This is a genomic window from Paenibacillus sp. TAF43_2, from assembly GCF_052113545.1.
In the GTDB taxonomy this organism is placed as follows: Bacteria; Bacillota; Bacilli; order Paenibacillales; family Paenibacillaceae; genus Pristimantibacillus.
The window spans coordinates 1-46,075 of sequence record NZ_JBFRDK010000031.1 but is presented as its reverse complement, the minus strand read 5'-3'; the positions used below and the strand labels follow the sequence as shown (position 1 = coordinate 46,075).

The following is a 46,075-nucleotide window of genomic DNA, read 5'->3' as shown; positions in this document are numbered from 1 at the left end:
CATATATGCAGCACCGTTAATTTGCACAGCTTTGTCTACATCAAGGATTCCACTGGGCAGCTTCATAAAACGACTGTAGCGGCTCGCGGAATGCTCGAATAACGAGAAGGAGGAGGCTTATAACATGCTCGATCTTATTTTGAAAAACGGCAAAATCGTCGATGGCAGCGGCAATCCTTGGTACGGCGGCGATGTTGGAGTCAAAGATGGCATCATTGTTTCTATTGGCCAAATTGATCAAGAGGCTAGCCAAATCATTGATGTGGGACGCAAAGTGATTTCTCCTGGCTTCATCGATGGGCATTGCCACTCGGATCTGATGATTATTGATCATCCTTATAGTGAAATTAAGCTGCAGCAAGGGGTAACAACTGAGGTTGTCGGCAACTGCGGCCTCGCCCCTGCTCCATTTATTCGAAGTAAAGGCGCACTGCTGCAGTCGTATGTGCAGCCCGTACTCGGGAGCACAAGCTGGGAGTGGCCGTGGGAAACGGTTGGTCAATATATGGATTTTGTCAGCAAATCCAATCCTTCGGAGCACATCGCCACCTATGTAGCACACGGTGCACTGCGTATCGCAGTCATGGGCTTCGAGAACCGTCCTGCGACGAAAGACGAAATCGAGCGGATGAAGACCTTGCTTGAAGAAGGGCTGCGAGCAGGCGCAATCGGATTATCAATTGGTTTGTTGTATGCACCTGGCAGCTATACTTCACGCGAAGAGCTGGTTGAGCTTTGCAGCGTTTTGCCTAAATACAACGGTCTGCTCTCCACACATATTCGCGGTGAGGGCAATAACTTGCTGCCGTCCGTTGCAGAGGTAATATGGATCGCTGAACGAGTCGGCATCTCGCTGCATATCAGTCATTTGAAAGCAGCAGGCCGCGCCAATTGGGGTAAAGCGCTTGATGCGCTGGAGCTTGTAGAAGCGGCAAGAGCACGCGGTATGGACGTCACAGTTGATGTTTATCCCTACGCGGCAGGCTCCACTACCTTAACAACCGTCCTCCCTCCTTGGGTACTAGAGGGCGGCATTCATGCAACACTTGAAGCGTTCCGCGATAAGGCGCTGCGCCTGCGGATCAAAGAAGAGCTAAGCCGCGAGCAGGACACTTGGGATAATCTTGTATGTTCAACTGGCTGGTCCAGCATCATTATTTCTTCGATTCAGACCGAAGCGAACAAGGCACTCGAAGGCAAATCAATCGCCGAGGTTGCCRAGCTTCGCGGAGAACATCCCGTCGATTGCATGATGGATCTTCTGCTTGAGGAGAATGGTCAAATCGCGATTGTCTACTTCCATATGTCCGACGACGATGTAAAGCAGGTCATCGGTTACGAGAAATCATTGATTGCATCCGACAGCTTGAACTGCGAGATCGGCAAGCCTCATCCGCGCACGTACGGCACCTTTCCACGCGTTTTTGCCAAATATGTGCGTGAGGATAAGGTACTGTCGCTTGAGCAAGCGGTTCGCAAGCTAACCTCATTTCCCGTACAGCGATTTAAACTTGGCAAAAGAGGATTGCTTGTGCCAGGATATGCTGCTGACATCACGGTATTCGACCCAGCTGTCATTCRAGACACAGCTACGTTCGAGGACCCGCGTCAATATCCGTCCGGCATCTCGCATGTTATCGTTGCCGGCCAGCTCACGCTTTCACATGGTGAACACACGCATAAGCGCGAAGGCAATCTTATTCGCGCGCAGCACTGCTGCACGCATTAGTTAACCCGCAATACACAATTGATAAACAAGGAGCTGTTTTATAATGTCTATTATTGAAAAACGTCTTGCCGAGCTAGGAATTGTTTTGCCTGAAACGACTAAACCTAAGTTCTCCTACATTCCGGTTAACCAAACAGGCAATCTTATCTATACTTCCGGCTTCGACTGCCGTATCGATGGTATTCTCATGTATGAAGGTAAAATCGGCTCTGATCTAACGATCGAGCAAGGACAAGAAGCAGCGCGCCAAGTCGTTATCAACCTGCTAGCGGCGATGAAAGCACACCTAGGCGACCTTGACCGTGTCGTAAAAATCGTAAAAATTCTTGGTTTCATAAACAGCGCTCCCGGTTTCGGCGATCAGCCTTATGTGCTGAACGGCGCATCGGATCTGCTCATTGAAGTATTCGGAGAAAATGGACGCCATGCAAGGTCCGCGATTGGTACAAGCGACCTTCCATTCCATACGCCAGTTGAAATCGAGCTCATTGCAGAGGTTCGCGAATAGCATGAACAAGCAAAACCCCCAAGGCTCAGGCACTTGGGGGTTTAATACTATTTCAATTAGTGGAAAACGCATTGATTCCGATTTACAAGCAAGCTTTGTTGACTACCAGCATACAGCGCGGGAAATAATAACAAGCAAAATGAAGAGTACCAATATAATACCGATACCAGTTCCCCAGCCGCCAACTCCAGCTCCACAATTGCTAACACCTGCAACTGGATAAGAAGGTCCGCAATTTCCTGCGCCAACCCCTGCTACTCCATAGCCCATTTGTTCATCTCCTTTTTACTAAGGTACAGTATCCTATGATTTTTAGTAAAAAAGGTATAGGCTATTTCGTAAAATGTGCTCCTGCTCATTTTTTATGCCCGCCCACACTTTCTTGCAATGACTAAACGCCTCTGCTCTGGATGAACAAGTCTATTTATTCTGGCTATCGATGAGCGTCAAAATAAACGTCAATGCTTCTGCACGAGTAGCCTTTGCCTGCGGTTCAAAGCGATTTCCGCTTCTCCCCTTAAGCAGATTGCGAGAAACAGCAGCCGCTACAGCAGGCTTAGCCCAAGCTGGTATTTGCGAGGCATCCGCAAAACGAATTGACGGGTTCTCGTCGAGCGGAAAACCAGCTGTACGCATCGTCATTGCCACCATTTCCGCTCTTGTAATATGGCGGTTTGGCCGGAATGTACCATCGTCATAACCGCTAATTACCTCAGCATTCACAGCCTCCGCTATGAAAGCCTCTGCCCAAGCTGGAAACTGTCCCTTGTCTTTAAAATTAACTTCCTTCGCTTGCTTAGCATTCAACTCGAAAGCACGTCCGATCATAGCAGCAAATTGCGAACGCGTTACCCAGCCATTAGGTTGAAAAGCACCGTTCTCAAAGCCTGTTACGATGCCAAGCGAAGCCGCTCTTGTAATATTTTCCTCGGCCCAGTGGCCTTTTATGTCACTGAAGGACACTGGCGTCGAAGAGCTTAAGAGCAAAGCCAGCTTCGCCGCATTTTTCAGCTGAACGGCCTTTACCTGACTATCGACCAGCTTCGCTTCTACAAGTTCAACGCTCGCCTTTCCATTCGCAACTCCCTCAAAAGTAAACGTGGCTATAGCTGCCGATCCGCTCACTCCGCTATCCTTCCCAATCTTCGTATGAGCGAATGTTATAACTCCATCCTTATCAATTGGTGAAATGGGCATTCCTTTCCACGCTGCTGTTGCCTGTTTGAATTTAAGCTTTGCTGTGTTGTACTTCAGTTTAATCTCGAAGCCGTATAAATCATTTAATTGCTCCCCTTTTACAACGACCTCAACTGGTTGTCCAACCGCCGCATTTTTCTGATTGACGGTAAGCGACAAGGTTGCAGCCGCAGCATATGCAGAAGGCAGCAAGGCTGAGCGGCCAACGCTCGTTAGCGTAGAGACGCTAGAAAACAACGTCATCACTATTAACAAAATTGCTATTTTCTTCACTCTCAACAACATGTCCATTCTCCTTCCAAATCGTGTTTTTCGTTATGTTCAATAGGGAGCGTGCTAGTGAAAAGGCTGACAGCAGCTTAACTAGCGCTTGTCAGCCTTTCTCTTAATACAACTATTATGATTTTGGCTCGCTCTTGCTGTCGTAGCGGTTGCTCCACTCTTTTAAAATAGTATCTCTTTGTTTAGCCGCTTCTTGCAGGTCGTATTTAATCAGTTGCTCAATCGGGTTTTTAGTATAACCTTCTGGAATGACGCTAGTGTCACTCTTCACAGCTACGATCGGATAGTTTTTGCTATATTCAGCCATTGCATCGTCTGTAATTGCCCAGTCCAAAAACGTCTGTGCAGCTTTTTTCATTTTCGATTTCTTAATCATCGCATTTGCCTCAACATCCCAGCCTGAGCCTTCTGCCGGGAACACTACTTCAACGGGTGATCCGCCGCTTTTTTCTTTGATACCGCGGTATCCAAAGGAGATCCCGATTGGATATTCGCCAGTACCAGCCATTTTTGCCGGCTTCGAACCTGAGTGCGTGTAGATGCCAATGTTCTCATGCAGTTTGTCCAAGTATTCCCATGCTTTATCTGCTCCAAGCAGCTGCGCCAAGCCCGATACCGTAAGGAAGCCCGTACCAGATGATGCAGGGTTAGGCATCGTGATTAGACCTTTATATTCTGGCTTAAGCAGATCCTCGTATGTCTTCGGAACTGCCAAACCTTTTTTCTCCAGCTCAACCGTATTAGCAATAAATGCCGTCTCCCATGCATCAATGCCTACCCAATGCTCCGGACTTCTAGTATCTTTAAACTCAGCAAGAATCCGATCTACGCCAGCAGGAGAATAAGGCTCCAGCATGCTGTTTTGATCCAGTACTAGCAAGCTTGTTGCTGCAACGCCCCACACGACATCCGCTTGCGGATTATCCTTCTCAGCAAGCAGCTTAGCCGTAATGATACCTGTTGAATCACGAACAATATTTAATTTGATGTCTGGGTATTTTTCATAAAAAGTTTTCAAATATTCTTTAATAAGATCATCTTCAAGCGCAGTATATACGGTAAGCTCTTTACTGTCCGTATCTAGCGATGAATCTGTTGGTGCTGTTGCTTCTGAAGAATTGCCAGCTTTATTATTTCCTTTATTGCTCGATCCTCCGTTACCTCCGCATGCAGATAAAACCGTAACGATAACTATCATGCTCACAAGCAGAAACCAGCTTCTTTTCATTTTTTTCTCTCCCTTTGTTTGTTCTTCTTCTCTATTCCTACTATATGCTTGTTTGTTTAACGCACTGTAAAATACAAGTAAATAAATTGTTTTGTTTTTGATTTCCACGAAATAGATGTGTTTTTCCTTTGAGTAATTTGCATTTGGTTGGTATAAAAAAAAGAACCTCCAAGTCTTATTAGACTCGAAGATTCCTTTGCCATAAACAGCTATTCTGCTACAATCCAGTGCACATCCTGATCATCAAGCTTGGAGCGCCAAGCCTGCGGAGGCGCTACATCGCTAATAATCATATCTATCTCTTTAAAATCGGCAATCTTATAAAAATGGTTCGTCCCAATCTTCGTATAATCAGCCAACACGATCGTTTGCTTGGCTTGTTTCATGAAAGTCCTCGCCAACACGCCGCGCTCATCCTCATAGCTTGTTACACCGCTATCAATCTGTAAGCCGTCAGCAACGATAAAAGCTTTGTCCACATTAAAATTGGACATAAACTCCATCGCAAGCGTACCGGATGTCCGGTAATGCTTCGGGTTAATGCGACCGCCAATAAGCACGATTTCACCATCGAATATATTGCGATTTTTGTAGCCAATCAGCAAGTTTAAGGTATAAACGGATGTAACAAGAACGGTAAGTTGTTTTTTGTAAGCAAGTGAATCGATCATTTGCAGCGTGGTTGTTCCATCGTCGATGACAACAACGTCTTTATCCTGAATGAGAGAGGATGCAGCTCGTCCGATCCTTCTTTTCTCTTCAGCCTGCTGCACCTCGCGCCGAACATAAGCGGGCTCTTCCCGCTCCACATTAATCTTAACGGCGCCGCCGTATACTCGCTTCAGCTTAAGCTCATCCTCCAGCTCCTCCAAATAACGGCGGATCGTTTCCGATGATACATCAAGCGCCTGCACAAGCTCCGGCGTTCGAACCTTTCCTTTTAGCTGCAGCATATTAATGATGATCTGCTTCCGCTCTTCTCCGGCTAGCGACATCTCTATTTCCCCTTCGTCTTCAGCTTAGTCTACTGTTTTGATTATTAATCGTATTCTAGCCTACTTCAACTAAACTCTCAATCTTTTCATGAATGAGAATGCCGCGCTTGCTTAGCTGTTCAAATATAATGCTCGGTTCGAAAGCTTCTTCCGGTGTGATGATTCCTGTTTGATCTTTGCATAACGTCTGACCTCTCGCAATAAGCTCCGTCGCTATCGCAAGTGGAATGCCGACGTTTCTAGTGTACGCACGGAGTTTCTCCCAGCCTTCTGCTGAACCATCCGATGCAGGATGTGTATGGGTAAGTGTATGTTTGCAAGCTTCGCCAGTCTGTGTCGATATCCCCGTTACTTCAATATGAAGAGAATAGCCGTATAATTCCGTTTCATGGCCTTCATGCGATTCGAATAAGTATTGCCCAATCGCATCCATAATTCCAATTTCCTGGCCTGCAATGTTTATACGATCGTTGCGCATAAACCCATAGTCATATAACGCACGGACGAGTCTCATATTTTGCTGAGGCCATGTACCGCGTACTTCAATTAACTGAACATCCTTGCTCTCAAGCGCTTTTGCCAGCGTTCGTGTCTCTGCGTGCGGAATAATGTATTGAATCGATTTGCCGTAAGGCTCTGGCAGCTCAATTTCTCGCGGCCTTGCAAAAGGCTCGACTTGTATAAACTGGCCTTTCTCATAAACTACACGTCCCGGCAGCTTCGGATCATACTCATAAACCGTCGTTTCCGCTATTGATTTGGAGAATGCAATCGGCCGGTATGAGCCATGACTAACCCGTACCTCATGTACTTCCTTCATCTGATTAGCAGCATGCATCGCCATCATTTGCGTTACACCGGGCGTCATCCCGAAGCCAGGCAAACACATTTTTCCGTTGCGGACAAATACATCGTGGCTTGCATCTTCTTCGCCAAAGCCGTTCAAATTAATGCCGTGGCAGCCAGCCTCTGCAATGCATGCCGTGGACAAGCCGTTTAATGTAATCGTAGTTCCATCCATTACAATATCGTAGCCGCGAAGCTGTTCTACCGTTGCCGCATGATCATGCACATTCACTCTGACTGCATTGACTCGTTTATCATTCAGTGAGGCAGCAAGCTGCTGGGCCGCTTCCAGATTGAAATCACCGATCGTAATGACCTCAAATGAGGAGTACTGAACAAGGTCCAGCACCGCTTCCATACAAATTCGACCTGCACCGCCAAGACAAAATACTTTCATCGTCTTCACTCTCCTACTGTTCCTTGTCAAAGGATGAATAAATGCTTTTGATCACATGAACCAATCGTTCCATATCTGCTGGATTAACATCACCGATGCTGCCAATTCGGAAAGTCGGCTCCGAGGTCAGCTTCCCTGGATACAGAACAAAACCTTCCTTCTTCAAGCTTCCGTAAAATGATTCAAATGAAAAGTTAGCGCTTGGGTAACGAAATGCTGTAATAATAGGAGATTGCCACTCACGAGGAAGCAGCGCACTGAAACCAGCAGCCTCCATCCCCTCAGTTATTACTTGTTGATTGCTGCTGTAACGAGCTTCCCGAGCCGCGATTCCGCCTTCAAGCTCCAGCTCCTTCAGCGCCTGATCGAATGCGCGAACAACATGTGTTGGCGAGGTATAACGCCATTTGCTGTTCGAGCGCTCCATCATGTCCCATTGGTCATACAAATCAAGCGATAAGGAGCGCGCATGGCCTTTGCATTTGGCAATGGCATCACGGCGGGCAACTACAAAACCAAAACCCGGTACCCCTTGGATGCATTTGTTGCTGCTGCTAATGAGGAAATCAATGCCTAGCTCATCTATGTCCATAGCTACACCACCAAAGCTGCTCATAGCGTCAACAATAAACGTGACATTATGGCGCTTAACAACTTGAGCTATTTCATTCAAAGGGTTAAGGATACCTGTTGTCGTTTCGCAATGTACGATGGCAACATGTGTAATCTGCGGATCATCCTGAAGTGCTTTCTCGATGACTTCCGGATCGATAGGACTGCGCTCGTCAAAACGGATTGGCGTAACTGAAATTCCAAGCACGTCGGCAATTTGAACCATTCGCTCGCCATAAGCTCCATTAACGGCAATAGCCAATTTACCGCCTTGCTTCGGCATCGCCGTGCCTATTGTGGCTTCCACGCTAAACGTCCCGCTGCCCTGCATCAATATAGCAGTATAGTCTTCTGCCGCCGCTTGTGCAGCAAGCTTCACGAGCCGCTCTCTTATCGAAGATACTAGCTGATTGTATTGATCATCCCACGTACACCAATCCTTCATCATCGCTTCCTTCACGGTTCGAGTCGTCGTTAGCGGTCCTGGCGTAAGAAGTAGATATGGATTTTCTGTTAGCAATAATGCATCATTATGTGATTTCATGGACGATCCCCCGCTTGCAGTCTTTCGTTGATGTGTGAAATAACGCCATCCAGCTCGCCAATCTCACGAATGATAAAATGTGCTCCCGCTTGCATCAAGCGATCCGAAACTTCAACAAACAGCTTCTCTTTCTCGCCCTCAGACAGGGCTTCCGTTTCCGCTTGTGTCAAACCCACTTCATTCCCGCCGAAAATAACGCCTACTGACCATACGCCTGCATGACGACCTTCTCTCATATCCGCTTCGGTATCGCCGCATTTGACGATATGGCTCATCGGATACGTACCGAGCAGCTCCGCATTGCGGAAAATCATCCATGGATGCGGGCGCCCTTCGGCTGCTTCATCTGGCGTTACTGTACTATCTGGCGAATATCCTTGCTTCGCAGCTTCCGGCGCAATAATGTCCATCATGGGACGCGTATATCCTGTCGTCGTTCCAATCTTGATGCCCTGCTCGCGCAGTCTCTCAATAAGTGCTAGTGCTCCGGGCACTGGTGTTGCATATTGATGAAGAATGGAGAACAACATCGGTTCAAACTTTTCATACATTTCATCCATATCATTTTCATTTGGCATGCTGCCAAATTTCGCTTGCCATGCAGCAGACACAGCAGGATCGGAGCAAATATCGCGCAAATGATCTTTTTTCATGCGACCCATCGGCTTCCGAATCGCTTTAAACGACGCCTCAATGCCTCTTTCTTCGAATAAGCGGCGAAACGCTTCTACCGGCGCAAAGCTTCCATAATCAACCACTGTACCTGCCCAATCCAATATGACTGTTTTAATCATGAGTAAAAACCTCCATCGTATAATGTGTAATTGTTTTTTTGAAAAATTGTTTTTGGCATCGCCTTATCGCTTCTGCCAAGCTGACATTTTGCGTCTCAGCCTTGCCGTGCCCGCTTCATATAGAAAGCGAACGACAACATTGAGGAGCACAACGAGCACTGACATCGCTGCCGCCGCTGCCGTATCACCCGCATCGTCCATGCTGACGATGGAAACCGAGGCAATTCGCAAGTCCGACGCATACAGAAAGACCAGCGCAGATACCGTCACCATTGCATTTACGAAAAAGTAAACTGCCATTTCTAATATGGCCGGCAAGGACAATGGCACCGTAATGCGCGAAAATGTCCGCAGCTTCGAGACATTCATGGACTCCGAGACGTTGTCGAACTCCTTGTCCAGCATTTTTAAAGTTGCGGTCGCCGTCATGAATGGAACGGAGTAAAAATGCACAACATTAGCCAAAACTAGAATGATCATCGTTCCATAAATAAAGTGAAACGGATTGGCCGGATGATTAAAGAAATAAATAAAAGATAATCCGATGACCAGCCCTGGAAGCGCCAGTGGCAAAATCGACAAGAAATAAGCAGCTTGCCGGATCGGACGATAGACACGTCCATTTTCGATCAAATAAGCAAACAAGAACGTAATGATCGTCCCGATTACCGCTGTCCAGGCGGCCATCTCAATGCTGTTCCAGAACGGATCGAAGCCACCTGCCGCTGCATTGGAGAAGTCGAAGTTGCTCCACGTTAGCGACATGTCATACGGCCACTTTTTCACGACCGAAGCAAGCAGAACAGCTCCCATTAACAGCAAAATCATGGCTGATAAAACAATCGCATACGTATACGCCCAAACATTGCGCAGCCGATTGTTCTTCACGGAATAAGGAACAGACTTTGATGTGACGTACGCCTGCTGCTTCCGCGTGACGATTCGATCCACGATAAACGCGAGAATGGCGGGAATGGTCAGCACGATGCCGACTACAGCTCCCATAGACATATTTTGCTGACCGACAACCTGTTTAAAAATATCAGTAGCCAGCACGTTATACTGTCCGCCTACGACCTTCGGTGCGCCAAAATCGGTGAAGCTGAGCGTAAAACAAATGACGACTGCGCTGAGCAGCGCATATTTCACAGACGGCAGCGTTACGGTAAACATTTTTCGCAAGCTGCTCGCGCCCATCGACTCGGCTGCCTCATATAAGCGATAATCGCTGACGGCAAGCCCCGCGCACAAAATAAGAAACGCCTGCGGAAACGTATAGATGACCTCAGAAATGATGATGCCTACTTTTCCATAGAGCGGAATTCGCCACTCAAACGGCAGCAGTCCGAACAACCCCGTAGAGATAAGGCCTTGATGACCAAATAAATAAGTAAGCGCGAGCCCGTGCATCATGGTTGGTGCGAATAAGGGCAGCATGGCAAGAGCTTTGAAGAAGGACTTGCCTTTAATATTGGTGCGAGTCAATACGAACGCCAGCCCAAAGGCAAGCGGCACTGCAATCGCGGTTGTAGCTGTGGATACGGTAATCGTGTTCAGCATCGATTGAATGAGTGATCTTGACTGCAAATACGATGAAAAATGAGTGAAGCCAACCAGATTTCCATCCGAATCCATGAACGCCTGCTTAAACATCGCGAACAGCGGCAGGACAATAACAGTAATAAGTGTGAGCAGGACTAGCACTAGCAAGAGCTTAATAACCCCATTGCTCTCCCGTAGCTTTTGATTGCTTTTTCTCACCCACTGCGAGGGCAGAGCTTGATCTATTTTCCCTTTCATTCTCTACCTCCCCACGTTCCCAGCGATTGCCGCAGGATAATGAAGCATACGCTCTTGCGGCAATTGAAGATGAAACAGCTTATTGCGGGACCATTCAAATCGATTAGCTATTTGCGCGGATATATCTACCGTTACGCTTATGTCCGAGTGATTCCCGTGTTCATTCGCAAGCTGCAAGCTTACACRATAAAATGCGCCACGAAACTCCACATGCTGAACAAATCCGCTAATTCCGCTATCATTAGATAGGCCGCCCGTATGCTTTTCCTCATCAATCTGGATATGTTCCGGCCTTATAGCTAACAAATCATTTGGGCTTGCCCCCATCCATCTTTCAGTTCCTACAGGGAAGAAATTAATAGCCCCAATGAAATCAGCGACAAAAGGCGTATTCGGCTTGTCATATACCTCCTGCGGCGTGCCAATTTGGACAACCCGTCCTTGATCCATGACGACAATCTGATCCGCCATCGTCAGCGCTTCCTCTTGGTCATGCGTAACCATAACCGTTGTAATGCCAAGCCGCTCTTGCAGCTCGCATAGCTGTTCGCGCAGCTTCTCCCGCACCTTCGCATCAAGCGCAGAAAGCGGCTCATCCAGCAATAAAATATCAGGCGATAAGGCGATTGCTCTTGCGAGCGCCACCCGCTGCTGCTGGCCTCCGGAGAGCTGCGCTGGATACCGATCCCTCACCTCAGTCAGTCCGATGAGCTCCAGCATCTCCTTCACGCGTTCTTCAATTTGACGCTTCGGCTGCTTCCCTTTGAGACCGTAGCCAATGTTGTCGCTCACAATTAGATTTGGAAATAGCGCATACGATTGAAAAACGATGCCAAAGTTGCGTTTGGACGTATGCTGCGTCGTAATATCATTCCCATCAAGGATAACGGTGCCGGCATCAGTCTGTTCAAGACCTGCGATAATACGCAGCAATGTCGTCTTGCCGCAGCCGCTTGGGCCGAGCAGACATGTGAATTTCCCTTTCGGAATATGAACGCTGACATCATGGAGTGCTTGAAAGCTGCCAAATGCCTTGCGAATACCATTAATCGCTAATCCTTCATTTTTCATTCTCATTCTCCTTGTGTTCTCGTAATAATCGTTCAAGAACGGTATGATGAAGTTAAAGCATTTGCATCGTTGATCTATTAGCAGTTTAAAATAGATTTGTTAAGTGAGTGTCAAACACAAGTAAAGATTGTGTGTTTAATTGCTTTTATTATGGTTTTAAGTTGTTTTAAAGATCCGAATGCTGTATTTTATGTGCAACAACCTTTTTTTCATTTCTTTAGCAAAGACAACAAACTAAAAAAAGGACGGGTTCTACACTTATGACAACGATTATTTTCGACTTGGACAACACGCTGATTTGGGATGAGAAAAGTACAGAAGAGGCACTCGATGCAACATGCGAAGCAGCCGAGCAAGCATTTGGCTTACAAATTGGACTTTTAAAGCAATCTATCATTCGATCTGCTCATTCTGTATTTCGTGAATTGGAATGTTACGCTTACTTAGCGAATATTGAAGTAACTGCGATGGAAGCGATGTGGGCTCGGTTTGATGATGGAGCAGCAGCAGAGCTGCAAATAATGAAAGAGGCATCGCCTGCTTTTCGTAAAAACGTTTGGGAGAGAGGACTACAAGAGCTCGGCATCCACGATGAAGACCTTGCAGTCAAGCTAGCTGAACAGTTTCCAGCCGAGCGGCGCAAGCGCCCTTATGTATATGAAGAAACATTTGAGGTGCTCGAAGCATTATCTGCAARATATCCGCTTATGCTGCTGACCAATGGAACACCTGATTTACAGAAAGAGAAGCTCTATGGCATTAACGGATTATCCGATTATTTTCCTCATATCGTTATTTCGGGAGAGGTCGGCTGCGGCAAGCCGGCTCCGCAAATTTTCGAGCACACGATGAATCTCGCGGGGCTAAAACCAGAGCAATGTCTAATGGTAGGAGATAATTTGTTTACCGACATTTTGGGAGCGAGCCGAACTGGTATAGCAAGCGCCTGGCTAAATAGATCGAGACAGCAGCTGCCAGAAGGTGCTGCGCGTCCAACTTTTGAGATACAATCCTTGAGAGAGATAGAAGCGCTGCTTCCTCTATAAGTTGTTTTTAATACTATAAAAAGAGGCTCCACCTTGTCGTTTCGACGAGGTGGAGCCTCTTTTTAGTAATTTCTTCATATTGCGATTACACCTGTTTAACAACACAACCTTATGATAAAGAGGAATCAAAAACACACAAAAACAATTAATCACATTATTTAATGACATTATTTGTTTTGTTTTTAATCTATGTGTGGGAAGGATGTTGGATTATGGCCCCTATGCCATAAAAGTAAATCTACTGTCCCCTAATCGATTTCACGAGACACCCATTCGAAAAATTGGAGGTTATTATTCATGAATAAGACGATAAAGAAAGCATTTGTATCCACGCTTGCTGCCGTTACATTAATTACCGCATCAGGAGGATTTGTTCCGCTCAGCCAAACCGCTTTTGCAGCGGTCGTGAATGCCGACCTTCATGCAAAATTCAGCTTTGAGAACAATGCCGCTGATAGTTCCACAAACAATCTCTCGGCTGACATTGTCGGCACTCCTACTTACGTTCCCGGAAGAATCGGACAAGCCCTTTCTTTAAGTTCAACTAGCGCCAATAAACAATACGTAAATCTAGGCAAGCCATCACAGCTCCAATTCGGAGTCGATAAAAGCTTCAGCTTCTCCTTCTGGGTGAAGTCCTCCGGCGTAGATTCCGATCCTTCCATTTTATCCAATAAAGACTGGAACAGCGGAGCTAATGTTGGCTACAACCTCTCTCTTCATTCCGATAAGAAATTAAGATGGAATTTCAACACGGCAGGCGGAACACGCATAGATGCTGATATTCCAAACGTCGCTAATGGGAGCTGGCACCATATCGTCATCTCGCATGACCGTACCGTTGGACGCGTAGATTTTTATAAAGATGGCGTGCCTGTTGCAGTCTCTACTTCGAACGGGACCAAATTCAATAATATCGCAAGCGCAATTAGCATTGCTGGCCGCACAGGAACGATCGATTCTGGCCTTTCCACAATGCTCGGCAATGATGGCACTGGCAAATATTCTGCAGCGTTGGAAGCGCAGCTCGATGAGGTTCTCATTTTGAATCGTGCGATCACCCCTGAAGAGGTTACAGAAATCTTCAATAGTGCTCCCCCCATTGTAGTCAGCGATAAATTCAAAGGCACGCTGAAATTCGTAGGTGCAACAGCCACAGCTCCTGGCACAGAATTTAGGCAGATGCTCGACCTGCGCACCCCTTCCATGACAACAGCGATCGACGGCGCGAGCGTAGAAATTGCCTATGACAGCAGCAAATTCACATTCTCACGTGCAACGAAAGCAACGAAAGTAGACACTTCAACACCAGGCATCGTTAAGTTGGAGCTTCCAGCTGGAAGCGTATATAACAAAACCAACCCTTTAGAATTCGCGTCATCTACACTGTCCGATGTTTACTTTTTTGCGAAGGATGCAAGTGGACAAGGCACGATTCAAGTGACTTCTGCTGAATTTTTCGTAGGCGGTAATAAATATGTGAAGGAATCGTTGAACACGCCTGCGCAAACTGTTCAGATTAATACAAAAGCATCTGAGGATATTAACAAAGACAGTCATATTACGATCGGTGATGTTGCCTTGGCTCAAGGGAAATCCGTTCAAGAACTAACCAATATTGCTGATAAAGTAAAATATATGCCTTACAAACGAGTTGTCGTTATCGGCATCGACGGTGCCGGCATGTCGGTATCAAAGGATGCGCCATACTGGGAAACGCCAAGCTCTGTGAAGGAAAAGGTAGGCGACCGATTAAATCTGCCCGCACTGCGCGGTATCATCGAGAAAGGCGCTGCTAGTTATTCCGTCACAACGACGCTGCCTACTGTTTCATCGCCTAACTGGGGTGCCATGTTAAATGGTGTGGACTACAGCAAGCATCAAATTGACAATACGATTAGCGCAAATAATACCTATAGTGAAACATCGCCTTATCCGTCCGTCTTCAAAAAATTGCGTGAACAATTCCCGGAGACTAAGCTTGCTGCCTTTACAACTTGGTCCAACATCATTAATGGACATATTGAACCGTCCCTTGGTGCCGAAGGATATTCTGCGGGCGATAAAGCAAACGTAAATGCTTTTGCAAAATATGCGGCAGACGGCAGAGCATACGATGCATCCCTTATTTTCTTCCAATTGGATGATGTGGACGGTGTCGGACACTCGCTCGGTTTCTATACGAAGGATTATTACGCAAAACTTATGGAAACAGATAACCTTGTAAAAACGATCTATGACTCGTTAAACAGCAAAAACCTGCTGGACGATACGCTTATTCTAATGACAGCCGATCATGGCGGCGGCACAGAAAACGCAGATCATACGCTCGGCAGCGCTACTGCCCATGGACAAGATTCGCCGCTTGCCAAAACGGTATTTATCGCAGCAAACGGAAGAACAATTGCAACGGATGTAGGCAAGGAGAAGCTTTTGCAAGGAGGAACAACGAAGGATATCGCTGCAACGATATTAGCTGCACTGGAGGTCGATTCGCCAATTGGAGATTCCAAGACGATTGACGGCATGTTCGTCCCTCAGAAGGATCAGAACAAACCGGATGCTCCGAATCTTCAGTTAACCAAAATTGTTGACACTACTTCTAAACAATTAAAAGGTTATGAGCTCGCCGTTAGTCATCTGAACACAGATGCTAAAGCCTTGGATATCGAATTAGAGACTGGCGATCTAACTGTCCAATCGATTAAGCCGCTTCAAGCTGGCATTACCGTATTACGAAATGAAAGCGCCAATGGAAAAACAAGAATCGTCCTCACAGCAGATTCCGCCATCTCGCCGGATCAGCCTATTGTACGGTTAGTAACGCAGTCCCAAAATAACGGTGCATCAGCGGTGCTTCATCAAGCGATGATCGCAAGCGGACAAGGAAAAGAGTCATTGCCTAACTTCACCGCTTCCGTTAAAGAAGAAGGGACAGAAACGTCCGGTCCAACTGCTGTATTGGAAGGAAAAACGTCTGTCGTATCCGGTTCAACCTTTAYGATTAAGCTAGGCTTGAATGATGTTTCGGACAACGTCTATGCACAAGATATCTCATTTAACTATGACCCGAATGCATTTGAATATGTAGCTAGCCGTTCACTTCTTGAAAGGGTTCAAATTGTGAATGCCATCCATGATGAGAAGGGCAAAATCCGACTCATTCTTGCTAGCGAAGGGGTAGAAAACGCGGTTACCGGCAGTAAACAGGTTGTGGAGCTTACTTTTAAAGCAAAAGAAATACAAACGGTTACTACAGGTAAAGTGACTGCGGATTCGATCTTAATTTCAAACGGCGAAACTGAAGTTAATGCTGCTCCATTCACCTTGAATATCCAAGTAACGCCAAAAGAAACGACAAACCCTGCCGATCAAAACCAAGACGGCAAAGTCAGCATTTCGGATTTGGCCCTCATCGTTATTCATTACGGCAAACGCGAAGGCGCAGCGGATTGGGAACAAATAAAACAAGCTGACGTTAACAAAGACGGTGTCATCGATCTATTAGATCTTACTCTCGTCGCTCGCTCCATTGTAGAATAATAAGTATCATTAGCAACTTGTCCCATATGATAAACTATAACATCCCCATGGCTCAGGCCTATGGGGATGTTATTATACTTTCATTTAGTTAGAAAGCGTTTGGAAAGCCTTGCGTTTACGCTTTGGCTAAATTATTGCTTACAGCCAAGAACGAGAAATGATGACAAGAAGGATAAAAAGGACAAGAATAAATCCAATACTTGAGAATCCGCCGCCGCAGCCTACGCCTACTCCTGCAACTGGGTAAGGTGCGCAGTTTCCAGGACCTACATTAGCACCTGCTACTCCATAGCTCATTTGTTCATCTCCTTTTTGTTGACTTACACAGTATCCTATGATTCTGGGGCAAAAGTGTATGGGCTTTTGCAGGAAATGAGCAGATGCCTAAAAAGGCCATCTATTATTGCTTGTCTGCGCATAAAGTAAACGAAGGAAACTTTTTTATAGGTACATATGGAATTAGAGGGATGGTGTTAAAATGGGCTTTTTGGACGCATTAATGGGGAACGCCTCTGAAGTCAATCCTGACGAGGCGCAAAGAGAATTTGGCAACTTGCTCAGTAGATCGGAGAATGTAGAAAGAGCGTACAAGCTGATTCGCGACATGTTCATTTTTACGAACAAACGCCTCATCATCATTGATAAACAAGGAATAACCGGCAAAAAGATCGATTTCCATTCCTATCCTTACAAAAGCATTACTCATTTCAGCATCGAAACAGCCGGAAACTATGATCTGGATGCCGAGCTGAAGATTTGGATATCAGGCAGCGTCGCGCCCATCCAAAAAACATTTAACAAAAACCTGAACATCTACGATCTACAGAAGGTTTTGGCTGAATATGTCTTAAAATAAAAGATGAACCCCGCAGACCTTAGAGGTCGGCGGGGTTCATTTATTTTCGCGAGAGTATCATTGTATTCAGCCATGCCAGCTCCGAGAGCGTTAACGTGCCTTGCTCCGCTTTCTCCCTCCATTTGGTGTCCTGTAGAAGCTTTTGCTCCGTAAATTGTCCGAGGGTGTTAATTAAAAGCTTTTGTTCTGCTTCTGATAGATTCAGATCTGATTTTCGATTGTCGGTTGGCAGTTTCATTTTCTCCAGTACCTTCTGTTTGAAATGGTCCCATCCTGTCCACTTGCCATTATCGTACATCAATCTTGGGCAAATTTTCCCGCTCCAATCGTAATGGCGACGCAGGCGATCGATTCCCCAGCCGTACTGCTTGAGCAGCTTTGCTGCTAATTCGCAAGTATTGGATAGTGTTTTTTCATAGTCTCCACTCTCGCAAATCTCAATGCTTATCGATGTTCGATTCCCGCTTGCAGCGCCGCTCCCGTCGCCCGCATGCCACGCATTCTCATTCAGCGGCAAACACTCAATAACCTCAAACTCGTCCACAACAAGATGATAGGATGCGGTGCGATTATTAGTCGGGTTCGTGAGCCACGCCCTTTCATTTCTCGCTGAGCTGGTAGGGTTGCCAGTGTTGTGAATGGTAATAGATTGCGGCAGAAGCAAATGGCCTGGGCGGCGATTGTTGGAGGTGGATGGGTGGATGTGGTTGATTGTATAATTAGCCATTGTTGGACTTCCTTTTATTCGTAGTAGATTCGTTATCGTTAGATAAATCAGTATGATCAGAATTTTTAATAGTTTCTGGGCTGCTGCCTCGCTTTGTCGCTCGCTCTACCTTCGCTTTTAGTTCACTATCAATATGCTCGATGACCGATTTAGGAATCCACTTCTCCCAGCCCGCTCTGTAAGCGTTGGCGGTCAAAGACTGCCAGGTGTGATAGATAATACCTAGCGTAATGGCATAAAAGAACAGCCCCGGCATGCTGAGCATAGTGTCCAGCAGCTTGGCTAAGACCGGTAATGCCAAAAGAAAAAGGGTACGAAGTACCCCAAACATCCCATACTCGGAGGAGTATGTCTTGTCTTTATGTGAAGCGGCAATGCCTGTTATCCAATCCAGTACGATAACTGCTATTAGAAGCGCAATTGGAATTAATCGACCTCCTCCATAGATAGAATCAATCACAGGGGCAAAAAAAGCGCCCACCGCGGCTGCGGTGAGCTTTCCTTCTGATAGATATTGGGATAGGATTTGTTTGTACATGGGAAGCTCCTTTCTGGTTGATAGTTATTTTTATATATTTTCTTATTTAATAAAATTACAGTATTGAAGACCTTTAGCTGCCGATTGCAGTATAGTTGTACAAGTCAATTTCATTTTCGATACAGTAGCGCAGATTTGCAACCAGTCCGCCTCTTCTAATACACCTAGACGTCAGATGTTGTCAGAAGTAACGTATCGACTACATTTTGATCCGTATCCATATTATCTAAATTATCCCCCTATTATCACTATCTCTGTGTAAACAAAAAGCCCCGCCTAAGCGGAGCCATGTTCATACTTAAAGCAACTTACCGTCTGTGTCAAACCCTAAAGAGAACAAATCAACTTCAACGTCACTGCGAATAGCCAGTGAATTGTACCCCGAAAGGCTCCAACACCTTACCGCCCCAACGTGCAAGGTTTTTTACAAGCGCTAGCGGCAACCTCATGCACAGCTATCTTTATGCCTTTACCTTTATTGTCGGCTGCATGCCATTGGGTGAAACCTGTATCATTACACCGCTGTTTGTAGTGGTTGACCCTCAATCCCTAATCCTAGAGCTTCAAGGGTAGCTTTTACATTGGGCTGTATTACAGCTGGTACCTGTGCAAATGTACGTTTGCCAACAATGATAAGTGAAACGGATACGTCGATTAGTGCTTGCGAACACATAGAATCGCCTCCTCTCGCGAAATAAAAAAGGAGCCATAGCAATATGTTAAAAATCATGCTCTAAGCTCCTTGCTGAACTGCTACCATTGCATATAGATCAAACACTGCTTCCATTAGCATAAGATTGTCGGCTTTCATTTTCTCCTTTTCTAACTTAAGTTCTGCAATTTCCTGTTCTAGTGTTTTCCGTTCTTCAACCGCTGCCGGATCGTATAACGTCCATACAATCTCGTTCGTCGTTACATTTACGGCTGTTGGATGTCCATCCATGAAATCTTGCTTACGATCTCCATATTCAAGCTGAATAAAGTTGTAACTCGCTTCTAGTCTTTCGGATAGAATATTATATACTTCACGTTCTTGGGTTGGCGTAAGCTGTTGTATTCCCTCACCTTGCATTTCGTTAGTGACAAGAATTACACTACCTGACGTAATGTCGTAATAAATGCGCTTGCCGAATGAATCCAAGTTAAACCCTCCTCTATGCCTCTATTAAAATATAATTAATAGTACGATTGTAATCACTGATAGGAATTACGAATTGCGTTCCATCATTTCTATAAGCCTTACTTACTTGTGCTCTATAATAATAGCTTGTGCCAATATTAGGTGGGGATTGTCCACTCACATTACTTGTGAAAGTATCAGCCCAAGGTCCTCCATTGTATTCGGCGCCTAGTTGAAAATCCCTAGTAAATACATTTAACATATGAACCACATTGTCTTTATAATTAGCCCAATAAATAGCATATCCAACAATGAACCCGTGGCCGGTTACCCGAAATCTAGGCATAGCTAATTCAGTATTGTTGTAGGAGTACCACGTGTCAAAAGGATCTGCTTGGTAAGACGTACCAGTACCTGATACTATTCGCTTTCCTGTCGCTAATGTACCTGCCACACCGAACATGGACACGCCAGCTTTGATGTTTGCAGCATTAAAACCAGCATCTTCTAATTTTAGCCAGCAGTCACCGCTATATGCAGTAATTCCAGTAATTGGCGTTGGTCTTGCAAATACTGCACCAACTGTGGGAGTCACTTCAAATGGAGTGTGATGCCCGGGAGCGCCAGCATTACCATTCAAAGCGGTGCGTAATGGCAACGTACCTGTACGCTTCACTCCACCTTGATAAAACGTTTTGCCCGTAATAACCTCGCCAACAGGTGCGTTCGCATCCTTACTAATGTTGCTTATCTTAGTTGCTAACTGTGCATGTGTGTCGCTTCCTGAAGCTGCCTGACCCATGCCAGTAATGGCAGCCGCGATAGCTGTTTTCCCATTACTGGCAGACGTAAAAAGCTCGTTAATTGCTGCTACTGTAGTACCCTTTGCAGTAGTTAGTAAGGCAGCCCGATCCCCAACTTCATTATTTACAAACGCAGTACTCGCTTTCGCATTCCAAGTCGCTTTCTCAGCATCCGATGCGAAGCGGTTACTTGCGTCTTGCACAATGATGCTCGCGGGGTGCGTGGCAGGATGCGTATAGTTATTCGCCCCAGCTGCAATCCCATCCAGCTTCACCTTATCTGCCGCAGACTGAAGACCAGCTGTGGAAGTAGTAGCTACAGCCGTAGTTGCCTTAGCATTCCAAGCCGTTTTCTCAGCGTCAGTCACAAATCGATTGCTCGCATCCTGAATAATAACGGATGCAGGATGATTAGCCGGATGCACATAAGCATTCGCCCCAGCAGCAACGCCTGCCAGCTTCGTTTTCTCCGCTGTCGTATAGTCCTCTGTAGATAGCTGCTTCCCAGCCACTTTATCTACTTTGTTGCTAACCGCAGTATCCAAAATATCTGCATTCCCATTCAAATCCGCAATATCGACAACATCTGTTCCTTCCGGTTTTTTCAATCCTAAATTCCCTGTCGTTTGCATATTTTCACACTCCCTCGTAAACTCTTAATTCACTCCATGTCTTGCTTCGCGCTTGATTCCAAGTCATTGTTCCTATCTGATTCCACACTGTATAGGTGTATTTCAATGCAAAAGCTAAATGAGCGGGCTTAATATCCTCTAGCATTTGGATAAAGCCAGCCATATTTGGCGGAATCCCCTTCGTCCCGACAAATATGACCTCGAAACGGCTCTCTGCCGGATATTCAACTACACTCACCTCACCGCCAGAGAAAGCGATAGCTGTTTGGATAATTTTAAGCTTAGTCGTCGTACCAGCACCGCGCAGCTTGGCAAAAATACTCTCGCGTCGTCGAGCATCCGGCAAAGAGGTGTCGCTTTTCAGTCCAAGAACATTTTCCCAGCGCGTCAGTCCCCATGTAGCCGAATGTACAAAATATTGGTCAAATGCCGTTTCAATCGCCTCAGCCTGCTCCCCTAGTTCGCCGCCAAGCTTAGATTGAATAGCTAGCATTTCTACGATTTCATAATAATAGGGAGGAAAATATTTCATGAGATCTATTTCCGTATGGAGAGTCTCCTCCCCGCCCTCCCTATCTTCCCCATACGTCTGTTCGCCATATAAAGCTAGACTATAGGACAATACCTACACCCCCTTTAGCTGATTCCAGGTTACTCCCGGTCCAAGCTTTCCGCTGGCTAGATCATAAGCGAGTTTCACCGCATTGGCCGTCGCCGCTTGTACAATACTCGTGCTGTTCACCGCATTGTTTAATTGAACAACGCCAGCAGCTGTTACCGACGCAGCAGGCAATCTGTCCACAGCAACGGTACCCGAGGTAATATCTGCAGCCGCGTGAGCATGCGCAGCCGGGGCAAAGCTTACAGGTTTGCCGCTAATACCAGCCCAAGGCGCGCTGTCCGCTGCTTCCGCACTATCGATCTTTCCGTTGTTGTTCGTATCGTAAATGCTTTTCAGCATGTCGCCCGTCGCCTGCGCTGCAGCAAGCACAATATTCCCGCCCGCTGTACCGATGTACAGCTTCTGAGTATCTGTGCAGTACCCTAATTCACCGACTTCAAGCAGTCCAATGCTCGTTTCCAAACCTCGCCTCAATTGAATGAGTACTTTTCTTGGCATCTGCTCGCCTCCTTAGAACGTACCGCCATCAATGACGGCAACCCTTAAGCGATTTCCGTTCGCAGCATCATACACGATGCTGTCTGCATCAATATTCGCTTCTATGCCTGTCGCATTAACGAGCACGCCTTTGCCAGCTTTTGCGCTAACTGCTGCACCTGCAACCGCAATCCCGTTCCCCGCTCCAACGCTAAGGGTGACGGTATCGGCCTGCCCTCCTCCAGTAAGACCGCTGCCAGCCGTAATCGTCTGAAGCGCGCCGCCAGTTCGCACCCATGCGGTACCGTTCCAGCTAAAAATCTTCTGCTCATCATCGATGTAGCATGTCCAGCCTACTTGCGGCGTGTATAAATCCCAAGCTGTACCGTTCCACTCGGCAATTTTGTTAACTTGCGAAGCCCACACGCCCGTTGCGCCTGCAGGAATCAAATAACGATCCGCTAAAACAGGTGAAGCTGGCGGGGTCACTAAGTCCTTATCCTTAACCGAAGCTTGCGGCTCGATATTATGCTTCGCAAGCTCAATTTCATTTCTAATCTTTTGCGCTGACCACAAATCGGTGATAGCCAAGCCCGCATCATTAATAAGCCTGTGCTTGGTTGGATCGTCCAGATGCGTCTTAATCTCAGCAGCTGTTTTCACGTTCACTCCATCGGACACCTTATTTACATTGCCGCTGGTAACGTTAGCTTTTAGCACCTTTGCATAGGTTGCACCTTCTGAAATGTCATCCAGCGTTCCCGTCAAATCGGTAAGCTTCTGCGCATTGATTCTTCTCCATGCGGTACCGTCGTCAGCATACAAATATCCATTGTTTGTACCGCTGCTCACGTAATACAACCTACCCATAGCTGCTGCGGCTGGTCTAGCTGCTTCTGTGCCGGATAACGCGCGTCCTACCATGCTATTTGTTGTCCCATCACCGACATAAACTTCCTTCGTATCTGTGCAAAATCCCATTTCGCCAGCCAATAAAGCGCCGAATGCAGTTAGCTCTGCTTTTGTTCCACGCTTGATCTGAATCGTCTGTGACATTTAATTCCTCCTCAAAAATGATCCGCCATCGATACTTCCGCTTTTCTTGTATCTCTCTACTTCTAATTGCGTTGCAGAAATACTCACCTGCAAATCATTAATATCTGCTGCTTCCACCCGATCGCCTGGCGTCTCGTAGGTAACAAAGACGGCTTCAGCTTGCGCAAAAAGCTTAATTCGGAGCCTCCAAGGCGTCTCAGCCGGTACAGTCAGAAAATAATTGTGTATCTTCTCGCCCGATAAGCCGGGTCCTGTATAGACCTGAATGCTGTCCTTGCGTATGTCATCATGTGCAAGGTCTCCCTCAAATACCCCTCCAAGAACGGCAAGCTGCTCTTCTATAACGTACAGCTCACTGCCTTCCTTTTTGTTCAGCTTCACCGTAAATTGATCTACCTCCGCAGGATATCGCATAGGCTACACCTCCAATTCAACAAGCCCCGCAATAGGTACTTCATCAATTTCAAGTCCGATATTTGCGCTTCCGCCATTCAGTAAAAGTCGATCGTAGTCTAAGACCCCCGGTATAGCTAAAAGCAAAGTACCGAGCTTAGCGATACTCACATAATTAATGCGAAACGCCGTTTCATCTAAATAGGCAGTGAGTGCTTTAGCAAAAGCCGTGCTCACAAGCTGAATCGTATATCCTGCTGCAAGTGTAACCTTAGCCTTGATGCGAATGGGCACACTCAAAGCCGAAACGATTGAAACCTCTGCACCGATCGGCCTGTTCTCATTAATATAATCAAGCACCGCATGCTGCAGCACCTCGCTCGCTGGCTGCTTATCCGAATTGACGATAACAACCTTCACGGTCCCCGGACCATCCCATAAGGGCATCACTCTTGCTCCGCCAACACCGGGAACCGACAGCGCCCATCTCATATAATCTGATACATTGCCGCTCGTTCCTGGATTTTGAACCTCGGCAAAAAAACGGCTGCGCAGCTGTGTATCCGACTCCTCGTTCTCACCGGGCACCAGCACATCGACTAGCTCTGCACGAGCAAGCGAGTTAATATAATCGATAGGCAGCATATCGCCAAACTGTTGATTACCAGCTGCTCCCTCTGTTTCACTTTCGAGAACAAAAGAGCCCACTTTCAATCTCTCTCTTACGATGTAATTAACCGATTCGGCCGAAAAACGGCTTCCAATCGGCACGTCCATTACCGCTCCGCTCGAGCCATAAAATTTACCGAGCCGCTTCGCTCTTGTAGCTGCCTGCCTATTGACACCAAAATCAGCTGTACGCCTAGACAAATATTCGCCGCTTGATGTATCTGCAAAAGCTAAATTAATATTGACTTCCAGCTGAGCATAAAGCTCAGAAAGCTCTGCAGCCGCCGGAGCCAGCGCATCATAAATAATGCTGCCTTCCCGCTTATCTACATTTCCTTGTACACGATCCAGCATTCGCTGGAGCAAATAGCTAAAGGTCATGTTTTCATACATTTTGGCTTGCCTCCTCTCCAAAGCTTCCAAACTCCGTTACGACAGTAAACTGGACAACGATAGCTTCATCTTTAACGTCGTACTGAAAATCAATGACATCACTCACCCGCTCATCTTGCAGAAGCGCCTCTTGAATGCTGCGCTTTAGCTCTGATTGAACATAAGATGGCGATCCTCCAAGCAAGCTCTCCAGCTCGGTACCATAATTGGTGCTGTAGCAAAAATAGCGGTACCGCTCTGTTTGCAATATTTTGAATACAGCCTGCTTTACCGCTTCTAACCCGTCAGTCCTGCCTACGATCCGTTTGCTTGCTAAATCAAGCTTATAGGTCTCGCTCGTTTCGAGCTCCTCTACCGTCGTTACCTCCGCAACATTTGCTCCCTGTGGAATCATGGCTTAGCCACCTTATCGAGTACTACAAATTGTTGACCGCCTTGTACGCGGAGCATTAACACCGCATCTCCCGCTTCCAAGCCTGTGCGGATGACCAGCTTTTCAGATGTTTGCAGCTGGGTTTCATACTTAACGAGACTTTCCGGTATAATTAAAAAATCCTCTGATAAAGTAAAACGTTGATCGACGTTTACTTCCAGAGGATTGATTTGAATGACTTTTCCTACCATGACGGCTAGCGGATTCCCTGCAGCGTAGGCTGCGGCTCCCGCTTTCTTGATCGATTCCAATAATGCCATTAAATCACCCTCAATTCCAGCTTCATCGTATGCGAATCCGCTTCGAATTTATGCGAGCATTCATCTACGAGAAAATATTGGTGAATGCCGAGCTCATCAATCACTACGGGTACATAACATCCCGCTCTAACTCGCAAATCACCAATGGCTTCAATACTGATGCTCTTTTGCTCACGGTTTTTCAGCATCATCAGTTGGCTAAGCTGTTCTATTATTTGTGCCTCATTCATTTTCTCATCCGCCTGCTGATAGAGCAAAAGCCGTCCCCATTTCGCAATTGATGCGCTATCCTTCTCTACGTGATATTCACGTACGCCTATATCTTTGTTATCCTTATAAATCATAATTTGATTGTATGTGTCACCGTCAATTGATCGCTTCATTCCATAATCAAACATAAGGCTGTAATCGCCAATGACAAAATCAACCTTCATCTCCTCCACATTGCGCAAGGAAAGCTTTCCGAAATCATCCAAAAGTATAAAATTTCCGCCTGAATGAATGAGTGTTAGATCAAGTGCCTTACAAATAATATCAAGCAGCTTTTTATTATCCTCCAGCATGGATGGAATTTTGTAATTGGTATCCACGAGCACGCCTGTCTCCAAGCCAAAATCATCGGCAATTTTCTTTACAATTTGAGAGGCGGTAACCCCTTGAAATTTATAAAAATAATTGCTTAATAAATAGCGAATCTGATCATAGGCTTTTATCGAGATTCTCTCATCCATACCGGTACTCACTTCAAATACATATCCGTAAAATACATTAATATTATCTTTGCGGACACGAATGACATCGCCATTGTTCACCTCAAATGAAGCACTTTGAAATGGACTTCCTTTAAGCACCGTCATATCCAGACTAGACGCCGCTCCAATTCGTTTCGTCTTGTAGGTGAGCGAAGGAACAAGACTCGTAATATTCCACACTTTACCATTGCGGTTATCAATTAATATTTCCAGCATATGATCACCTCGGCAGCTTTAGCGTCATCCCGATGGGCAGCTTTTTGAGTTGTGCATCCTTAATGCCGTTCAGCTTCTGAATTTCCCGCCAACGCTCTTCTTTGTGAAGCTGAACGCGAGCTACCTTAATAAGCGTATCCCCTGCAACCAGCTTATAGGTGCTTGGAGCTTGCTTATCCGATGGCCGTGAGTTAGGCTTCACGCTTGCTTCTCCCTTTTTAAACACTACGGGCCTGGCACCATAAAAAGCAAATTCTTTCAGTGAAATACTGTACTCGATATCCCCAGAGCCCGCCGCTTCCTTCCATTCGAATTTTTCAATGCTCATCGGCAAATTAATATCGAAGGTTGCCCCGGTATAAACAAAACGGATCGGCCACTTTTTCTCCATCCAATCGAGGATAACCATGACATAAAAAGCAGGGTCTAACCATGTTTTGCTGACGACAAACGGATAGTTCGTCTTTGGGAAAAAGCTTTCAAAGGAGATCGTCGTGAGCTTCGAGCTTTGAATGAGATTGATTTCGCCTAAACCGGATACCTCGTAGGTCTTGCCCCCAGCACCATCATTAATTTTAATGTCTGGAGGATTGACCGGGAGCTGGAAGCCCTGCTTTTGATCATTGTAGCTAAGCCAGATTTCATAATCATAATGCGCATTTGAAATCATCTGTTGTACACCCCTTCCGCAGATGAGGCAATTTCATCGTTCAATGAACGCTCGATACGCCCGATAATCGTATCAATATCATAGCCATTGTTAATATCACCAGTTTGCACGCTGACCGTAGGCTGCAGCGACACGAAGTTCTGAATGTTCTTCATCTCCGCAAGCTCCCGCATCGTCTTCAAATCCTCGCTGGAAATCTCGACAGAATCGTTGATTTTTCCAACTTCGCCGACTCGGTCGATGTTAGGACTTGTTGCTCCAAATCCGCTGCCTGCATCAGCATTTGGCTGAAGGAAGCCTGATTCCTTATTTAAATCATAGCTTGTATTGTTTTTCTTTTTCTGCAAATCATCCATTATTCCCTTGCCATAACTCGATCCTTTATTAAAGGCTTCTCCAATGTCAGATTGAGCCATTTTGTATTTAGAGAAATCCACAACATTTTTATCGCTCGTTGGTTTAAATTTATCGATTTGGCTCGTGTCGAATCTGCCTTTTATTTCATAATCTTTACCAGTAATCTTGTTCAATTTAGCAAGAACCCAGTTTATTCCATCAATAAAGCTGTTAATCATCCCGCCAAAAAAACCAACCACATTCTGGGTAAGATCAAAAAACAGCTTTTTAATCGCATATACAGGGTCAATAAAAATGTTAACCAAAAACTCAGCAACCGATAAAATAATATTCCAAAAAAAGGCGAAGCCATTTTTCAAAGCCGTAAATAATCCGAAAAATAAACCGGAAACGAAGCCTACTACCTGCTCCGTCGTACCGCCAAAGTATAGAAATAGACCTACCAATAAACCTATCACCGCAATGATGAGCAATATAGGCCAAAGTGCCAGCAGCCAAGCACCCGCTTGTGCCAAAATCGGTGCAACCATTGCCCATAAGGCTGTAAGTATGGTTGGCAGCAGCACTGCTCCAGCGAGCATAAGAATAGAAGCGATTAACGGCCAATTGTCCAGAAACTGACTAAACAACCACAGTGCCCCCTCGCCGACTATGGCAAGCTGATTGGCTACGAACGTTAACCCCTCTCCAAAAAGAGCGAAGAAGGCTTGAAACTTCTCACTTGCTACTAGTTCATTAAGCTTATCCAGCAGCGGTGACATTGCCGCGACTGCTCCCATACCTGCGGCAGCAAAACCAGATTGAATCGTATTTTGCAGCTTAGCGATTTGGTTTACTGGGCTAGCGCCGACAGTGTTTAAAGCTTCTGTTCCCAAATTTGCTTTTTCTCTCATCGCATCGAGCGCATTAAGAAAACCATCCATATCCTTGGCTTTTTCGAAACCAACATCTTTAAAAGCTTCTTCACTAATATTAAATTGATCCATTAATCCGGAATAATCGCCTTGCATAGCTGATTTTATTGCACCTGCTGCATCCTCCGAGCTGCCACCGTTTGKATCTAAGCTAGACAACTCCATCGCCATATTGGTCATCCGATCCAGCTGGCCCGTATTTTGAGCAGTTGGCATAAGTGACAGTGCAGTCTTTATGGCTTCATTTACATCCACGCCATTTCCAATCGCATTTCCACGTATATTCTCGTATAGCGGCTCTCCAATTTTAGTACCGCCAGAACGAGCAATCAGCAGTGCTTTTGAGTTGCTCTCTTCCATAGCCCCGGAAATCGCCATGCCAATCATTTGCGTAAGCTTTTGACCAGCTCCAACAATGGCTGAATGAAACAAAGATGCTCCCTGCTCTGCAGCAACCACAGCCGCACCAGCTGCTGGTGCAATAGCTGGTGTTAACGGATTGATGAGTGCAAGAACGCCAATTGTACTTAAAAAACTCGCAAGCCCAGCAGCACCTTGTATAATCGGTACTATAATCCGTAAGAACTTGTTTTGTTGTGCTTCGCCTCCTGAACCACCAGGATCCCCTGAACCTCCAGAATCACCACCCGGAGGAACTGCTGCTTCTCTTAATCTTTTAACCGATTCAGTAAACTCATTCATAGAGGCTGTTGCCTTCGTCAATTCAGTGTCCAGCTGAACGGTTTCAACACGCATTTTATCAAAAGCATTCACTAATTTTTCGCCTTGCTTTGTTGCTTCAATAAAAGCAGCATTCAAACGATTCATGAAATTAATAAAGGCTTCGGCTGAACCTGTATTGGCAGACCCGCCATTCTCAATGATAGCAGGGGAATTACTCGCCATCCTTCCACCCCCTTCACACGGGCAAAAGCGCTCCCTCATGGGAGCGCTGCCCGTCCTTATTTTCGTTTTGCTTTGGCGCGCTGTTTCTTCTCGTTCTCGATACGAACGTCGATCATGGCATAGATCGCCGCTTTCTCCCGCCGAGTCATGGTCATGAGCTCATGCGGAAGTATACGAAGCTCGTGGAGGGCGTAATAAGCGTAATTCGCTTCTCCGTCGCCCTCTTTTATTAGTTTTTTACTTCATCTGCCAAATCGTTTAGGCTTTGATTAAAACCGTTGATTTCCTGCACGCGTTGTACGAGTGAGGCATATTCGCCAGGGAGAAGCATTTTGCGCAAAAGGTTCTCAGCACCGATGATGCCGTACGATTTTTGCAAATCTGCATCCTTTAGGTTTGGGAATTGAATGCTGCTGACAACAAGCTTAGCCAAATACTCGTCTGTATTGGTTTCTGGAGTGAATGCGCCATTTTTCCCCTTTACCTTGCGGGTAGATGACTTGCGGCACTCCTCGTTCTCCGCTTCCGTCATACTGCGCAGCTCCCAAGCGACAGCCTGCCCTTCTGCATCCTTAAACCGATCCGATACGATAAACGGCTGCGTTGACTCCACAGCCGCATTTTGTGCAAAAAATACACTTAAATCACTCATTGTCTCTTGCCTCCATCATATTTAATTTCGCCTTAAGAAAGAGCTGAGAATTGCTCTGCAATATCCAATCCTTCAAAAGTGAATTCCAGCTCTTCTTCAAGAGCTTCGCTTTCCGTATCCAGCTTACCGATAATGACCTTATTCAGATTCACCTTATGAAGGAAAACCGTCTGCTTGCCCGTAGCCGAGGACGGATCTTCATTAATAATAGAAATATCAAAATAAGCATCCACGCCGGTATTCACATAATCCAGCATCATCTTGCGGAATTTTGACGTTACATAATAGATGGTCATCGTGCCTGTACCCGACCATCCCGTCGCTTTATGCTGCAAACCGCGGTGGCCAAGCGTCTTGATCTCAGCCTTTTGCTTCTCAATGCTTGCCTCCAGCGTCTTGATATAAAACATCTCTTCCTGCAAACCATTAATAATGGTATAAGCCCGTCCTTCGCGGCCCGAAATCGTATCTCCTGCGTTCAAAAATGCCATATTACTTCACCGTCACTTTCATATATACTTTTTCTACGCTATCAACCGGTTGGATATGTGCCTCGATAATAATGCTGTCCGTATCGACGCCAGCTGCAACCGATAAATCGGCTTGGGCATCAAAGTTTTGAATAGCATTGAGCGACTGAAGATTGTTCAAATATTTCAAGCACTCGTTGCGGAACAGGCTTCTGCCATCTGCGTTATTATCAACTTTTCCAATATAAAACGACTCGAAAATATGTTTAAAATCGTTCGCAATACCGTCCAGCACACGAATGACTCGGTTTTTTGAGAAGGCTTTGCCTTTCTCTGGCGAGTAGCCAGTAAACGTATTGATATCTTGCTCAACAATGACTCTGCCGCCGCTTACCGTGAACAAAAACTCACCAGCTTGCAGCGCCTCCACTGTTTGCGAATTCGTATAACGAATGTCCGCATCAGCAGCCTCCTCATAGGCTTCATAGGTCAGCGATTTATTCATCGGCGCTCCGGCAGTTGCCGCAGCAACCCAAACCGTTGCCTTCTGTGCATCAAGAACCGTTCCATCCAGCAGCTTGACGCCATTTTTGACACTGATGACCCCTTCAGAATCAGCAGATGGATAATTCGCCAGCACGACCTGAATTTTGCGGCCTTCTTCCTCGCGCAGACGGCGGGCAAAAGCAGCATATACCGATTTTAAGGACAAGTCGGCTGATACTAGCGCAATGGTATTAAAATCCTTTAGCTCAATTTGCGCCAAATATTCGGTATGGTCTTGATTCGTTACGGTACCATTGGAGCCGCCAACAAGCGGAACGCCTGCTGCTAACGTCAATGCTCCTGTACCGCCAAAGCTTACAAAGGCATTCGAGTTCAGCTCTGCGATATTCGCTGCTGTTTGTGAGTCAACTGCCTCTTTAGCAACAAAAGTGATGACATCGAATCGTGCTTCATCGTCAACATTTTGTTTGACCGCAACGGTGATGTCATTGCCTCGAACACCGCCGAATTTAGCTGTAAGCGTTAGGCTGCCAGCGACAGCCGTCGCTTTTGTTCCCTCGTTTAGTCGGTATAAGAGCAGCGTTTTTGCTTTCTTGAACGCTTCGCGCACCAGCAATAGCTCAGGCGCACTTAGATCATAACCAAGCAAGCTTCGCAGATCATCGCCAGCGTTGATGGCAATAACGGCCTTCGACTGCCCCCAGTTAAGGTTTAGCGGTACGGACACCGTCCCGCGCTCTCCCATGCTGCCAACCGTTTTCTTCTCGCCAACCAGGTTAATGTAAACGCCGGGGCGCACCTTATTTTGTGATGTATAAGTTCCTCCTGCCATGTTCTACATGACCTCCTTTTTCAAATAGGCTGTTATCATCGATAACGCTTGTTCGTGAGTATACGATTCTTGCTCCAACAGCACGGCGGATAGTATATCCTTCTGGGAAGGCGTATACCGTCTAGCCGACTTTAGCTGCTCCTTGCTGAACCTTGGTTCCAGCTCAGCTTCCTGCAACCTGCTTTTGTTCATTTTGTTCTGCCTCCGTCCTCTTGCGATTTGCACCATTTCACCCACCAGCGCTCACATCTGAGCCACCTCCTCATCTGGATAAAACAAAAGGGACGCTCGGTGTCGTCCACCGCTCGTCCCCGTTTATGATCTTTGGTACAATATCATAATATCACGGTTATTTGAGCGAAAACGGACATTAGGCGGACAGAAAGCGGACAACTTCTTGAAGCGCCTTTTGCTTCCATCTTCGGAACGTGCGATCAACGATACCCAGCTCCGAAGCAACAAACTCTGTAGGCTTTCCTTCTATAAAACGAAGCTTCAGCAGCCGAGCGTAATCGGGCGCATATGCTTCTAACGCTTCAAGCGCTTGATCGATAGATTGCAGCTGCTTCTCTATATCCTGAAGCTCGCTTATTTTATCGATGACGCCCATATAACCTTCAAAGCCGCCCGAGCCTTCTCGCGCTTCAAGCACCTTCTCAATCTTTTTCTCCAGCTCTCGCAGCAGCTTTTCATCCGCTGGACTTGCTGTTGCACGGCTTTTCTTTACTTCGTTTAGCTGCGCTTTCGTTCCAATAGGATATTTCGATAGATTCGCATGCGCTGCAGCTTCGATACGCTGATCCTGCTCATCCAAGTACATATAGGAAGGCAGCTTGCGCAGCTGCCGATGAAGCTCCTGCAAATGATCATCCTCAGATACTGCGCTTAGCCGCATGCCTGGTCCTACCGAGGTACCCTCCAGCTGTTTCTTTCTCGCTTTTAGCCGTTTATACGCATGCAATTGATCAATCACCTGTTGTTCTGCATTCATTCAAATAACCTCCCCTAGGTTTTAATGAATATTGAGTATTTTAAATACCATTCACAACAAAAAAATATAGCGATATCTCCGGTATTGACAATACTCCCAATCAAAAATATACTTACTTTTAAGTAGTTAAAATAGCGAAAATGATCTGCTGATACATTTCTTTAAGTGTTCGTCTGATGAATCTCATTGTATTTGGTATTTTAATTACCGTCAAGTATTTAAAATACCAATATTCAAAAACGGAGGGTATTTATAATGTCATTGGGTGCACGAATTAAACAACTGAGGGTTGAGCGCGGATTAACGCAGCAGGATGTCGCCGCAAAGCTTGAGATGGGCCGCTCTAACTTTGGTCATATCGAGAATGATCGGGTAACACCAACAAGTGAAGATTTGCAAAAAATGGCGGATATCTTACTGACAACAACCGATTATTTGCTTGGCCGCGATGCAGCCTCGGCAACTATACCTGAGTGGGCAACGTATAAAGATAAGCGCGACTTTAAAAAGCTGCTTGAGGAAGACGGGGAAATTATGTTTGACGGCGTGCCGCTTAGTGCTACCGATCGTCAGCGCGTCATGGATGTGCTTACAGGGTTGTTCTGGGAAGCTAAGCATATGAATAAGCACAAAAAAAAGACCGAGCCGACTAACGATGCTCCTGATGATGCCAAAGGGTAGGTGTTGCTATGGATAAAATGATTTTGAAGCTCATTCGAAAATATAAGACTAACGATCCATTCATCATCGCTGAGGGCCTTGGCATTCATATCCGTTACGCCGACCTCGGAGAAGGCACGCGTGGTCTCTATTTCAAAAAACTGCGCCGCCGGTTTATTGTCATTCACGATTCGCTTCCGGATAATTGGCGCCGCTTCGTATGCGCGCATGAGCTCGGGCATGACCGCTTGCATCCTGGCTTCAACCGTTTTTGGCTGGATGAGCAATCGTTTTTTAATGTTGGAAAATATGAGCGGCAAGCTAGCAAGTTTGCCGTAAGGCTGCTGACAGCAGGCGATTCTCCTGCTCCCAGCGAGACGCTTGAAGAGCTGCTTCGAAGAAATGGCGTGCCTGCGGAAATGCAGAAGTTTTATTTTTAATTAGCTGTATTTTGCATTATTCGATGAGGATGCTGCTGTGCAAATTCACACTTACAGGAAAAGCTCCCGCTAATCCAGCTGAAATTGGCGTATTTACCGCGTTTAACTGGAAATACTCCTGTTAATATCGTGAATATAGCCGTAATTACTTGCGATTGGCTGAATTAGCTGGAGAAATTCCTGTTAACGGGCATTAAATGAGCAAAGCTGATTATTTAACAGGAGTTTTTCCCTTTACTTCGAGTACAAATCACATACGAACTCCCAGCTGCACCAATATACACAAAAAGCTCCTATACCACAGCCAATGCTGCCGAATAGGAGCCTTTTTACATAGATTTTTACATAGATTTTCACATAGTTTTTTACATAGACGTCATGAAATCAATCTAGTTAAATCGCCCAATTACCGTTGCGGAAGATGGGCTCGCGAGTGCCATCCTGCGTCACACCGTCAATATTCATATCAGCCGAGCCGATCATGAAGTCTTCATGTGTAAGGCTTCTGTTTGCACCATGAGCGAGAAGCTCTTCAGGTGACATTTTTGTACCGCCTTGGATATTGACCGGGTACGCTTGACCCAGCGCAAGATGACAGGACGCGTTCTCATCATACAGTGTATTGAAAAACGTGACATTGGAGTTCGAAATCGGTGAATCATGCGGCACTAGCGCTACTTCACCGAGATGTCTTGCTCCTTCATCCGTGTTCAGCAAATTAGTGAGCGCCTCATATCCCTGCTCAGCGGAATGATCCACTACTTTGCCATCTTTAAAGGTCAAACTGAAGCCATTAATGACTTGACCGTTGTAATTCAAAGGCTTGGTGCTGCGAACCGTTCCGTTCACACCATCCTTATTTGGCATAGTGAATACTTCTTCCGTTGGCATATTCGGATTGAAATAAACGCCTTTTGCATTTGCTTTGGAGCCGCCTAACCAAATATGTCCATCCGGCAGGTCTATCGTCAAATCCGTGCCTGGCGCTTCATATTGAAGCTGTTTGTAGCGCTTGCCATTCAGCAGCTCAACCATCTGAAGCAGCTTGGCATTATGCGCTTTCCATGCTTGAACAGGATCTTGAAGGCCAATTCGGGTAGCGTCAACAATGCGCTCCCAAAGCTTCTGCACCGCTTCTTCTTGCGAGAGATTCGGGAATACTTTAGCTGCCCATTCAGGAGTAGCATAGGATACAAGAGACCAAGCATTCGTATGATTCATTAGTGAACTGCGATAGCCGCTAAGCGCAGTTGAAGCTGTTTTTGATGCTGTTGCCACGCGCTTCGCATCTACATCATTGAGCAAGTCCGGGTTCGGGGAGTAGATCGTAATAAACGCCGCCCCATTTTCCACAAATTCTTCCCAAGCTTTGGCACGCCACATCGGATACTCCGAGAAAGCCTCTTCAGGAGCCTGCTTGTATTTGATGCGGGAAAGCTCCTCATCGTTATATTCCACATGGACATTTTTTGCGCCTGCCTTATAAGCTTCAGATGCAATAAGCCGTACGAGTGGAGCTGCTGTAATAGGTGCCATGACAACAACCGTTTGTCCCTGCTGCACGTTGACGCCAACCTTAACGACCAGCTCTGCGTAATTTTCTAATTGCTTTGGTGTTGGATACATGTATGTAAATCCTCCTTCATAATTAGTTCATTTTTTCTCAAGCGATAACCTTCTTCTATTATAATCCTCCAAGATAAATTGCTCAAATGATGCTGTGCAAGCAAAACGATTAATTCGATGAAACTGGTTATAATCTGTATATCCTAATCTCAGCAGAACAAGTTACAACTGTTTATAAAAAAGAGCCTCCCACCGTTCAACGAATGAAAATGAACGAGGGAAGCCCTTTATAGAAAACTCATATGTTATTGCTGCCCGTTTATGACATTAATAAGGGCTTTCCACCTTCATAATATCCATGAAAGGAACCTTTGTTACGCTGCCCATGTATTCCACATGAACCTTTTTTGTTCTTGAATCGAGCACCGTAATGACGCCTCTTACTTGCTCTGCTGCCCATATCGTAAGAAGCAGCTCTGTGCCTTCTTGCTTTGCTTCAACCAGCCGCTCGCCCAGCTCTTCCAGCTCAAATTCATCTCTAGTAGGCCTTTTTGGTCCTTTTGCCACCTTGTTCCCCTCCTGCTAGGTATGTACCCGTATTTTCAATAAAAAAGGGCCCCTCCGCTCGAGGAGACCCTGTTCCTATCGATCTAAGTTACGCGAATGTATCTATTATAGCATGCCGCAACTTTCTCTGTTAGCGATATTGCGAGAGTTTCAGCAACAATTATTGGAATGCGAGATCATAGCCTGAGCCTCTCCCTTAAATAAAAAGAAGCCCTCCGTATGGCAGTCCATAACAGAGGGCTTCGTTCCTATTTTATGAATGCTTAATTCCAATGGTCAAAATCTCACAAGGACCAACCGATACTTCAAGCAGCGATTGTCCGTCTGCAGCAAGATTTTCGACTTCATGCTCAAGCACGTTACTTTTATAAGCTTGTTCAAGTGATACAGCTGCTGCTTCTGACAGCTTAAGCGCCGTTTCAGAAGGCTTCATATTATACCATCTAAGCATGAAATCGCCAGATTGCTCATTCACCTTCATAGAGGAGAATGCTAGCCCACTGCCGTCCCAAGCGAATAAAGCGCCGTTTGGAGCAAGCTTGCCGGCATGGACGCCTGTCTGACTAACCGTCCACGGCACTTGGAACTGATATGCCGCTGCGTATGCGCCGGATGCAACTCCGTCGCCGTTATGCGGAAGGATCGTCAAGCTGAAGCTTTGCTCACCCAAGCATTGTGCTTCTGGTGTAGGGAATACGCCCCAATCGCCAAGCTCAGCAACTGCACGAAGCAATGTAATCGCAATGGTATTACGTCCATCGCGCAGTACTTCGTATTCATTCAGGCCAAGGTTGGCAACCGTCAAACCAGCTTTATCACCGCTCACATCGACAAACGCTTGTTGATGCTGTGCGTTGCTAGGATTGATCCACTCTGCTGCCGGCTCGTTATCACGCGTTGCAACCTCGAAGATGGAATCAGCTTGATGAACAGCCGTTTCTAGATCCGTTGGGAATAATACGCGAACACGGTGATCCTTCGCTTGGTTGTTGAAGGAGGATTTCCATTCCACCCCTTCGCCTTTGCGGCTTATTGCAATTTCAGTCCGAATCGTAAGCGGAACTGTCGCTTCCGTACGCTGTGACTTCCGCTCAGGGAAATAAACAGCCTCTTGCTTCTCAACCTCGAAGTATGGTTCTGCTGACGCAGGAACTGCCCATTCATGAACGATTTCGAATGCCGCACGGTAATCAGAATTCTCGATTAGACGAATGCTTGCAGGCATACCCTTTGTAGTCAAAGTTTGCTCTCCGGTTGGCTGCTTGTACATATATTCGTTGCCGATATCGCCTGTATTCTCATACACGCCAAGCTCGCGATAGACTTGACCGCTGCGTTTATCGGTCAAGTTAAACGATCCGTCCTGCGCGATATCAATTCGAAGCCATTCGTTCTCAAGCGCATGCTCGCCAGCAACCAGCGATTGTGATGGCTGCAATTGTGCTTTCGCATTTCGAACATAGCCATAAGCTGCCAAGCCTAGCGCAGCAACTTCCGCTGCTTCGAATGTCAGCTTCACTTTGCGGCTCATATATGGCTGACGGAACTTGTCATCTGGCAGATCATAACCGAATTGAAGTCCCATGTCAGAAGCTGTATGCGCAATGGCTTCACCGCTTCGATCAACAAGCGTTCTGCCCGTTACATCGACAGCATACATTTTCTTGTTCATCTCATCCAGCGACAAACCATCACGGAAGTAAATGCGAGCGATGTCCAGCTCAACCTCTACTACTCCGCTGCGATCCCAGCCCGTTGTATTGTACACAACAAACGGCAGTGCATCTTCGCCATATTGTTCAAATATGGATGTGTCAACCGCGTCGGCAATTGTCACTTTGCTATCGTCAATAATCGCTTCCGCAATATGACGGCTCTTATCGAAGCGAGTCACCATCTCACGGTGAACCTCGTCCACGCTGCAGCCGCAAATGCTGTCATGCGGATGGTTCTGCATCAGTGTTTTCCAAGCGTAAGTAAACAAGTGATGCGGGTATTCATGGCCAAGTGAATAAGCAAGCGCAGCAAGCGGCTCCGCTACCTTCTCCAGCATGGCTTGACCAAGCTGATTCATTTGCTTCAAGTAAACCCGTGCGGAAGCCGTATTCACGAGCGTTGACCAGCCGTCTGTACGTTGGCTGCGAAGCTCGCCTTTCACGACAGACAGCTCGCGTGTAAGCGAAGCATTCACCGACGCCAAATAATCTTGGAAATTCGAATGAATGAATTCTGTGTCAGGGAAAAGCTCTCTTGCTGTTTTCAGCGCAGCAGACAGATCCTGCTGAATTGGCTGATGGTCGCATCCGTTCATGAACAGCAATTGGCCTGTAGCAGCATACTTCTCTGCCTCAGCCAGCTTGCGCTCCCAATATTCCTTGGCGCTTGCTTCGTCTGCAGGCACTTCCATGCCGTTGCAGTACCAGTTGGCGAACAATACGCCCAGCACTTGCGAACCGTCTGGCCCTTCCCAAATCAGCTCCGAGAAGGAAGATTCATAATCGGAATCTGCTACTGTATTGTTAAAGCCCGTTGGCTTCACGCCCCTGCCAAATACCGCATTATCGATGCCTGCTTGACGCAAGATTTGCGGAGCTTGACCGATATTTCCGAACGTATCTGGAAAATATCCAACTTTGGCAATCGTTCCATAACGGCTCGCATCCTGATGACCGATTTGCAAGTTGCGAAGATTCGCTTCACTGCTCGTCAGGAAGGCATCCTGCAAAATATACCAAGGCCCGATCGGAATACGGCCTTCTTTAATATTACGTTCTAGGCGCTCACGATTCTCGGGGCGAACCTGCAAATAATCTTCCAAAATGATCGTTTGGCCATCCAAATAAAAGCTTTTGAAGTCCGGATCCGTATCAAGTGTATGAAGCAGCGTATCCATCAATTTTACTAGCAATACATGGTGCTTCTCATATGGCAAATACCATTCCCGATCCCAGTGGGTATGCGAGATGATATGGGCTGTTCGTTTGTCTTTCATCACTAGAACACCTCTTCTTGTTAATCGTTGTTTGCAGGAATTACGTTCACATTCACCTGATCAGGTCGGTAAACGGACAGCAGCTGACCGTTTTTATCCACTGCAAAGAGTACAGACCGCTCCTTCTCCAGCGTAAAAGCGTAGGAAACGCCGGTTACAGGGTCTTTCACCTCAATATCAACATCCAAGCTGAACTCGGATACGAATGTGAATAACGCGCCGTCTTGGAATGACAGTTTACGACCATAAACGCCTGGCAGCTGTCCGCCTTTAATCCAATCCAGCTCCACGCTGCAGCCTGCATAGGTGAGCGCAAACTCATAAATTGCTGAGATCGGCTCAATGCGATCATTCAGCTCTACTGGCAGCGGACACCAAAGGATGTTTCCTTTRCCGTGCGATAGCTCGATAATCTGATCGACTTCAGCTGCAGAAGTTCCTTTTTGCGCTTCCTTCCATACCTGAGCAATTCTCCGATTGCCATAAGAAACAGGCAGCAAACGTTCACCGATGCGAAGCAGTTCTTCGCGGCGTACATTGACAAGCTCTCTTGATCCAAACAACTCAGCATGACGATCGACTTGACGCCAATATGCATCAAGGCTTGTTGGACCCGTCAGCAGCAAAGTTGCTCCTGTACGTTCAACGTAGCTAAGCAGCTGGTTCATTGCAGCGTCTTCTATATTATGAGCACTTGGTACAATAACGAGCTTAACCGGATTTGCTTCCAGCTCGTCCAGATGATATTCCGAAGCGCCGCGGAATGGCTTGTTCAGCTCATAGGCCAGCACACGCGTTGCTTTAGTTGTTGCATCAAACGCCAGCTTGCGATTGGAAAAATCATTGGAATAAGGGAAAACGACTGCAGTATCCTCAAGCTCCCGCCCTCTGAACAAATCTCTGATTTCACCCATGAAGCGTCCGAAATCATAAGATACATTTGCCTCAGGCTTCTCCGTGCCATCTGCTCGAAGTGCGCCGATGTGCGATTCATTCGCATTGTCCATATAGAAATTTGTATTCCAAATCCATTGCACCGCACCTGCGCCACCTGTTGCAAAAGCATAGGCATATTTGCGCTCAAGAATATCGCGTAGTTCAGCTTCTGAACGTTTCGCCCGTCCTTCTGGTGTTTCCACGTACATAATGCCCGTTTCCTGCACCAAATTCGGCTTGTCTGCCGTTTTAGCAAATATACTGTCCCACACCAAATGATCATTCAACCACCAGGAATGCACGGTTGTATAATCGACAGCCTCGCCGTAGAAGAATGGTGATGGCCTCTGTGCGCCAAGCGCTTCATCCTGTCCGACCGTAACCATATGATCTGGACATTCTTCTTTAATGGCCTGGTACAGCTCCTTTGCCCAGCGATTGTGCATATCCATGGAGAACAATACATAATCAAGCCAGCGCGTACCCTTCTTGCCTTGATGCATATCTTGAACGTCAAAGTTGATTTCCTCTGGCTCAGGCACTTTCACCGATTCAAAGCTCGGCAGCTGCTCTGGCGTCATATTCCATAGCTTCTGCAGCTTCTCCACAGATTCGTGGCGTTCCTTAAGCCAAGCTGCATAGGCCGCCTGCTCGAATGGATCGCGTGCTGATCTTGGTCCGTCAGAAAAAATACGAGGAGGATCAAACATTGACGGCTCGTTAATTAAATCCCAATCGACATGCTTCGATTGTTTGTGGCGCGAAATGATCGAGCGGATGAACCGTTTCTGTGCTTCTAAACTCCGCGGATCGAGATAAGGATTTTGGCCTTCCCAAGTTTCCGGAGTGAATGAGAAGAAAGTAAAGGTTACCTGCAAATCATGGCGTTTGGCTGTAAGAAGAAACGCATCAATGGAGCGAAGCGCCTCTTCCGATGCATGGCCATCAACCTGCATAATATTGCGATAAGCCGTCCATATGCCGGTTCTAATCCAGTTGATGCCCGCTTTGCGCATCTGAGCCATATCGCGATCCCAAACCGATGCGTTTGGCAAAAATAAAAACTTGCGCGCAACATCCGAAGTCATGTAGGTCATGCCGACAACCGGCATCGGTCTGCCGTCTTTTACGAAATAATCGCGTTCGCTCGTAACCGGAGTTCCCTCTGCAAGCAGCTCAGCATCAAATCCCCAGAAGCCTTGGCGAAGAATACGAACTTCTCCATCCGTTGACTCCGCGATACAATCCACCTTATAGTAACCGCTCACGATTGCTAGAGGAACGGGAATACGAACGATAAGCTGTTTGCTCGCCGCTTCCGCTTTGATGCTGCTCGTCCACCGCTCATTCGGCTTGCTTTCATGCTGGATCGTAATCGAAAAGTTCCAGCTTGCAGCTGGCAAATCTGTCGCAGCAACAGAGCGGCTAAGCTTCTGTACTTGCAGCGTCAGCATCGCACGCTCATCCAGCTCGAAGGAAGCATAATTAGGCTTCAGCCACAGCTCTGTTACGCCTGCTGAGCAGAATTCCGACCAGCGGCGAAGCTCGTCCGCTCCTCCGCTTTGCCAGAATAGCTCCGTTAACGGCTGATTTACGAACAACCAGCGCGCGCCTGCGAACATCCCCTTCGTGTTCTCCCATAGTACGACAGGTGCTGCAACTTCTCTTCCTTCTGCTGAAACACCCTTTAGAAGCGGGTACAATTGCGCGTCCATCGGTCCAGCAGAACCCATCTGATGCGGTAAATCACTCGTTTTCGTTACATGCGGCACTAGATTCCAAGTGCTTGAAACCTCAAACATGGACTCTTTGCCTTGCAGCAGCGGAAGATCTTCCATTGCACGCAATTTCATAATCGGTGCTGCATCTACAGGCAAAGCCTCATGAATATGAAGCTCGCGGTGATAGGCGGTTTGCTCAGATTCTGGCTTCCAAACGCCAGCTTCATTTTTTGAAACGGGTTTTTTAAATGGAGCGCCGCCGATGCTAATTAAACCTCCACCGCGCTTTAAGTAGGCTAAAATTTCAGACCATGCTTGCTTTGGGAAATACGGCGCATGCATATTTATAAAGCTTCCGCCATCTGCAGCAGCGAGTGCCGCTCCAAGATTATTCGCGCGTACGACGCCGCCGATTTGCAGAAGCTGTCCTTCCGCATCCGAGCTTATGCGAGAATCGATAGGAAACGATGGATCATAGAAAATAATCATGCTCATAGAATCTCATCCTTCATCGCTTGATAGACAAGCTGTGAGAAAAGACTGTTCGACCAAGCGAACCATTTGCGTGTGAACACAGCTGGATCATCTGCATGGAAACCTTCGTGCATGTAGCCTGTGTCCGCGTCAGTCGCTTCCAGCATCGCAATCAAATCTAGCTTTTCTTCGCTGCTAGTAGCTGTAATTCCTTGCATCGACAATGCCATATGCCAGATGTAGCCTGGAGGCGTATGCGGACTGCCGATACCTTTTGCTGCCGTTCCTTCATAGTAGAAAGGATTATGTTTGCTTAGAGCAAACTTTCTCGTATTCACATAAATCGGGTCTTCTGCATCCACATAACCAAGGTATGGGATCGAGATCAAGCCCGGAGTTCCTGCATCATCCATCAGGCAGTAATTGCCGAAACCATCCGTTTCATAAGCATAAATAGGACCGAATTCCGGATGCTGATAAATACCGTAAAGCTGAATGCCATGGTTGACATCCTCTTCTAGCTTTTTTAGTTCCTTAAGGAAATCCATATCACGGAATACCCATTCCGCTATTTCCTCCATTTGGCGAAGCGTAACAACCGCAAACATGTTATCCGGGATGTTGTAATGGAAGTCACATGCATCATCGCTTGGACGGAAGCCTGACCAAATCATACCCGTATAGTTTACAGGCATGCCTAGACCAGAATTGCGAAGTGAATCAGTTGGAATGCCATTATCACGAGTAAAACGATAAGGCGATTGTTCAAAATGGCGCTGTTCTGTCTTCCAAAGCTCTACGATGCGGCGCATCGCTGCTTTGAAGCCGGAATCGAAAATATCCGTCAGCTCCGTTTCTTTCCAGTAAGCATGCGCGAGGCGCATGGAGAAACAAATGGAGTCAAGCTCGAACTTGCGCTCCCATACCCATGGAGACATATCCGTTTCATCCGTAGTATTCCAGTGCCAATCATTAGCGGACTCATTGAACGCATTCGCATAAGGGTCGATTTGAATATAGGAAATATGGCGTTTAATCAAACCACTAAGAATTCTTTGCAAATCTTTATCATGTTTCGCGAATGGAACGTAGTGCATCACTTGCTCGACGGAATCACGAAGCCACATCGCAGGGATATCGCCCGTGATTACAAATGTCGTGCCATCGTCCATCAGCTTCGTCGTTGTTTCCAGCGTATTCGGAAAGCAATTTTTGAACAATTGAAGCAGCTTCGGGCGATGTGCCAGCTTCTGCTCCGCTTCCTTCAGCACGTCTTGAATCGCCTGCGGCAGCGTTAGCTCAGGCATCGGAATTTTCGGTAATCTAAATTGCTCCATCGTATTTGCTCCTTTAGAAATAGGATTCGTAATTATTCCTTAACGGCACCAACCGTCAAGCCTTGAATGAAATATCTTTGGAAGAAAGGATAAGCGAATACGATTGGGCCTGTTGCCAGCACCACCATCGCCATACGCGAAGTATCCTGCGGCATCGACTGCAGCAAACCGGTGCTGAGCGACGCATTTTGCGAGTTTTGCATAATGAATTGCATACTATTCTCGATCCGCATCAGCATCGACTGAAGCGGCACTAAATTCGGCGTGTTAATGTACAGCAAGGCGTTAAACCAATCATTCCAATAGCCTAGTGTACTGAACAAAGCGATGGTTGCAAGCCCTGGAAGAGACAAAGGCAGCACCAGCTTGAAGAAGGTTCCAAATTCTCCTGCACCATCGATTTTGCCTGATTCTATAATAGCATCTGGCACCATGGTCGAGAAGAATGTCCTTAGGATCATAATGTAGAAAGCGTTGACCGCAAGCGGTAAAATAAGCGCCCAAATGGAGTCTTTAAGTCCAAGCAGCTGTGTAACAACAATATAAGACGGCACGAGACCACCGTTAAATAGCATCGTAAAAAAGGCGAAAAATGCGAAGAAACCGCGATATTTAAAGCTTTTGCGTGAGATTGCGTAAGCGAAAAGCGCTGTACATACAACACCAATGACAGTACCAATAACGGTAACAGCTATCGTTACCCCATAAGAGCGAAGCAGTTGATCCCCCGCTTTAAATAAATAGCTGTAAGCCTCAAAGCTCCATTTTTCAGGAAAAAGCGAATAGCCGTTTTTAGCTAGCGTCGCCTCATCCGTAAACGAAATGATGGTGACGAATAGAAAAGGAAATACACATAACAATGCAAAAATACCAGCCACGGAATGGAATCCTATATTCCAAATGGGCGTCAACCTATGAAAGTCGCGGGTTTTCGTTTGAGCGGACATAGCGGTTTTCCTCCCTGCGCAATGCTTGTTCCTGCAGTAAAGCCTTTAGACTAGAACAAAGCATTGTCTTTGTTGAATTTACGAACAATTCCGTTCGATGTAATAACGAGTACAAATCCAATGATCGACTGATACAAGCCTGCTGCTGTACTCATGCCGATTTCACCAGTTGATTTCAAGCCGCGATACACATAAGTATCGATAACATTCGTTACGCTGTAGAGTGTTCCAGAGTCCCTTGGCACTTGATAGAACAGTCCGAAATCCGCATAGAAGATTTTACCGATTGCAAGCAGCGTCAATATTGTAATGAGCGGTGTAAGCATCGGGATCGTAATGCTGCGAATTTGCTGCCATTTATTTGCGCCATCGATCATTGCCGCTTCATAAAGGGATTTATCAATACCCATGATGGCTGCCAAATAGATGACACTGTTGTAGCCGACTGATTTCCAAAGAAATACGACGACGATAATAATCGGCCAATAGGTTGGATCAGAGTACCAGTTTATCGGATCGATGCCGAACCAGTTGAACACTTGGTTCACAACGCCTTTATCCAAGCTCAGGAAGCTGAATACGAAATAACCGACGATAACCCATGATAGGAAGTATGGAAGAAACATACCTGTTTGATATACTTTTGCTAATTTCTTGTTCGTAATCTCAGCCAGCATAATCGCCATTGCAACGGCAATGACTAGACCAAGCACGATAAAGAAGATGTTATAAACGACGGTATTGCGTGTAATGATGTAAGCATCATTGGTACTGAATAGAAATTTGAAGTTTTGCAGGCCTACCCACTTGCTCTCGATAATGCTGGCAAGAAATCCATCCCGGCTGTATCTGTACTCCTTAAACGCAATAACCATACCGGCCATCGGCAAGTAAGAGAAGAAGATGAACCAGATTGTTGCTGGCAGCACCATAATCAACATCGCTTTATTTTTATTAATATCTTTAAAAAACCGTCCTATGGCTCCCACGTGATCACCTCTCAGTTGTCAGATTAATAAGCAAAGGTATGAAACGAATGCCGTGCATTCGCTTCATACCTCCCTCATGTTTACTTGTTCGCCGCTTTCCATTCGTCAAGCTGACGTTGTGCTTCAGCCATGATTTTATCAAGTCCAGCTGCTTTAAATTTCTCATTTGCACGTTTGATGTAAGTCTCAGGATCAACTGTTCCTGTCATAAGCGGTGCCCAGAACTCTTCTCTTACGTTTTGTACGGAAGCAATTTCAGTCGTTACTTTCGACGGATCGAAGTTGAAGCCAAGAAGAGGTGCTGGTGTTCCTGCATCGTTAAACTTCTTGAACTCTTCCCACTTGTTCGTAGGATCTGTTGTATTCAAGTACGTAAGCATTACGTTGCCCAGTGAGAATGTTGGCATGTCATAGTTTTTTGACTCATCAAGGTTTTCCATAACATTGTCGCCTGTTTTCTTGTAGTGAACGTTTTCGATACCGGAATCAATCATGTTGCGAAGCACAGGATCTGTGTTCAGCAAGTTTAGGAATTCCATTGCTTTTTCCGGATATTTCGAGTTAGCCGAAATAGCTTGCATTGAACCCATAACTGACCAGTTGTAAAT

The 46,075-nt window shown here is 46.3% G+C and carries 45 protein-coding genes; 7 read left to right on the top strand and 38 right to left on the bottom strand.

Annotation, left to right across the window (positions count from 1 at the left end; genetic code table 11):
• Positions 1–124 precede the first annotated feature (124 nt).
• On the top strand, positions 125–1,729 hold the full coding sequence (locus AB4Z17_RS09585) for an N-acyl-D-amino-acid deacylase family protein (protein WP_441959488.1): 1,605 nt from the start codon (positions 125–127) through the stop codon (positions 1,727–1,729).
• A 43-nt stretch (positions 1,730–1,772) separates the two neighbouring features.
• On the top strand, positions 1,773–2,237 hold the full coding sequence (locus AB4Z17_RS09580; RefSeq protein ID WP_441910776.1) for a RidA family protein: 465 nt from the start codon (positions 1,773–1,775) through the stop codon (positions 2,235–2,237).
• A gap of 102 nt (positions 2,238–2,339) precedes the next feature.
• Here AB4Z17_RS09580 and AB4Z17_RS09575 read toward each other — a convergent pair whose 3' ends face one another.
• From AB4Z17_RS09575 to AB4Z17_RS09535, 9 genes are all read right to left on the bottom strand, one after another.
• Positions 2,340–2,507 carry a hypothetical protein gene (locus tag AB4Z17_RS09575; protein WP_441877098.1) on the bottom strand — a complete coding sequence of 56 codons (168 nt, stop codon included), beginning with the start codon at positions 2,505–2,507 and terminating at the stop codon, positions 2,340–2,342.
• Between the two features lie 150 nt (positions 2,508–2,657).
• Positions 2,658–3,719 (bottom strand): S-layer homology domain-containing protein, encoded by a 1,062-nt coding sequence (locus AB4Z17_RS09570; RefSeq protein ID WP_441959487.1) that lies wholly within the window; start codon positions 3,717–3,719, stop codon positions 2,658–2,660.
• A gap of 112 nt (positions 3,720–3,831) precedes the next feature.
• Positions 3,832–4,944, bottom strand: a complete 1,113-nt coding sequence (locus AB4Z17_RS09565; protein WP_441959486.1) for a putative 2-aminoethylphosphonate ABC transporter substrate-binding protein — start codon at positions 4,942–4,944, stop codon at positions 3,832–3,834.
• 209 nt (positions 4,945–5,153) lie between these two features.
• Positions 5,154–5,939, bottom strand: a complete 786-nt coding sequence (locus tag AB4Z17_RS09560; protein WP_076269749.1) for a DeoR/GlpR family DNA-binding transcription regulator — start codon at positions 5,937–5,939, stop codon at positions 5,154–5,156.
• Positions 5,940–5,994: 55 nt separating this feature from the next.
• Positions 5,995–7,182, bottom strand: coding sequence for a saccharopine dehydrogenase family protein (locus tag AB4Z17_RS09555; protein WP_441959484.1), 1,188 nt, complete (start codon positions 7,180–7,182; stop codon positions 5,995–5,997).
• Between the two features lie 13 nt (positions 7,183–7,195).
• The gene (gene phnW, locus AB4Z17_RS09550) at positions 7,196–8,338 is read right to left on the bottom strand and encodes a 2-aminoethylphosphonate--pyruvate transaminase (RefSeq protein WP_441959482.1); all 1,143 of its coding nucleotides are present in this window, start codon (positions 8,336–8,338) and stop codon (positions 7,196–7,198) included.
• On the bottom strand, positions 8,335–9,132 hold the full coding sequence (gene phnX / locus AB4Z17_RS09545) for a phosphonoacetaldehyde hydrolase (protein WP_441959480.1): 798 nt from the start codon (positions 9,130–9,132) through the stop codon (positions 8,335–8,337). Before phnX ends, phnW begins: the two co-directional genes overlap by 4 nt.
• Before the next feature lie 63 nt (positions 9,133–9,195).
• Complete coding sequence (locus AB4Z17_RS09540) at positions 9,196–10,932, bottom strand: putative 2-aminoethylphosphonate ABC transporter permease subunit (RefSeq protein ID WP_441959478.1); 1,737 nt, start codon at positions 10,930–10,932, stop codon at positions 9,196–9,198.
• A 3-nt stretch (positions 10,933–10,935) separates the two neighbouring features.
• Entirely contained in the window at positions 10,936–12,003 is a 1,068-nt protein-coding gene (locus tag AB4Z17_RS09535) for an ATP-binding cassette domain-containing protein (RefSeq protein ID WP_441959476.1), read from the bottom strand.
• A gap of 260 nt (positions 12,004–12,263) precedes the next feature.
• Between AB4Z17_RS09535 and AB4Z17_RS09530 the strand changes: the two genes are divergently transcribed.
• Complete coding sequence (locus tag AB4Z17_RS09530) at positions 12,264–13,049, top strand: HAD family hydrolase (protein ID WP_441959474.1); 786 nt, start codon at positions 12,264–12,266, stop codon at positions 13,047–13,049.
• A gap of 297 nt (positions 13,050–13,346) precedes the next feature.
• Complete coding sequence (locus AB4Z17_RS09525; RefSeq protein WP_441959472.1) at positions 13,347–16,592, top strand: LamG-like jellyroll fold domain-containing protein; 3,246 nt, start codon at positions 13,347–13,349, stop codon at positions 16,590–16,592.
• Between the two features lie 138 nt (positions 16,593–16,730).
• On the opposite strand, the gene AB4Z17_RS09520 is transcribed toward AB4Z17_RS09525, so the two are convergent.
• Positions 16,731–16,889, bottom strand: a complete 159-nt coding sequence (locus AB4Z17_RS09520; protein WP_441910761.1) for a sporulation protein YjcZ — start codon at positions 16,887–16,889, stop codon at positions 16,731–16,733.
• 181 nt (positions 16,890–17,070) lie between these two features.
• Between AB4Z17_RS09520 and AB4Z17_RS09515 the strand changes: the two genes are divergently transcribed.
• Positions 17,071–17,448 (top strand): PH domain-containing protein, encoded by a 378-nt coding sequence (locus AB4Z17_RS09515; RefSeq protein WP_076269741.1) that lies wholly within the window; start codon positions 17,071–17,073, stop codon positions 17,446–17,448.
• A gap of 40 nt (positions 17,449–17,488) precedes the next feature.
• Here the strand turns inward: AB4Z17_RS09515 and AB4Z17_RS09510 are convergent, their stop codons facing one another.
• From AB4Z17_RS09510 to AB4Z17_RS09415, 20 genes are all read right to left on the bottom strand, one after another.
• Positions 17,489–18,175 carry a peptidoglycan recognition protein family protein gene (locus tag AB4Z17_RS09510; protein WP_441959470.1) on the bottom strand — a complete coding sequence of 229 codons (687 nt, stop codon included), beginning with the start codon at positions 18,173–18,175 and terminating at the stop codon, positions 17,489–17,491.
• A complete protein-coding gene (locus AB4Z17_RS09505) occupies positions 18,168–18,713 on the bottom strand; it encodes a phage holin family protein (RefSeq protein WP_441959469.1) in 546 nt (181 codons plus the stop codon). Before AB4Z17_RS09505 ends, AB4Z17_RS09510 begins: the two co-directional genes overlap by 8 nt.
• Before the next feature lie 514 nt (positions 18,714–19,227).
• Positions 19,228–19,386, bottom strand: a complete 159-nt coding sequence (locus AB4Z17_RS09500; protein WP_441959468.1) for a CD1375 family protein — start codon at positions 19,384–19,386, stop codon at positions 19,228–19,230.
• A gap of 60 nt (positions 19,387–19,446) precedes the next feature.
• A complete protein-coding gene (locus AB4Z17_RS09495) occupies positions 19,447–19,854 on the bottom strand; it encodes a hypothetical protein (protein ID WP_441959466.1) in 408 nt (135 codons plus the stop codon).
• A gap of 13 nt (positions 19,855–19,867) precedes the next feature.
• Complete coding sequence (locus AB4Z17_RS09490) at positions 19,868–21,268, bottom strand: hypothetical protein (RefSeq protein WP_441959464.1); 1,401 nt, start codon at positions 21,266–21,268, stop codon at positions 19,868–19,870.
• A 4-nt stretch (positions 21,269–21,272) separates the two neighbouring features.
• Positions 21,273–21,890 carry a putative phage tail protein gene (locus tag AB4Z17_RS09485; protein ID WP_441959462.1) on the bottom strand — a complete coding sequence of 206 codons (618 nt, stop codon included), beginning with the start codon at positions 21,888–21,890 and terminating at the stop codon, positions 21,273–21,275.
• Between the two features lie 3 nt (positions 21,891–21,893).
• Positions 21,894–22,388 carry a tail fiber protein gene (locus AB4Z17_RS09480; RefSeq protein WP_441910749.1) on the bottom strand — a complete coding sequence of 165 codons (495 nt, stop codon included), beginning with the start codon at positions 22,386–22,388 and terminating at the stop codon, positions 21,894–21,896.
• A 12-nt stretch (positions 22,389–22,400) separates the two neighbouring features.
• Complete coding sequence (locus tag AB4Z17_RS09475; RefSeq protein WP_441910747.1) at positions 22,401–23,423, bottom strand: DUF2793 domain-containing protein; 1,023 nt, start codon at positions 23,421–23,423, stop codon at positions 22,401–22,403.
• Positions 23,424–23,837: a phosphoglucomutase gene (locus AB4Z17_RS09470; RefSeq protein ID WP_441959461.1), complete on the bottom strand. Its 414-nt coding sequence runs from the start codon at positions 23,835–23,837 to the stop codon at positions 23,424–23,426.
• A 3-nt stretch (positions 23,838–23,840) separates the two neighbouring features.
• Positions 23,841–24,878, bottom strand: coding sequence for a baseplate J/gp47 family protein (locus AB4Z17_RS09465; protein WP_441959459.1), 1,038 nt, complete (start codon positions 24,876–24,878; stop codon positions 23,841–23,843).
• Positions 24,871–25,272 carry a DUF2634 domain-containing protein gene (locus AB4Z17_RS09460; RefSeq protein WP_441959457.1) on the bottom strand — a complete coding sequence of 134 codons (402 nt, stop codon included), beginning with the start codon at positions 25,270–25,272 and terminating at the stop codon, positions 24,871–24,873. Before AB4Z17_RS09460 ends, AB4Z17_RS09465 begins: the two co-directional genes overlap by 8 nt.
• Complete coding sequence (locus tag AB4Z17_RS09455) at positions 25,269–25,571, bottom strand: DUF2577 domain-containing protein (RefSeq protein WP_441959456.1); 303 nt, start codon at positions 25,569–25,571, stop codon at positions 25,269–25,271. The genes AB4Z17_RS09460 and AB4Z17_RS09455 overlap by 4 nt, the downstream gene beginning before the upstream one ends.
• The gene (locus AB4Z17_RS09450) at positions 25,571–26,539 is read right to left on the bottom strand and encodes an XkdQ/YqbQ family protein (protein WP_441959455.1); all 969 of its coding nucleotides are present in this window, start codon (positions 26,537–26,539) and stop codon (positions 25,571–25,573) included. The genes AB4Z17_RS09455 and AB4Z17_RS09450 overlap by 1 nt, the downstream gene beginning before the upstream one ends.
• Before the next feature lie 4 nt (positions 26,540–26,543).
• Complete coding sequence (locus AB4Z17_RS09445; RefSeq protein ID WP_441910737.1) at positions 26,544–27,209, bottom strand: LysM peptidoglycan-binding domain-containing protein; 666 nt, start codon at positions 27,207–27,209, stop codon at positions 26,544–26,546.
• The gene (locus tag AB4Z17_RS09440; protein ID WP_441959454.1) at positions 27,206–29,386 is read right to left on the bottom strand and encodes a hypothetical protein; all 2,181 of its coding nucleotides are present in this window, start codon (positions 29,384–29,386) and stop codon (positions 27,206–27,208) included. The genes AB4Z17_RS09445 and AB4Z17_RS09440 overlap by 4 nt, the downstream gene beginning before the upstream one ends.
• A 229-nt stretch (positions 29,387–29,615) precedes the next feature.
• Positions 29,616–30,038 carry a phage tail assembly chaperone gene (locus AB4Z17_RS09435; protein ID WP_076269726.1) on the bottom strand — a complete coding sequence of 141 codons (423 nt, stop codon included), beginning with the start codon at positions 30,036–30,038 and terminating at the stop codon, positions 29,616–29,618.
• Positions 30,039–30,070: 32 nt separating this feature from the next.
• A complete protein-coding gene (locus AB4Z17_RS09430; RefSeq protein WP_441959452.1) occupies positions 30,071–30,529 on the bottom strand; it encodes a phage tail tube protein in 459 nt (152 codons plus the stop codon).
• 1 nt (position 30,530) lies between these two features.
• Complete coding sequence (locus AB4Z17_RS09425; RefSeq protein WP_441959451.1) at positions 30,531–31,847, bottom strand: phage tail sheath family protein; 1,317 nt, start codon at positions 31,845–31,847, stop codon at positions 30,531–30,533.
• A gap of 3 nt (positions 31,848–31,850) precedes the next feature.
• Positions 31,851–32,039 carry a hypothetical protein gene (locus AB4Z17_RS09420; RefSeq protein ID WP_441959449.1) on the bottom strand — a complete coding sequence of 63 codons (189 nt, stop codon included), beginning with the start codon at positions 32,037–32,039 and terminating at the stop codon, positions 31,851–31,853.
• 178 nt (positions 32,040–32,217) lie between these two features.
• Complete coding sequence (locus AB4Z17_RS09415; protein WP_339207323.1) at positions 32,218–32,838, bottom strand: ECF-type sigma factor; 621 nt, start codon at positions 32,836–32,838, stop codon at positions 32,218–32,220.
• A 255-nt stretch (positions 32,839–33,093) separates the two neighbouring features.
• Between AB4Z17_RS09415 and AB4Z17_RS09410 the strand changes: the two genes are divergently transcribed.
• On the top strand, positions 33,094–33,519 hold the full coding sequence (locus tag AB4Z17_RS09410; RefSeq protein ID WP_076269721.1) for a helix-turn-helix domain-containing protein: 426 nt from the start codon (positions 33,094–33,096) through the stop codon (positions 33,517–33,519).
• A gap of 8 nt (positions 33,520–33,527) precedes the next feature.
• Entirely contained in the window at positions 33,528–33,938 is a 411-nt protein-coding gene (locus AB4Z17_RS09405) for an ImmA/IrrE family metallo-endopeptidase (RefSeq protein WP_054026730.1), read from the top strand.
• A gap of 393 nt (positions 33,939–34,331) precedes the next feature.
• Here the strand turns inward: AB4Z17_RS09405 and AB4Z17_RS09400 are convergent, their stop codons facing one another.
• The 8 genes from AB4Z17_RS09400 to AB4Z17_RS09365 form a co-directional block, all read right to left on the bottom strand.
• Entirely contained in the window at positions 34,332–35,564 is a 1,233-nt protein-coding gene (locus AB4Z17_RS09400) for an aminopeptidase (RefSeq protein WP_441959447.1), read from the bottom strand.
• 267 nt (positions 35,565–35,831) lie between these two features.
• Complete coding sequence (locus AB4Z17_RS09395) at positions 35,832–36,071, bottom strand: YolD-like family protein (RefSeq protein ID WP_076269718.1); 240 nt, start codon at positions 36,069–36,071, stop codon at positions 35,832–35,834.
• Between the two features lie 253 nt (positions 36,072–36,324).
• A complete protein-coding gene (locus tag AB4Z17_RS09390; RefSeq protein ID WP_441959490.1) occupies positions 36,325–39,063 on the bottom strand; it encodes an alpha-mannosidase in 2,739 nt (912 codons plus the stop codon).
• 20 nt (positions 39,064–39,083) lie between these two features.
• Entirely contained in the window at positions 39,084–42,215 is a 3,132-nt protein-coding gene (locus AB4Z17_RS09385) for a beta-galactosidase (protein WP_441959446.1), read from the bottom strand.
• Positions 42,212–43,531 carry a glycoside hydrolase family 125 protein gene (locus AB4Z17_RS09380; protein WP_441959445.1) on the bottom strand — a complete coding sequence of 440 codons (1,320 nt, stop codon included), beginning with the start codon at positions 43,529–43,531 and terminating at the stop codon, positions 42,212–42,214. The genes AB4Z17_RS09385 and AB4Z17_RS09380 overlap by 4 nt, the downstream gene beginning before the upstream one ends.
• Positions 43,532–43,563: 32 nt before the next feature.
• A complete protein-coding gene (locus tag AB4Z17_RS09375; RefSeq protein ID WP_076269714.1) occupies positions 43,564–44,478 on the bottom strand; it encodes a carbohydrate ABC transporter permease in 915 nt (304 codons plus the stop codon).
• A gap of 50 nt (positions 44,479–44,528) precedes the next feature.
• Positions 44,529–45,467: an ABC transporter permease gene (locus tag AB4Z17_RS09370; RefSeq protein ID WP_179089866.1), complete on the bottom strand. Its 939-nt coding sequence runs from the start codon at positions 45,465–45,467 to the stop codon at positions 44,529–44,531.
• Between the two features lie 80 nt (positions 45,468–45,547).
• A partial coding sequence (locus tag AB4Z17_RS09365; RefSeq protein WP_441959444.1) for a DUF3502 domain-containing protein occupies positions 45,548–46,075 on the bottom strand: 528 nt, incomplete at its 5' end.

What these genes read in the sequence shown, in the direction of transcription:
- AB4Z17_RS09580 (WP_441910776.1), top strand. Translation starts at nt 1,773, where the DNA reads ATGTCTATTATTGAAAAACGTCTTGCCGAGCTAGGAATTGTTTTGCCT.
- AB4Z17_RS09575 (WP_441877098.1), bottom strand. Translation starts at nt 2,507, where the DNA reads ATGGGCTATGGAGTAGCAGGGGTTGGCGCAGGAAATTGCGGACCTTCT.
- AB4Z17_RS09570 (WP_441959487.1), bottom strand. Translation starts at nt 3,719, where the DNA reads ATGTTGTTGAGAGTGAAGAAAATAGCAATTTTGTTAATAGTGATGACG.
- AB4Z17_RS09565 (WP_441959486.1), bottom strand. Translation starts at nt 4,944, where the DNA reads ATGAAAAGAAGCTGGTTTCTGCTTGTGAGCATGATAGTTATCGTTACG.
- AB4Z17_RS09560 (WP_076269749.1), bottom strand. Translation starts at nt 5,939, where the DNA reads ATGTCGCTAGCCGGAGAAGAGCGGAAGCAGATCATCATTAATATGCTG.
- AB4Z17_RS09555 (WP_441959484.1), bottom strand. Translation starts at nt 7,182, where the DNA reads ATGAAAGTATTTTGTCTTGGCGGTGCAGGTCGAATTTGTATGGAAGCG.
- phnW (WP_441959482.1), bottom strand. Translation starts at nt 8,338, where the DNA reads ATGAAATCACATAATGATGCATTATTGCTAACAGAAAATCCATATCTA.
- phnX (WP_441959480.1), bottom strand. Translation starts at nt 9,132, where the DNA reads ATGATTAAAACAGTCATATTGGATTGGGCAGGTACAGTGGTTGATTAT.
- AB4Z17_RS09540 (WP_441959478.1), bottom strand. Translation starts at nt 10,932, where the DNA reads ATGAAAGGGAAAATAGATCAAGCTCTGCCCTCGCAGTGGGTGAGAAAA.
- AB4Z17_RS09520 (WP_441910761.1), bottom strand. Translation starts at nt 16,889, where the DNA reads ATGAGCTATGGAGTAGCAGGTGCTAATGTAGGTCCTGGAAACTGCGCA.
- AB4Z17_RS09515 (WP_076269741.1), top strand. Translation starts at nt 17,071, where the DNA reads ATGGGCTTTTTGGACGCATTAATGGGGAACGCCTCTGAAGTCAATCCT.
- AB4Z17_RS09510 (WP_441959470.1), bottom strand. Translation starts at nt 18,175, where the DNA reads ATGGCTAATTATACAATCAACCACATCCACCCATCCACCTCCAACAAT.
- AB4Z17_RS09505 (WP_441959469.1), bottom strand. Translation starts at nt 18,713, where the DNA reads ATGTACAAACAAATCCTATCCCAATATCTATCAGAAGGAAAGCTCACC.
- AB4Z17_RS09500 (WP_441959468.1), bottom strand. Translation starts at nt 19,386, where the DNA reads ATGTGTTCGCAAGCACTAATCGACGTATCCGTTTCACTTATCATTGTT.
- AB4Z17_RS09490 (WP_441959464.1), bottom strand. Translation starts at nt 21,268, where the DNA reads ATGCAAACGACAGGGAATTTAGGATTGAAAAAACCGGAAGGAACAGAT.
- AB4Z17_RS09480 (WP_441910749.1), bottom strand. Translation starts at nt 22,388, where the DNA reads ATGCCAAGAAAAGTACTCATTCAATTGAGGCGAGGTTTGGAAACGAGC.
- AB4Z17_RS09475 (WP_441910747.1), bottom strand. Translation starts at nt 23,423, where the DNA reads ATGTCACAGACGATTCAGATCAAGCGTGGAACAAAAGCAGAGCTAACT.
- AB4Z17_RS09470 (WP_441959461.1), bottom strand. Translation starts at nt 23,837, where the DNA reads ATGCGATATCCTGCGGAGGTAGATCAATTTACGGTGAAGCTGAACAAA.
- AB4Z17_RS09465 (WP_441959459.1), bottom strand. Translation starts at nt 24,878, where the DNA reads ATGTATGAAAACATGACCTTTAGCTATTTGCTCCAGCGAATGCTGGAT.
- AB4Z17_RS09460 (WP_441959457.1), bottom strand. Translation starts at nt 25,272, where the DNA reads ATGATTCCACAGGGAGCAAATGTTGCGGAGGTAACGACGGTAGAGGAG.
- AB4Z17_RS09455 (WP_441959456.1), bottom strand. Translation starts at nt 25,571, where the DNA reads ATGGCATTATTGGAATCGATCAAGAAAGCGGGAGCCGCAGCCTACGCT.
- AB4Z17_RS09450 (WP_441959455.1), bottom strand. Translation starts at nt 26,539, where the DNA reads ATGCTGGAAATATTAATTGATAACCGCAATGGTAAAGTGTGGAATATT.
- AB4Z17_RS09445 (WP_441910737.1), bottom strand. Translation starts at nt 27,209, where the DNA reads ATGATTTCAAATGCGCATTATGATTATGAAATCTGGCTTAGCTACAAT.
- AB4Z17_RS09435 (WP_076269726.1), bottom strand. Translation starts at nt 30,038, where the DNA reads ATGAGTGATTTAAGTGTATTTTTTGCACAAAATGCGGCTGTGGAGTCA.
- AB4Z17_RS09430 (WP_441959452.1), bottom strand. Translation starts at nt 30,529, where the DNA reads ATGGCATTTTTGAACGCAGGAGATACGATTTCGGGCCGCGAAGGACGG.
- AB4Z17_RS09425 (WP_441959451.1), bottom strand. Translation starts at nt 31,847, where the DNA reads ATGGCAGGAGGAACTTATACATCACAAAATAAGGTGCGCCCCGGCGTT.
- AB4Z17_RS09420 (WP_441959449.1), bottom strand. Translation starts at nt 32,039, where the DNA reads ATGAACAAAAGCAGGTTGCAGGAAGCTGAGCTGGAACCAAGGTTCAGC.
- AB4Z17_RS09415 (WP_339207323.1), bottom strand. Translation starts at nt 32,838, where the DNA reads ATGAATGCAGAACAACAGGTGATTGATCAATTGCATGCGTATAAACGG.
- AB4Z17_RS09410 (WP_076269721.1), top strand. Translation starts at nt 33,094, where the DNA reads ATGTCATTGGGTGCACGAATTAAACAACTGAGGGTTGAGCGCGGATTA.
- AB4Z17_RS09405 (WP_054026730.1), top strand. Translation starts at nt 33,528, where the DNA reads ATGGATAAAATGATTTTGAAGCTCATTCGAAAATATAAGACTAACGAT.
- AB4Z17_RS09400 (WP_441959447.1), bottom strand. Translation starts at nt 35,564, where the DNA reads ATGTATCCAACACCAAAGCAATTAGAAAATTACGCAGAGCTGGTCGTT.
- AB4Z17_RS09390 (WP_441959490.1), bottom strand. Translation starts at nt 39,063, where the DNA reads ATGAAAGACAAACGAACAGCCCATATCATCTCGCATACCCACTGGGAT.
- AB4Z17_RS09380 (WP_441959445.1), bottom strand. Translation starts at nt 43,531, where the DNA reads ATGGAGCAATTTAGATTACCGAAAATTCCGATGCCTGAGCTAACGCTG.
- AB4Z17_RS09375 (WP_076269714.1), bottom strand. Translation starts at nt 44,478, where the DNA reads ATGTCCGCTCAAACGAAAACCCGCGACTTTCATAGGTTGACGCCCATT.